This window comes from Bradyrhizobium genomosp. I (2014), assembly GCF_000261685.1.
Lineage (GTDB): Bacteria > Pseudomonadota > Alphaproteobacteria > Rhizobiales > Xanthobacteraceae > Bradyrhizobium.
Map to the genome: position 1 here is coordinate 54,381 of NZ_AJQE01000044.1, position 57,671 is coordinate 112,051.

General features: G+C 59.8%; 41 protein-coding genes and 1 pseudogene (1 of these 42 only partly in view). 23 read left to right on the plus strand and 19 right to left on the minus strand.

The window, feature by feature from the left end:
• Positions 1 to 419 precede the first annotated feature (419 nt).
• The gene (locus IC50_RS04995; RefSeq protein WP_035701151.1) at positions 420 to 2,081 is read right to left on the minus strand and encodes a PAS domain-containing hybrid sensor histidine kinase/response regulator; all 1,662 of its coding nucleotides are present in this window, start codon (positions 2,079 to 2,081) and stop codon (positions 420 to 422) included.
• Positions 2,078 to 2,881: an alpha/beta fold hydrolase gene (locus IC50_RS05000; RefSeq protein ID WP_035701154.1), complete on the minus strand. Its 804-nt coding sequence runs from the start codon at positions 2,879 to 2,881 to the stop codon at positions 2,078 to 2,080. Before IC50_RS05000 ends, IC50_RS04995 begins: the two co-directional genes overlap by 4 nt.
• Before the next feature lie 316 nt (positions 2,882 to 3,197).
• Here IC50_RS05000 and IC50_RS05005 point away from each other — a divergent pair, with 316 nt between their 5' ends.
• From IC50_RS05005 to IC50_RS05025, 5 genes are read left to right on the plus strand one after another with little or no spacing between them, the layout of a single operon-like run.
• The gene (locus IC50_RS05005; RefSeq protein ID WP_035701156.1) at positions 3,198 to 5,387 is read left to right on the plus strand and encodes a PAS domain-containing sensor histidine kinase; all 2,190 of its coding nucleotides are present in this window, start codon (positions 3,198 to 3,200) and stop codon (positions 5,385 to 5,387) included.
• Positions 5,380 to 5,763, plus strand: coding sequence for a response regulator (locus IC50_RS05010; protein WP_035701159.1), 384 nt, complete (start codon positions 5,380 to 5,382; stop codon positions 5,761 to 5,763). The genes IC50_RS05005 and IC50_RS05010 overlap by 8 nt, the downstream gene beginning before the upstream one ends.
• Positions 5,764 to 5,806: 43 nt before the next feature.
• The gene (locus IC50_RS05015; RefSeq protein WP_035701161.1) at positions 5,807 to 6,166 is read left to right on the plus strand and encodes a response regulator; all 360 of its coding nucleotides are present in this window, start codon (positions 5,807 to 5,809) and stop codon (positions 6,164 to 6,166) included.
• 50 nt (positions 6,167 to 6,216) lie between these two features.
• Positions 6,217 to 8,691 (plus strand): response regulator, encoded by a 2,475-nt coding sequence (locus tag IC50_RS05020; protein ID WP_050990899.1) that lies wholly within the window; start codon positions 6,217 to 6,219, stop codon positions 8,689 to 8,691.
• Entirely contained in the window at positions 8,648 to 10,624 is a 1,977-nt protein-coding gene (locus IC50_RS05025) for a GAF domain-containing hybrid sensor histidine kinase/response regulator (RefSeq protein WP_081492357.1), read from the plus strand. Before IC50_RS05020 ends, IC50_RS05025 begins: the two co-directional genes overlap by 44 nt.
• A gap of 647 nt (positions 10,625 to 11,271) precedes the next feature.
• Here the strand turns inward: IC50_RS05025 and IC50_RS42355 are convergent.
• Positions 11,272 to 11,607, minus strand: coding sequence for a hypothetical protein (locus tag IC50_RS42355; RefSeq protein WP_050990905.1), 336 nt, complete (start codon positions 11,605 to 11,607; stop codon positions 11,272 to 11,274).
• Between the two features lie 112 nt (positions 11,608 to 11,719).
• Here IC50_RS42355 and IC50_RS05035 point away from each other — a divergent pair, with 112 nt between their 5' ends.
• The 4 genes and pseudogenes from IC50_RS05035 (at position 11,720) to IC50_RS38850 (ending at position 15,091) form a co-directional block, all read left to right on the plus strand.
• A complete protein-coding gene (locus IC50_RS05035; RefSeq protein WP_157460866.1) occupies positions 11,720 to 14,059 on the plus strand; it encodes a PAS domain-containing hybrid sensor histidine kinase/response regulator in 2,340 nt (779 codons plus the stop codon).
• A 280-nt stretch (positions 14,060 to 14,339) separates the two neighbouring features.
• Entirely contained in the window at positions 14,340 to 14,486 is a 147-nt protein-coding gene (locus IC50_RS42960; RefSeq protein WP_244429544.1) for a transposase, read from the plus strand.
• A 229-nt stretch (positions 14,487 to 14,715) separates the two neighbouring features.
• Positions 14,716 to 14,859: pseudogene (locus IC50_RS42965) on the plus strand (IS5/IS1182 family transposase); the annotation flags it as partial.
• A gap of 37 nt (positions 14,860 to 14,896) precedes the next feature.
• Entirely contained in the window at positions 14,897 to 15,091 is a 195-nt protein-coding gene (locus IC50_RS38850) for a hypothetical protein (protein ID WP_081492359.1), read from the plus strand.
• 237 nt (positions 15,092 to 15,328) lie between these two features.
• Here IC50_RS38850 and IC50_RS05040 read toward each other — a convergent pair whose 3' ends face one another.
• Both IC50_RS05040 and IC50_RS05045 read right to left on the minus strand, forming a co-directional pair.
• Positions 15,329 to 16,768: a sensor histidine kinase gene (locus IC50_RS05040; RefSeq protein WP_157460869.1), complete on the minus strand. Its 1,440-nt coding sequence runs from the start codon at positions 16,766 to 16,768 to the stop codon at positions 15,329 to 15,331.
• Between the two features lie 114 nt (positions 16,769 to 16,882).
• Complete coding sequence (locus IC50_RS05045; RefSeq protein WP_035701163.1) at positions 16,883 to 17,416, minus strand: GAF domain-containing protein; 534 nt, start codon at positions 17,414 to 17,416, stop codon at positions 16,883 to 16,885.
• Between the two features lie 496 nt (positions 17,417 to 17,912).
• Here IC50_RS05045 and IC50_RS05050 point away from each other — a divergent pair, with 496 nt between their 5' ends.
• The 3 genes from IC50_RS05050 to IC50_RS05060 all read left to right on the plus strand — a co-directional run bounded on the left by IC50_RS05050 (position 17,913) and on the right by IC50_RS05060 (position 23,662).
• Positions 17,913 to 20,111: an ATP-binding protein gene (locus IC50_RS05050; RefSeq protein WP_035701166.1), complete on the plus strand. Its 2,199-nt coding sequence runs from the start codon at positions 17,913 to 17,915 to the stop codon at positions 20,109 to 20,111.
• 355 nt (positions 20,112 to 20,466) lie between these two features.
• Positions 20,467 to 21,960 (plus strand): ATPase domain-containing protein, encoded by a 1,494-nt coding sequence (locus IC50_RS05055; protein ID WP_035701317.1) that lies wholly within the window; start codon positions 20,467 to 20,469, stop codon positions 21,958 to 21,960.
• Entirely contained in the window at positions 21,950 to 23,662 is a 1,713-nt protein-coding gene (locus IC50_RS05060) for an ATP-binding protein (protein ID WP_244429541.1), read from the plus strand. Before IC50_RS05055 ends, IC50_RS05060 begins: the two co-directional genes overlap by 11 nt.
• 214 nt (positions 23,663 to 23,876) lie before the next feature.
• Here IC50_RS05060 and glgX read toward each other — a convergent pair whose 3' ends face one another.
• The 4 genes from glgX to glgA form a co-directional block, all read right to left on the minus strand.
• Positions 23,877 to 26,114: a glycogen debranching protein GlgX gene (gene glgX / locus IC50_RS05065; RefSeq protein ID WP_035701169.1), complete on the minus strand. Its 2,238-nt coding sequence runs from the start codon at positions 26,112 to 26,114 to the stop codon at positions 23,877 to 23,879.
• Between the two features lie 22 nt (positions 26,115 to 26,136).
• The gene (locus tag IC50_RS05070; RefSeq protein WP_035701171.1) at positions 26,137 to 26,418 is read right to left on the minus strand and encodes a DUF3606 domain-containing protein; all 282 of its coding nucleotides are present in this window, start codon (positions 26,416 to 26,418) and stop codon (positions 26,137 to 26,139) included.
• Positions 26,419 to 26,485: 67 nt separating this feature from the next.
• A complete protein-coding gene (locus tag IC50_RS05075; RefSeq protein WP_081492360.1) occupies positions 26,486 to 27,622 on the minus strand; it encodes a glycosyltransferase family 4 protein in 1,137 nt (378 codons plus the stop codon).
• Between the two features lie 19 nt (positions 27,623 to 27,641).
• Positions 27,642 to 29,051, minus strand: a complete 1,410-nt coding sequence (glgA, locus tag IC50_RS05080) for a glycogen synthase GlgA (RefSeq protein ID WP_035701173.1) — start codon at positions 29,049 to 29,051, stop codon at positions 27,642 to 27,644.
• Positions 29,052 to 29,321: 270 nt separating this feature from the next.
• Here glgA and treZ point away from each other — a divergent pair, with 270 nt between their 5' ends.
• The 3 genes from treZ (at position 29,322) to IC50_RS41115 (ending at position 35,663) form a co-directional block, all read left to right on the plus strand.
• The gene (treZ, locus tag IC50_RS05085; protein ID WP_244429542.1) at positions 29,322 to 31,232 is read left to right on the plus strand and encodes a malto-oligosyltrehalose trehalohydrolase; all 1,911 of its coding nucleotides are present in this window, start codon (positions 29,322 to 29,324) and stop codon (positions 31,230 to 31,232) included.
• A gap of 376 nt (positions 31,233 to 31,608) precedes the next feature.
• Complete coding sequence (locus IC50_RS05090; RefSeq protein ID WP_035701174.1) at positions 31,609 to 34,695, plus strand: EAL domain-containing protein; 3,087 nt, start codon at positions 31,609 to 31,611, stop codon at positions 34,693 to 34,695.
• Between the two features lie 815 nt (positions 34,696 to 35,510).
• Positions 35,511 to 35,663, plus strand: a complete 153-nt coding sequence (locus IC50_RS41115) for a hypothetical protein (protein ID WP_157460871.1) — start codon at positions 35,511 to 35,513, stop codon at positions 35,661 to 35,663.
• 114 nt (positions 35,664 to 35,777) lie between these two features.
• Here the strand turns inward: IC50_RS41115 and IC50_RS05095 are convergent, their stop codons facing one another.
• Together IC50_RS05095 and IC50_RS05100 are read right to left on the minus strand one after the other, a co-directional pair.
• On the minus strand, positions 35,778 to 36,398 hold the full coding sequence (locus IC50_RS05095) for a general stress protein (RefSeq protein WP_035701176.1): 621 nt from the start codon (positions 36,396 to 36,398) through the stop codon (positions 35,778 to 35,780).
• A 36-nt stretch (positions 36,399 to 36,434) separates the two neighbouring features.
• A complete protein-coding gene (locus IC50_RS05100; RefSeq protein ID WP_035701177.1) occupies positions 36,435 to 36,755 on the minus strand; it encodes a PepSY domain-containing protein in 321 nt (106 codons plus the stop codon).
• Between the two features lie 457 nt (positions 36,756 to 37,212).
• On the opposite strand from IC50_RS05100, the gene IC50_RS38855 reads away from it, so the two are divergent.
• A complete protein-coding gene (locus IC50_RS38855; RefSeq protein ID WP_244429543.1) occupies positions 37,213 to 37,404 on the plus strand; it encodes a hypothetical protein in 192 nt (63 codons plus the stop codon).
• 126 nt (positions 37,405 to 37,530) lie between these two features.
• Positions 37,531 to 38,019, plus strand: a complete 489-nt coding sequence (locus tag IC50_RS41120; protein WP_157460873.1) for a hypothetical protein — start codon at positions 37,531 to 37,533, stop codon at positions 38,017 to 38,019.
• On the opposite strand, the gene IC50_RS42765 is transcribed toward IC50_RS41120, so the two are convergent.
• Together IC50_RS42765 and IC50_RS05120 are read right to left on the minus strand one after the other, a co-directional pair.
• On the minus strand, positions 38,016 to 38,225 hold the full coding sequence (locus tag IC50_RS42765; RefSeq protein WP_085973575.1) for a hypothetical protein: 210 nt from the start codon (positions 38,223 to 38,225) through the stop codon (positions 38,016 to 38,018). The genes IC50_RS41120 and IC50_RS42765 overlap by 4 nt on opposite strands.
• A 2,068-nt stretch (positions 38,226 to 40,293) precedes the next feature.
• Positions 40,294 to 41,460: a YiiX/YebB-like N1pC/P60 family cysteine hydrolase gene (locus tag IC50_RS05120; RefSeq protein ID WP_035701185.1), complete on the minus strand. Its 1,167-nt coding sequence runs from the start codon at positions 41,458 to 41,460 to the stop codon at positions 40,294 to 40,296.
• A 281-nt stretch (positions 41,461 to 41,741) separates the two neighbouring features.
• Between IC50_RS05120 and IC50_RS05125 the strand changes: the two genes are divergently transcribed.
• Both IC50_RS05125 and IC50_RS05130 read left to right on the plus strand, forming a co-directional pair.
• On the plus strand, positions 41,742 to 43,340 hold the full coding sequence (locus IC50_RS05125; protein WP_157460875.1) for a hypothetical protein: 1,599 nt from the start codon (positions 41,742 to 41,744) through the stop codon (positions 43,338 to 43,340).
• A 43-nt stretch (positions 43,341 to 43,383) separates the two neighbouring features.
• The gene (locus IC50_RS05130) at positions 43,384 to 44,073 is read left to right on the plus strand and encodes a hypothetical protein (RefSeq protein ID WP_035701190.1); all 690 of its coding nucleotides are present in this window, start codon (positions 43,384 to 43,386) and stop codon (positions 44,071 to 44,073) included.
• A 50-nt stretch (positions 44,074 to 44,123) separates the two neighbouring features.
• Here the strand turns inward: IC50_RS05130 and IC50_RS38355 are convergent, their stop codons facing one another.
• From IC50_RS38355 to IC50_RS41125, 6 genes are all read right to left on the minus strand, one after another.
• On the minus strand, positions 44,124 to 45,563 hold the full coding sequence (locus IC50_RS38355) for a hypothetical protein (RefSeq protein WP_050990902.1): 1,440 nt from the start codon (positions 45,561 to 45,563) through the stop codon (positions 44,124 to 44,126).
• Between the two features lie 83 nt (positions 45,564 to 45,646).
• The gene (locus IC50_RS05140) at positions 45,647 to 49,420 is read right to left on the minus strand and encodes a hypothetical protein (RefSeq protein WP_157460877.1); all 3,774 of its coding nucleotides are present in this window, start codon (positions 49,418 to 49,420) and stop codon (positions 45,647 to 45,649) included.
• 412 nt (positions 49,421 to 49,832) lie between these two features.
• Complete coding sequence (locus IC50_RS05145; protein ID WP_157460879.1) at positions 49,833 to 50,813, minus strand: DUF4238 domain-containing protein; 981 nt, start codon at positions 50,811 to 50,813, stop codon at positions 49,833 to 49,835.
• A gap of 197 nt (positions 50,814 to 51,010) precedes the next feature.
• Complete coding sequence (locus IC50_RS05150; RefSeq protein WP_035701198.1) at positions 51,011 to 52,384, minus strand: DNA methyltransferase; 1,374 nt, start codon at positions 52,382 to 52,384, stop codon at positions 51,011 to 51,013.
• A 32-nt stretch (positions 52,385 to 52,416) separates the two neighbouring features.
• Entirely contained in the window at positions 52,417 to 53,016 is a 600-nt protein-coding gene (locus IC50_RS05155; protein ID WP_035701199.1) for an RES family NAD+ phosphorylase, read from the minus strand.
• Positions 53,013 to 53,621: an antitoxin Xre/MbcA/ParS-like domain-containing protein gene (locus tag IC50_RS41125; RefSeq protein ID WP_157460882.1), complete on the minus strand. Its 609-nt coding sequence runs from the start codon at positions 53,619 to 53,621 to the stop codon at positions 53,013 to 53,015. Before IC50_RS41125 ends, IC50_RS05155 begins: the two co-directional genes overlap by 4 nt.
• A 112-nt stretch (positions 53,622 to 53,733) precedes the next feature.
• On the opposite strand from IC50_RS41125, the gene IC50_RS05165 reads away from it, so the two are divergent.
• The 4 genes in view from IC50_RS05165 to IC50_RS05180 are tightly spaced (each overlapping or abutting the next) and all read left to right on the plus strand, a layout consistent with a single transcriptional unit that may run on beyond the window.
• Positions 53,734 to 54,594, plus strand: a complete 861-nt coding sequence (locus IC50_RS05165) for a hypothetical protein (protein ID WP_035701202.1) — start codon at positions 53,734 to 53,736, stop codon at positions 54,592 to 54,594.
• Complete coding sequence (locus IC50_RS05170; protein ID WP_035701205.1) at positions 54,591 to 55,697, plus strand: hypothetical protein; 1,107 nt, start codon at positions 54,591 to 54,593, stop codon at positions 55,695 to 55,697. The genes IC50_RS05165 and IC50_RS05170 overlap by 4 nt, the downstream gene beginning before the upstream one ends.
• Positions 55,690 to 57,129 carry a hypothetical protein gene (locus tag IC50_RS05175; protein WP_035701211.1) on the plus strand — a complete coding sequence of 480 codons (1,440 nt, stop codon included), beginning with the start codon at positions 55,690 to 55,692 and terminating at the stop codon, positions 57,127 to 57,129. Before IC50_RS05170 ends, IC50_RS05175 begins: the two co-directional genes overlap by 8 nt.
• Positions 57,129 to 57,671 carry the beginning of an AAA domain-containing protein gene (locus tag IC50_RS05180; RefSeq protein WP_035701213.1) on the plus strand. Its footprint extends 816 nt past the window's final position, so the window shows 543 of its 1,359 coding nt (coding positions 1-543); its start codon is at positions 57,129 to 57,131; its stop codon lies beyond the right edge, outside the window. The genes IC50_RS05175 and IC50_RS05180 overlap by 1 nt, the downstream gene beginning before the upstream one ends.

A 57,671-nucleotide genomic window follows, 5' to 3' on the forward strand; every position in this document is an offset into this window, starting at 1 on the left:
TCCGGTCCGCTCGTTCGAGCCGGCGCATCCTTCTTCCGATTCCAGCGATGCCTCCGCGCACACGGAACAACCAGGACGAGCAGACCGATTGTATTGCGACACGGCAGGTACTTGCGATTCACTTCCTCGAACTCTCAGCCGCCGTCGATTGCCTTGTGACGGCGCAATCAGGCATGGGCAGGATAAGGTCGGTAACGACGTATCCCGCGCGTATCGAGCAAGGGAGTCAGCGCGCGCGGGATGACACCGTTGCCCGGGGCCGTCTCTCAACCTGCGGGCGCAGCTTGCTGACGCGGGTCGCACGATCGGCCGCGTGCGAGAGTCGAAATAGAGACGCATCGTAGATGTCGAGGATTGAGCCTGCGAATACCTTGTTGCACTGGGCATGTTGCTATCATCTATAGCTATAGTTCGCCCTGCTATGGTGCGCCGTCCAAAACTTCTCTCAGTTTGATCGCCAGCATCTCCGCAGAAGCAGGCTTCTGCAGCAGGTTCACCTCTGGATCGAGCACGCCGTTGTGGACAATGGCATTTCGCGCATACCCCGTCGTGAACAGAACCTTAAGGTCCGGTCGGCGCTGCCGCGCTTCGTCGGCGAGACGCCGCCCATTCATCCCGGGCATGACCACGTCGGTGAAGAGAAGACGAATTTCGGGGTAGGCGGCGAGTGCACTCAGGGCTTCCTCGGCATTTCGCGCTTCTATCACTTCGTAGCCCAGGTCGTGGAGCATCTGCGCCGTAATTGATAACACTTGCGCATCATCCTCTACGAGAAGGATGACTTCATGGCTGACGGTGCGCGCCACGTCCGACCTGATAAGCAGAGGCTTCGGCGCCACGGCGGTTTGATGAAGACGCGGGAGATAAATCTTCATCGTGGTGCCATGCCCGACTTCGCTGTAAATCTTGATGTGTCCTCCTGACTGCTTCACGAACCCGAACACTTGGCTCAAACCGAGCCCAGTGCCCTTGCCTGGACCCTTGGTTGTGAAGAAGGGCTCAAATGCCTTCGTCATGACTTCAGGTGGCATGCCGCTTCCGGTATCGGTGACCGCGACCATGACATATTGACCGGGCAGGATAGCCTGTTCGGCACTGTAGGTCTCGTCCAGGTGACAGTTGGCGGTTTCGATAGTCAGCCTTCCGCCTTCAGGCATCGCATCGCGCGCATTGATGGCAAGGTTCAAGATGGCGCTCTCAAGCAGGTTCCTGTCGGCGTGGATCTGCCACAACCCTCCTGCAAGAACACTCTCGAGCCGGACGGTTTCGCCGAGCGTCCGACGTAGAAGCTCAGACATGTCGGCAACCATCTGATTGGCATTGAGCGGTTGAGGTGCAAGGGTCTGCTGGCGTGAATAGGCAAGAAGGCGCCTGGTCAAGTCGGCAGCCCGATTGGCGCCTTCTCGGGCCGCAGCAATGAAGCGGGCGACGTCCTCACCATTCGCAAGTCGCTTTTCCAGCAGACTTAACGATGAGAGCACGACCGCAAGCATGTTGTTGAAGTCGTGCGCAATGCCCCCCGTGAGTTGACCGACCGCTTCCATCTTCTGCGATTGGTGAAGCGCCTGCTCGCTTTTTATCCGCGCCTCGACGGCCTCCGCGATGCGCCGTTCGAGGGTCCGGTTGAGTTCCTTCAACTCGGTGTTCGCCTGCTCGGCGGCGCGGCGCGCTTCGAGAAGCTCTCGCTCATAACGGCGGCGATCGGAGGCATTGAAAATGGTTATGCGGATGAAACGCAGATTTCCTGCATCGTCGCGGCGCTCGATCGCATTGACGAGGACCGGCAATGTGGCGCCGTCGTCGCGCACTAAATCTAGTGCAACCTCGTTGAAGTACCCCTGCATCCGCATCAGCGGAGCGAAGTGGGTTTCGTAGTAAATCTTACCGGCGATGTTCAGGAAGTCCTGGAAGCGATGGCCAATGAACGTGCTCTTCTCGCGGCCAAGCCATTTGCAGAAGGTCGAGTTGACTTTGGTGATACGGCCGTCTGCCCCCGCGGCGATATAGCCGCATGGAGCATTGTCGAACAGATCCTCAAGATCGTCGACTTCGTCGGCCCTGAACTCCAATGACGCGCTCAATCAGGCGGACCTTCCAGAAAAGCTTTCATCGCGGAAATGGTTTCCTCAGGCGCGCTTAGATTGGGACAGTGGCCCGTGGCATTGAGAATGATGAACTGGCTATTGGGTAGCTGCTTGGCCACGTATTCACCGACCGCTTGTGGCGCGATGATATCCTCCGAGCATTGCAGCACGAGGCAGCGCGCCTTGACAGCAGGCAGGTCGTTGCGATTGTCAGAAAGAAACGTGACGCGCGCGAATTTCTTGGCGATCTCGGGATCTGTCCTGCAGAAGGAATTAGTGAGTTCTTCGCCAAGCTCCGGTCGATCGGGATTGCCCATGATGACGGGGGCCATCGCCTGCGACCAACCCATGTGATTGGCGTCAAGGAAGTCGAGCAACTCGTGAATCTGCCCTTCGCTGAAGCCGCCGATGTACTCTCCGTCATCGATGTACCGGGGAGACGGTCCGATCATGACGAGGTCAGCAAAAATATCGGGGGCCTTGCGCGAGGCGATTGCCCCGATCATTGCGCTGACGGAATGTCCGACAAAGACACCATCGACGATGCCGAGCTCGCGGCAGATGGCAATGATGTCATCGGTATAGCCGTCGAGAGAGGCGTATTTCTGCGGATTATAGGCTGAAAGTTCAGAGCCGCCGCAGCCGACATGGTCAAAGAGGACGATCCGATAACCATCGGCGAAGGCGGGCCACACGAGTCGCCACATGTTTTGATCGCAGCCGAAACCGTGGGCAAAGACCATCGCCCGGCTGCCCGAACCCATGGTCTTGACGTTGTTGCGCCGCAAGATGTCCAAGCCATTTCTCCGGTTTTCGAGCCAAGTGTGGCGTCCGACGCGAGGACCCCGCGACCGGGAAATGATATTTGGTGGACTGCGCCTCTAGATAAGCCATGCAGCGACGCTAATGCAATATATGGCCTAACCAGGGAATTGGACAGGCTTATCTACATCTGACGTGCGATGGGGCGGAACTAACTTCGCCTTCGCGCGTTTGTACCGGCCTGACCACGCGCAGGCTTGGGGGACATACCGATCCAGGACTCGGCCATCCCTCGCTCTCGAGGTGGGCGCATGTAATGTTTGCGCGGGTTCAGCAAGAGGTCGGCCGCAGATGTCTAATGTCGAGCAATTCCCGACTGGGGGTCGAAGGCTGACCGAATTCGAGGCGCTTGTCGCCGCCGCTCCGACCGCTCTGGATGCGATACCGGGGGCGGTCTACGTATGCGACCATGATGGCTGGCTGATCCGGTACAACTCGGAAGCCGCCGCCCTTTGGGGCCGAACACCGAACGCGAATGGTGCGAAAGAGCGCTTCTGCGGTTCTCATCGCCTGTTTCTGGTTGATGGAACACCGCTGCGACCGGAGGACTGCCCGATGGCCGATGCGGTGCGGGCAGGGAGCGCGACGAGAAATGCCCAGGTCGTCATGGAGCGGCCCGATGGATCACGCTTCGTAGCCTTGGTCAACATTCGCGCCCTGAAGGATCATCGGGGGAGCATTCAGGGGGCGATCAACTGCTTTCAGGACATCTCCGCCTACAAGGCCATGGAAGATGAGGTCCGGCGCAAAAACAGCGATCTGAAGGACTTTTTTGAGAACAGTGCCGTTGGCCTTCACATCGTGAGCGGCGAAGGCATCATTTTACGAGCCAACCAGGCTGAGCTCGACCTTCTGGGGTACAGTGCCGAAGAGTATGTCGGCCGCCACATTGCAGAATTCCATGCCGATGCACCAGTCATCGGCGAGATCCTTCAAAAGCTGTCTTGTGGCGAGAGGCTCGATCAGTATCCAGCGCGTCTTCGTGCAAAGGATGGTTCGCTAAAGCACGTCCTGATCACCTCGAACAGTCGATTTAATGACGGGAAGTTCGTAAACACCCGCTGCTTCACGATCGACGTGACGCATTTGCGCGAAGCGGAGCGGGCACGACGCGAAAGCGAAGAGCGTCTGGCCGCGACGTATGAAGCTGCGACGGTCGGCATTGCCGAGGCTGACGAGACTGGCCGCCTGCTACGTGTCAATGACGCCCTCTGCAAGATGCTCGGACGCTCCCGCGAGCAGCTTCTCACCATGTCATTCTTCGATTACACGCACGAGGATGATCGCGCCGAGGATGCCGCAAACTACGACCGACAGGTCAAGGGCGAACTCGAGAGCTACTCGTTTCGCAAACGAGCTCCTAAACCCGATGGCACCACCGCGTTCCTCGATGTCTACGGCTCCGCGGTGCGTGATCAAGCAGGGCGATTCCAGTATGGGGTCCGCGTGATTCAGGACGTAACCGAGGCAAAGCGCATGGAGGACCGCATTCGCGAGAGCGAGCAGCATATGCGCGACCTCCTGGAGAGCCTACCCGCGGCCGTCTACACCACCGATGCGAATGGCCGCATTACGTTCTTCAATAAGGCCTGTATCGACATGGCGGGTCGAACGCCACAGCTCGGCGACGAGTGGTGCGTGACATGGCGGCTTTACACTCCTGACGGAGTGCCGCTACCGCACGATCAGTGTCCGATGGCAATCGCTCTGAAGGAGGATCGGAGTGTGCGAGGCGTCGAAGCTGTTGCAGAGCGCCCCGATGGGACATTCGTGCCATTCATCCCCTATCCGACGCCGCTACACGGCGCCCAGGGAAAGCTGATTGGCGCCATCAACATGCTCGTCGATATTACCGAGCGCAAGCAGGCGGAAAACCGGCAGAAGACGCTGATCGATGAGCTGAATCACAGAGTGAAGAACACGCTGGCCACGGTGCAATCCTTGGCCATGCAGACAGCGCGGCATTCCGATAATCTTTCGGATTTCAGCAAACGATACGAAAAAAGACTGCTCGGGTTGGCGCGCGCGCATGATCTTCTGTCCAAGCGGCACTGGGAAGATGCGCCGCTCGACTATCTCGCACGTGAAATTCTCGAGCCCCTTTCTGCGAGTTCTGGAGGAAGGGTACGGATCGAGGGCCCATCAATCATGCTCAATCCGCGAACTGCTCTTAACCTGACGATGGCTTTGACTGAGCTCACCACCAATGCGGCGAAGTATGGGGCCTTGTCTTCCGAAACGGGAAATTTGTCGCTGTCCTGGCGGCTGCGAGAGACTGCGGGGCAAACTTCTCTAGACCTTCTTTGGCAGGAGAGTGATGGGCCAGCCGTTCGCGCGCCGACGCGACGGGGTTTCGGTACGCGGCTCATAGAGCGATGCATCGAGCGTGATCTCAGCGGAGAGCTTGACCTGGTCTTTGATGCAAAGGGTCTTTGCTGCCGCATTGTCATTCCGTTGCGAGGGCCGGCACTCGATGGCTGACCTTGCGGGCCTGCGAGTGCTGGTGGTTGAAGACGAAGGAAGTGTGGCGCTTCTCATCGAAAGCATGCTCGAGGAATTGGGCTGTGAGGTGGTGGCCTCGGTGGCGACCTTGGCGAAGGCTTTGATCGTGGCGCGTACCGGCGCGTTCGATTTTGCCGTCCTTGATGTCAATCTCGCTGGTGAACGCGTCTTTCCAGCGGCGGAGATCCTGAAGACCAGAGGCCTGCCCTTTGTATTCAGCACCGGCTACGGGCGCCCTGGATTGCCGAAGGCTTTCGACGGATGGCACGTCGTGAAGAAGCCCTTCACGATGGAAGAGCTCGAGACGAAACTACACATGATGTTCAACAACAGAAGCTCGGCTTGTCACGATTGAGCTGGAATAAGAATTGCCGCGCTGAGTAGGTCGGAGGTGTCGCATGGAATTAGCGGGAAAGCGGGTTCTGGTGGTCGAGGACGAAGGCCTGGTGGCCATGTCGGTGGAGGACATGCTTTCCGACCTTGGCTGCAGCGTCGCGGCACAAGCGGGCACTTTGCGCGAAGCCTTGGAAAAAGCGCAGGCGGGAGGATTTGAGGTCGCCCTTCTTGACGTGAGCCTGAATGGGAAGCAGGTATTTCCCGTGGCTGAATGGCTATCGAAGCACGGCGTTCCGTTCGCTTTCGCGAGCGGATATGGGGCAGCAGGATTACCGATCGATTTCCGTGACAGACCCGTCGTAGCCAAACCATTTCAGATCGAAGAGCTTTCGGCGGCACTTACTGCCGCTTTGGCGGAATAGGAAGCTGTCTCCGGTCCATAGCAATTCGTCCTCGAAATCGCGCAATTCAATTGACCAAGCAAATTTCAAAGCTCAACGAGATCGAAGCACCCGCTGCCGCCTCGAGTTTTCTCGCGGGTGGGGGCGAGATGGGCGCCCTTATTCGCGAATACAACTGGACCAGCAATCCCCTTGGACGTCCGGAAAGCTGGCCACAAAGCCTGAAAACAGCTGTGCGAATTATGCTGACCTCGCGCCAGCCGATCTGGATCGGTTGGGGCGAGCAACTGATCTATCTTTATAACGATCCATACAAGTCCATCATTGGCGGAAAACATCCCTGGGCGTTGGGTAAGCCCACAGCGGAAGTCTGGCGGGAAATCTGGCCGGAAATTGGCCCGATGCTGAGCACCGCGATGGGAGGTGTCGAAGGGACGTATGTCGAAGAGCAACTCCTGATCATGGAGCGGCATGGCTATGCCGAGGAGACCTACTATACGTTTTCGTATAGCCCGATTCCGGATGACGATGGTACGCCGGGCGGCATCATCTGCGCGAACACCGACGACACTCAACGGGTCATCGGCGAACGCCAGGTCAGATTGCTACGCGAGCTAGCAGCGCGAACGGTCGACGCACGGACATGGAGCGAGGCATGCCAGCGCAGCGTGGCGGCACTAGCTACAGACCCACACGACCTGACATTTGCATTGCTCTACATGATTCCGCCAAACGGCGAGAGCGCGACCCTGGCCGCATCTTACGGAATTGCCGGCGGCCACTCTGCTGCGCCGGTGACCGCGGCTCTTGAAAGCGCAGGTTCCTGGCCTTTGAGGAAGGCAGTCGGCACGCACGAAGTGATCGTCATCGATGACGTGGCGGGCATGTTGAGTGAAAAGCCGCCAAGGGGTGCGTGGGACGTGGCGACCAGCAAAGCTGCAATGCTCGCCATTCCGGCTTCTGGCGAGTCGGGTCGATCAGGCGTCCTTATCGTGGGGCTTAATCCCTTTCGGCTCATCGACGAGGGCTATAAGGGTTTCCTCGGGCTTGTTGCTGGCCAAATTGCCGCGGCTATTGCCAACGCCGACGCCTACGAAGAGGAGCGGCGGCGGGCTGAGGCGCTAGCGGAGCTCGACCGCGCCAAGACAGCATTCTTCTCCAATGTTAGCCACGAGTTTCGCACGCCACTTACGCTCATGCTTGGCCCGCTCGAGGAACTGCTGGCTGGCAGGGCGTCACCCGAGGAGATGCGCCGGCAAGCGGAACTCGCCCACCGTAACGGCACGCGCCTGCTGCGGCTTGTCAACAGCCTCCTGGACTTTTCGCGGATCGAAGCCGGGAGGGTGCGCGCGACGTATCAGCCGACTGATCTCGCGCGCTTCAGCGCCGAGATAGCATCTAGTTTCCGCTCGGCAATCGAGAAGGCTGGTATGGCCCTGACGCTACACTGTCAGCCATTGCCCATGCCGGTCTTCGTCGATCGGGAAATGTGGGAGAAGATCCTGCTTAATCTGCTTTCTAACGCCTTCAAGTTCACTCTTGAAGGCGGCATCACAGTGTCTGTTGCCCCCGGAGCTGATCGGCGATCGGCCATTGTTAGCGTGCGTGACACCGGCATCGGCATTCCCGAAACCGAGATGCCCAAGCTTTTCGAGCGCTTTCATCGCATTGAGGCAGCTCAGGGCCGCAGCTTTGAGGGAAGCGGCATTGGCCTGGCGCTCGTCCAGGAGCTGGTGAAGCTTCACGGTGGCGAGATCAGTGCTGAAAGCACGCCGGGGGCTGGCACCACCTTCACGGTGTCTCTCCCGTTCGGTCATCGGCATTTGCCGCCCGAACGGGTTCAAGCTGAAGCCGCTGGGCAGACGGATGTGACCAGAGCGCACGAGTATGTTGAGGAAGCCTTGCGATGGCTCCCCGATGCCGCGACTCGACTGGAGATCGAAGGCGAGCTGTCCACAGCGGGACTGGGCGCAATTGCAAATCAGGCAATTGTGACTCAGTCAGCCAGAAAGAGGGTCCTTCTAGCTGACGACAACACCGACATGCGAGGTTACGTACGCCGTTTACTGGAGGGTCAAGGATATCTGGTCGACGAAGCACGTGATGGGGAAGTCGCCCTCGCTCTGGCGCAGGAGGCAAAGCCCGACCTGATCTTGACCGATGTCATGATGCCGCGGCTCGACGGTTTTGGTTTGCTCAAGCGTGTCCGCAATGATCCCAAGCTGGCGGACATCCCGGTTCTCATGTTGTCTGCCCGCGCCGGTGAAGAATCCAAAGTCGAAGGACTGGAGGCCGGGGCAGATGACTACCTGATCAAGCCCTTTGCTGCGCGCGAGCTGGTGGCCCGCGTGCATTCTAATATTCAGATGGCCGAGGTCCGGCGGGAAGCGAACCGGGCGGTCTTCCAAAGCGAGCAACGGCATCTGATGACACAGGATCGCCTGTCGCTTGCGCTGTCGACTGGCCGCGTGGCTGTTTTCGAAGCGCGACATCGAGCGGGTGATGTCCGTTCTCGGCCGATCGGTCGAGACCGGCGAGCCCTATGAGGCCGAGTACCGGGTGCACGGCTCGGGACAGGAGCGCGTCGTCATTGCGCGCGGCCGCGTCGAAACCGATGTTCAGGGCCACAAGCGGATGGCCGGCGTAGTGATCGACGTCACGGAGGAAAAGTCCGCGAACGCAGCGCTGAAGGAGCAGACCAAAGCGCTCGGAATCCTGAATCGAGCAGCTACCGCTATCTCGGGCGACTTGGACCAGGCAAGGCTGGTACAGACGATCACTGACGCTGCAGTTGAAATAACGGGAGCTGAGTTCGGTGCCTTCTTTTACAACGTGATCGACGCACAAGGCGAACGATACACACTTTACACCTTATCAGGCGCGCCGCGAGAGGCGTTCGCCAAGTTTCCGATGCCGCGCAACACGCAAGTCTTCGCTCCTACGTTCACGGGAACGACGGTCGTTCGCTCCGGCGACATCACGAAGGACGTCCGGTATGGCCACAATGCACCTCACTACGGTATGCCAAAAGGCCACCTTCCAGTTCGCAGTTATCTCGCCGCCCCGGTGCGATCGCGCACCGGGGAGGTTCTCGGTGGGCTCTTCTTTGGTCATTCAAAGACGGATATCTTCGATGACGTAGCCGAAGAACGTGCCGTTGCGCTTGCAAGCCAGGCTGCCATCGCATTAGACAACGCGCGCCTGTTCCAAGCTGCCGATCGTGAACTCCAGCAGCGCCGCGAAGCCGAGGCCAAGTTACAGGCGCTCAATGCCAGCCTGGAGCAGCGCGTCGCAGAAGAGGTGGCGCGCCGGGCTGTAGCCGAAGATGCGCTCCGTCAGGCGCAGAAAATGGAGGCGGTGGGACAGCTGACCGGCGGCGTGGCCCACGATTTCAACAATCTCCTTACGGTCATCATCGGCGGACTTGATACTATCAAACGCAGCAAGCCCGGCGATCAGGCGCGGATCGCGCGCGCGGTCGAGATGTCCTTGCAGGGGGCCCAGCGCGCAGCCAATCTTACAGGCCGGCTACTCGCATTTTCGCGGCGTCAGCCACTCGAGCCGAGGCCGCTCGAACTCAATGCCCTCGTCCGAGAAATGACCGAATTGCTGCATAGGACTTTGGGGGAGCAGATCGAACTCGAAGGCGTGCTGGCGCCCCGGCTGTGGCCCGTGGAGGTGGACCAGAACCAGCTCGAAAGCGCGATTTTGAATCTCGCCGTCAACGCACGTGACGCGATGCCCGAAGGGGGCAAGCTCACGGTCGAAACCGCGAATACGGCTCTCGACGAGAGCTATACCGCGACCGACGCTGAGGTTGTTCCGGGTCAATACGTCATGATCGCAATAAGCGACACCGGAACGGGTATGCCAAAGGAGGTCCTTACCCGCGTGTTTGAACCGTTTTTTACAACCAAAGAGGTGGGCCGCGGGACGGGGCTAGGATTGAGCATGGTTTACGGCTTCGTAAAGCAATCCGGCGGTCACGTGACGCTTTACAGCGAGGAAGGTGAGGGAACGACAGTCAAGCTCTATTTCCCTCGTTACATTGGGAGCACTGCGTCACGCGCAGATGCGGTCGAGCAAGCTGTTCCCGCGAGCAGCGATGGTGAAGTGATCCTGGTGGTTGAGGACAATGATGACGTCCGGGCCTACAGCACGATGATCCTTTCCGAACTCGGCTATGTCGTCCTCGAAGCGTCGGAAGCGGACGTCGCATTGAATATCCTGCGCTCGAATCAACGGATTGATCTGCTGTTCACTGATGTCGTCCTGCCAGGGAAGAGCGGACGCGTCCTCGCGGATGCCGTCCAGGAGATCCGACCAGGCTTGAAAATCCTGTTCACGACTGGTTATTCGCGCAACGCGATCGTGCATCAGGGCCGGCTCGATGCTGGCGTTCAACTCATTTCAAAGCCATTTACTTTCGAGCAGCTCGCCGCTCGCGTGAGGGACCTTCTGGATCAAACAGTTAGGTAATGGCCGCCGTGGACCGTCGAAGCGCCTGTAGGTCAGCCAGCCATTTAAACTAAGCGAGCTATTCGCTCATAGACCGCTACGTAGAGCAGTCACTCCGGCATTTGCCACGGCCTCCCCCGCCGGGGCAAAAGTACGATTACGATCGGATGCAAGAGCCCTTCGCTTCACGGAGGCACATTCTCAACTGATTGCCTCACCGTCTGATAGGGCGTACCCACAAAACCCGGCGGATCTGCTTTGCCTCTAGAGCGACCGATCTCGAGCGGCAGTCGCGATGGGCCAAGCGGGCCCGTGCGACAAAGACAGTCTAGACCTGAGCGTGCGCGGATGCGCTGGCCAGCGCGCATCTAGAGGCTTTCGAAAGCACTCGCAATCGGCTCACTTTGTGGAATCCGCAATGATGCGGTTATCCCGGCGCAAGGTGATACGACGCTGGGGATGGTCACCCTGCGCCGCCTTGAAGATCGCACGGGCGAGCTGGGCATTGGCGGCGCGGGCAAGGATGCGTTCGACGGCATCGTGGCCGCCGTCGTGCCATAACTCCACGCGAAAAGGGAGCTCTTCCGTTGGCGCGGAAGTCCCATCACTCATCGCTACTTTATCCTTGCTCTGCCTCATTGTTCGAGCGGACCGTGCCGCAGGCTTTTTCAATGCTGCGGAGGGTTGGAACGAGATACAATGCTATTCTTGTGACGCAAGGTGACGTAACGGTCCGGGTATTCCCGCGTTGCGGCATAGTAGGCGGCGTACCCGATGCTGCCGTTGGCGGTCACCGCTAGCACCTGTTCGACGCTAGTGCGGCTCTCGTCCCAGAGTTCCACCTTGTAAGGCAAATCCTCGCGGCCAGCGGTCGACTGGCCCGATCGCGGCGTCCGGTGAGCCGGGTCACTGGGCCCCTCATCCGGAACAAAGCGGTAACGGGCCGTCGCGGCGAGATGCCCGGGAGGAAGATCGGAGAGGAGAAGTTCGGAACGGATGTTCATGGCCATTCATTTGTTGTAAACCCGGTGCTGGCGTTTTTCGACCAGAATACGTCAGTCGGGTACGCGCGATAGGGCGGCGTCGATGAATATAACGGCCCCGCAAGGCTCTTCAATGGAAAACAGGCGGCTTGAACAGCTGCTTGATGCCGTCGCCGACTATGCCATCTACATGCTCGATCCGGAAGGGTTCGTCACGACCTGGAATGCCGGTGCCGAGCGGGTCAAGGGCTACCAGGCCGTCGAGATCATAGGCCAGCATTTTTCAAGGTTCTTCACACCGGAGGATCGAGCCAGCGGTCTGCCGGAAAAAATCCTCGAGCAAGCCCGCACTCATGGCCGGCACGAAGCCGAAGGTTGGCGCGTTCGCAAGGACGGCAGCCGCTTTTATGCCAACGCGATCTGCCAGCCGGTGCGCGACGATCAAGGGGCCTTGGTTGGTTTTGCCAAAGTCACGCGCGACATCACCGAGCGCGTGCAGGCGCAGCACGCCATTCTTGAATCCGAGCGGCGCTTTCGGATTTTGGTCGAGGGCGTGCTCGATTACGCGATCTACATGCTCGACCCCAGTGGGATGATCACCAACTGGAATAAGGGAGCCGAGCGCCTCAAGGGCTATTCCGCCGACGAGATCATCGGCCAGCATTTCTCAAAATTCTATACCAAGGAAGACCGTAACTCGGGCTTGCCTATTCACGTGCTGGAGACGGCTGCGCGCGAAGGCCGCTATGAAGCCGAGGGATGGCGCGTGCGCAAGGATGGCAGCCGCTTCTGGGCATCGGTCGTGGTGGATGCGATCCGCGACGATACCGGCAGCCTCATCGGCTTTGCCAAGGTGACGCGCGATATCACCGAGCGCCGCGTTGCGCTGGAGGCCCTGCGCGAAAGCGAACGTCAATTCCGCCTTCTCATCACCGGCGTGACGGACTACGCGATCTTCATGCTGGATCCGAACGGAAACGTTGCAAGCTGGAATGCCGGCGCGCAACGGATCAAAGGCTACACCTCCGATGAAATCATCGGCCTTCATTTCTCCCGCTTCTACACTGAGACCGACCGCTCGGCGGGAGCGCCAGCGCGCGCTCTTTATACGGCCTCACGGGAAGGCCGCTTCGAGGCGGAAGGCTGGCGCCTGCGCAAGGATGGATCGGTCTTCTGGGCCAATGTTGTCATTGATCCGATCCATGACGAAGCCGGCGAGCTGATCGGGTTTGCCAAAATCACGCGCGACATCACTGAGCGCCGAAACGCGCAGCTCGAACTGCAGGAAGCGCAGCGACAGCGTGCTCATGCCCAGCGCATGGATGCCTTGGGACAACTGACGGGCGGCGTGGCGCACGACTTCAACAATCTTTTGATGGTGGTGAGCGGGCATATCCGTACGCTTCAAAAAGCCGTGGCCGACGACGTCAAGCTTGCGCGGGCAGCCAACGCCATTTCTTACGCGGCGGAGCGCGGAGCGGCCCTGACGCGTCAGCTTCTCACTTTTTCCCGCCGGCAGACGCTCAACCCGAAGATTTTTCAGATCGCCGAAAGCGTCAACGCCTGCCGCACGATGCTCGAAAGTTCAGCGGGTTCTGCGGTGCGATTGAATTTTGCGATCGCGCCTGACCTTTGGCCAGTCAATGTCGATCAAAGCGAGCTGGAGCTGGCACTGGTCAACGTCACGCTGAATGCGCGCGATGCGATGCCCGCTGGTGGCGCGCTCCTTATTGCCGCAGACAATGTGACCCTCATCGGCTCTGAGACCGACGCTAGGTTGACGGGCGAGTTCGTAGCGGTCCGCATTACGGATACCGGCTCGGGCATTGCCCCCGATGTGCTGCCGAGAATTTTTGATCCGTTTTTCACGACCAAGGAAGTTGGCAAGGGAAGCGGGCTTGGTCTCTCTCAAGTGCACGGATTCGCGCATCAGTCTGGCGGTACGGTGCACATCGAAAGCCAAATGGGCCGTGGGACTACGGTCACAATCTATCTGCCGCGATCCGATGGGATGCCGCACGCCGTGGCCCACGAGAGCCAGGAAGAGAGCTCAGCCGGCGGGACGGTGCTGGTCGTTGAGGATAATCCCGAAGTGCTGTCGGTCTGCATCTCGATGCTCGAACAGCTTGGCTATGAGACGCACGCGGTGTCGGGCGCCCCCGCCGCGCTGGAGGTGCTCGTGCAGAAGGATTTCGATCTCGTGCTGAGCGATATCGTGATGCCCGGCGGCATGGATGGGGCGGCGCTGGCCAACGCGATCCGCGCGCGAAAGCCGGGCCTTCCCGTTTTGCTGGCAACCGGCTTCAGTCCATCGGGCAGCCACTTGGATTTTCCCGTTCTGCGCAAGCCCTTCGATCTTTCGGAACTGAGCCGGACCGTCGCGCGGCTGATTGCCGAAGCCAGACAGCCTCCCGGCAGTAATCTGGTGCGACTGAGCGAGGCTAGGCGCTCTCCGGTCCGTAAACCTGATTAAGCAAGCTGCTTCTCCGTTGCATCTGCTCAGCGCAGGATGTCTGGGCAGGCGGTTGCGCCTTAGCGAGTCGACATCAAGACAAATGTCAGCTTCGGATTATTTTCGACGCATTTGGCAGAGATTGAGGACTGGTTAATGTCCGCTCCTTTCCGTAAGCGCCGTGCCAAGGGCGGACCAGAAGCGATGCGTTTGGCCAGACTGCGGTGATTCAAACCCCCAAACTGGGGCTCAAATCATGCGCTACAAACTCACCGACTATGAATGGACCGTCATCAAGCCCATGCTGCCGAACAAGCCGCGTAGCGTTCCTCGGGTGAACGACAGACGGGTCCTGAATGGCATTTTCTGGGTCCTCCGATCAGGAGCACCCTGGCGTGATCTGCCGACGGCGCTTGGCCCATACACCACTACCGCTTCGTTAGACTAGGTGGCGGCGGGCCGGTGTTTGGGGCCGCATCATAGAAGCGCTTGCCAGTGCTCATGATGCCGCTGTCCAGATGACCGACAGCTGCATTGTCCGCGTGCATCAGCATAGAGCTTGCATCACAAGGGACCAGCGCCAATCGATGGGAAGGTCCCCGCGCCGGCTTGACGAGCAAAATCCTTGCGGTGGTCGATGGCGAGTTCTGTACGGCTGACGCTGAGCCCAGGTGAGCAACCAGATCGAGCGGTTCTTCAACAGGATCAAATATTGTCGTCGGGTTGCGACGTGCTACGATAGGCTCGCCGCCAACTATCTCGCATTCGTTCAACTCGCGTCAATAAGGCTATGGCTGCGCCTTAATGAGTTCGCGTCCTAGAGTTAGCGTGACGTTGCCAAAGAGCCAAGGATCTGCCATGAGCGAAGCGGAAAAATACATCGCTAATGCTGAGAATTGTATCGAACTGGCTGAACAGGCGCAAAACGCGCCCGCTAAAGCAAGATATCGCCGTATGGCGGAAGCGTGGCTTGCGCTGGCGAAGGAGCAGGAATGGCTCGACGGAGAAATCACTCCTCTACCCGGCCCGGATAGTAAGATTCGTCGCCGTTGAGCAGATGGATTCTCGAGAAGCGTTTCTAAGGAAGCGGCGACGTCGAACTTGCGCACGCAATTTAGAAGGTTCGAGATCATGCCCAGCTGATGAAGCTGGACGTTGACCGCGAGTGATGACGAGAGGACTTACGGAAGCAGCAACGCAGTTGAGCTTTCCCCGTTTTCAGGAGCTCCCATTTTGTCGGGTTCTCTCGACAACGGCAGGTGACCGGAGAGCCCGGCCGGTGAACGGATCTCATCGCTTCGAGTTCTCGCCTGGACGGCTTTCCCCGCTGTAGCCCTGGCCGACAGTCGCTCGAATCAGGCAGCGAACGCCATCAGCGGCAAACTCCAACCGAGCTTGGCCCTCCATGTCTCGAACCAATCCGCCTTCGATCAGCCGGCTGCCGAATCCCCGACGCGAAGGGGGGACAACCGGCGGACCGCCGCTTTCTCGCCAACTTAGATCTAACTGATTAGTCCTGACCTCCCACTCAATTCGAACCCGCCCTTCCGGGCGGGACAGCGATCCATACTTCACTGCATTGGTGGCAAGTTCGTGTAGAGCCAATGATAAGGCCAGTGCCTGCTTTGGAGATACTTCCAGGAAAGGGCCACTGAAAGTGATCTGCCCCGCTTCGAAAGGCGCCATGGCGCGAGCAACTACGTCTCTGAGATCGGCTCCTGACCAACTGCGTTCGGTGAGAAGATCATGAACCCCGGCCAAAGACACAATGCGGCCTTCAAGGGTTTTACGGGTCGCCTGAAGATCGATTGCCCCTCGTAAGGTCTGGAAAATGATGGATTGTACAGTGGCCAGTGTATTCTTCACCCGATGGTTGAGCTCGTTGTTCAGGAGCTGCTGTAACCCTTGCGCTTCCTTGAGTTCGGTGAGGTCGCGGCTAGCCCCCGCGATGGCGACGGGCTTACGCTGTGCGCCATCGCCTTCAAATTCGACGAGCCCCCAGGCACTGAGCCATCGCCAGCTTCCGTCAAGCTGCTTCACGCGATACTCAACGTCGTAGTAGCCGTCCCCGGCGGGATCGAGCGCTTTAGCCACCCGAGCCCACATAACGTCCATGTCATCGGGATGGAATTTGGCTTTCACACCCTCCTCGTCGTGGAGGAAACGAGCATTCGTGAGCCCATACAGCCGTTGCGCATTCTCGTCGTAGATGCAGATGTTGTCGGCCATCGTATAGCGCCACGTGCCCATTTTGGAAGCGATCATGGCAAGATCAAAGGTGCGCTGTTGGCGCTCCAGTGCGAGCCGCATATCGTGCTCTCGCGTCACATCCTGGAAGCAGGTAATAGCACCAACAACCGTCCCGGCGACATCCCGAAGGGGAGCCACGTTCAGTCGCGCCACCCAGCGCTTTCCACCCGGGTTTTGGATGACAACTTCGACGCCTTCGAAGCTTTCGCCCGACAGCGCCGCGCGAGCCATCGGCGTTTCCTCGGACTGAAGAGGGCGACCCTGCAGATCTTCAATGCGAAAGGATCCGAAAAAACGCTGGGCCGGCTCGAGTGAGTGGAAACCTCTTCCCCACAGCCGAAGCGCCTGTCGGTTCACGCGAAGCAGATGGCCGTCAGCATCGCATGTGCAGATGCCAATCGGAAGCGCGTCGAGGATTGCCTGATCCAGATCAAGAAATGATTCCAGAAGCGGCGCCTGCTCCGGCACTTCGAGGTTCAAGAGGGCCACAAGGATCTCCCGATGTGCAGAAGAAATGGTGTCTTAAGAAGCGCCCGTTCTGGATGGAAAGCAAGGAGGGAGTCCCGATGGAACCGGTCGCCTGGACACGTTGGATTATCCGTTGTCCGTGCTGTTGCGCCCATGCTTTCCATCGAGCTCCTGCTGCAATAAGGCGCCCACGGCATCGGCTGCAAACTCCAAATATGGCGCATCAAACGCCTGGTCGTCGCTGGGTTCACCATATCCCATAACGAAGGTGCCGATCGGCTCGCGCTGACGGCCATAAACCGGGCGCGAACGCAATGACTTGATACCATGCGCAAGGCAGGTGGCGATGAAAAAGTCGCTAAAGCGGCTCTCCTTGTTCATGTCATGTATTGTGATGATCTCGTTTCCATCCATGGCAGCGGTACAGCAGCCAATGTAAGGAGGCCCCATTGGAAGATCTTTGATGACCTCTTGAAAGGTGAGGGGCAGGCTTGGAAAAACCGAACGCTCAAGCTTTGAGTGATCAGAGCTTGCGATTGACACCCCGGCCCTGCAGCCGGGCACCAAAGCTTCCACGCGCTTGCAAAGCGTGGCGATGTGCGCTCCGAGCGGTTCATCCGGCGTGTCGGACAGGAAGTATTGTTGTGTCAGCCGATCCATGGGACAAATGTAGTACATTCTGCGCGGGTCGGCCATCCGTCGGCAGCTGTGGCTTATGTATTTAGAGGCTGCATCCCCGAACAATGCCCGCTTCCATGCTCCTGCCTCGTTCCTTAAGATCGGTGGTGCGATGGTCGCGGTGGAGGTTCGCGAAGCGCCATACCGGCGCGAAGGTCTTGGTGGCCGGGCTTCAACAGCTGCTCTTGAGGCGCGCAGCCGCCTTCCGAGTGACACGGCAGCGAAGACGTCTGGGTCAGCGGATGGGTTGGGAGCCGGTCGGCAAGCTCAAATCTACCAATCGCAAAATCGGTGCTGCACCTGCGAAGGTTTCTGCCTCGGTGGCCATTACCAGGACGGGTGACCGCAGAGTCGAGTGGAACCAAAGCCATACTGGGGCATTTATTGCAAATTCGCTTGGGGCGTCTCTTGAGACAATGCATTGATCTGATTCCCCCGAGCGAGTGCGTGGGAAGAATATCCCCGGAAGCGCTCGAATATGAATGATGCCAGCTGGGAATTCAGGCCGGAGGCCATTACTGCCGCCGACTGGCGTCAGATCGTTCAGAGCGCAACCGACACGGCGATTATCACCACCAATCAGGCGGGCCTGGTGACGAGCTGGAACCAGGGTGCGTTCCGGCTGCTCGGCTGGACTGAGGAAGAAATGCTCGGCCAGACCCTCGCGCGGCTGTTCGAAGATTCGAGCCAGATCGATCGTGAATTCAGGGATGCCCGGGATCACGGCCTAGGTGGCGGCACCGAAGGCTGGCGGATCAAGAAGGGCGGCAGCCGACTGTGGGCTGTCGGCGAAATGACGCCCATTCGCGACGCGGCCGGCGAGATTACAGGATTCGTGAAGATTCTGCGCGACCGCACCCGGGCCAAGGTGGCGGAGGAGGCCGCCGCCGCCGAGCGTCGCGCGCTCGAAATCCTTAATCGAGCAGGATCGGCACTCGCGGCGGAGACAGACGTCCACAAGCTGGTTCAGATCGTCACTGATGCCGGCGTGGAGCTGTCGGGCGCCGAGTTCGGTGCCTTCTTCTACAATGTGCTCAATGAGCAGGGCGAGAGCTATATGCTCTACACCCTGTCGGGAGCGCCCATTGAGGCGTTCTCCAAATTCCCGATGCCGCGCAACACCGCGGTATTCGCACCGACCTTCACCGGCGAGGGTATCGTCCGGTCCGACGACATCACCAAGGACCCGCGTTACGGCAAGAACGCGCCTCGCAAAGGGATGCCGGAGGGCCATCTCCCTGTGCGGAGCTATCTCGCCGTCCCGGTCGTTTCACGAACCGGCGAGGTTTTTGGCGGACTGTTTTTCGGCCATGCTACGCCGGGCGTGTTCGACGAGCGCTCCGAAAGGGGATTGGTTGGTCTAGCGGCCGAAGCCGCGGTAGCGATTGACAACGTAAGGCTCTCCGAGGCGGCCCAACGCGAAATTTCTGAACGCCGTCGTGCCGAAGAAGCGTTGCGAGAGCTAAATGCTACCCTCGAGCAGCAGGTTGCGGAACGGACAGCTCAGCTTAAAGCGAATGAGGAGGCGCTGCGGCAATCGCAGAAGATGGATGCGATCGGCCAGCTCACCGGCGGTGTCGCCCATGATTTCAACAACCTCCTGCAGGTGATTATCGGCAACCTCGACACCATCCTGCGCAATGTCTCCAATGATGCACCGAGGTTGAAGAGAGCCGCCAATCAAGCGCTCAATGGCGCGCGGCGGGCGGCGGCCCTTACTCAGCGCTTGCTGGCCTTCTCGCGGCGTCAGCCGCTCGATCCGAAGCCGCTGAACGTGAACGGGTTGGTGACCAACCTTTCGGAAATGGTGCACCGAACGCTCGGTGAGATTGTCGCGGTCGAGACCGTGCTCGCCGCCGGTCTATGGCAGGTCGAAGCGGATGCCAACGAGCTCGAGGCAGCGATCCTCAATCTGGCAGTTAACGCCCGCGACGCCATGCCGGACGGGGGCCGCCTTACCATCGAGACCGCCAACACCCACATCGACGAGGCCTACGCAGCCAACTATGCCGAGGTGAGCCCTGGCCAGTATGTGTCCATCTCCATCTCGGACACAGGCCAGGGGATGAACGAGCAGACTTTGAGCAAAGCGTTCGAACCCTTTTACACCACAAAACCGGTCGGCAAAGGCACAGGCCTCGGCCTCAGCCAAGTCTATGGCTTTGTCAAGCAGTCTGCCGGCCACGTGAAAATTTATTCCGAAGTGGGACAGGGAACGACAGTCAAAATTTATCTTCCGCGACTTATGACCGTTGGCGCGGACGCCGAGAGCGGGGCAGATGCGACGATCCCTGATGGTGATGGAGAGGAGACCATCCTAGTCCTTGAAGACGACGATGACGTCAGGACATATTCCGTCGAAATTCTGCGGGAGCTCGGCTATCGCGTGGTCGAAGCTCACGATGGGCCGTCCGCACTGCGACTGTTGGAACGCCAGGGCCGCGTGGACCTGCTGTTTACGGACGTCGTGCTGCCCGGCGGCCTGACCGGCGCGCAGGTGGCTGAGCAGGCGCGCGGGTTGAAGCCTAATCTGAAGGTGTTGTTCACAACGGGTTATGCCCGCAACGCGATCATCCACCACGGTCGGCTGGACAAGGGCGTGCGGCTGATCACCAAGCCCTTCAGTTCTGCCGACTTGGCCGCTAGAATTCGGGATGTCCTGGATGACCGTTCCTAGAGGCTAAGAAGGAGTTATTTCCTTGGATCGCCACGCTATTTGAGAAGGTCGTTATGGAAGTAGGTGTGTCCACGTCAAACGCAGTCGAGACGGTGCTGGAGCGTGCGCTCGGCGCCGTGCTGGCCGGCGGCTGGCTGATGCGGTCGCGGACGACAACGCGTCAGCCACCCTCAATCGCATGGCCGAAGAATACGACGGGAAGGCGGCGGAGCTGCTCGCCGAAAAGCGCTCCACAATTAGCGGCGATGTGAACGGACACGTCCACCGCCGGCAGAGGGAAAGGGTTGTCGAAGCCCAGATACTGCTAGTGGCGGCTCTCGTTCTCGTTGTGGTGGACCTCATTTGGAAAGTTGCGATGGTTACTCAAACCTTATCTGAACGACTGGCAAGTTCGGGCGTGCCGGGCCTCGACGAGGTCTTGATTGGCGGTCTGGAGCGCGAGAACCTCTATCTGATCGAGGGTACGCCAGGGTCTGGGAAAACAACACTGGCGATGCAGTTCCTCATCGAGGGTGCCCGCCACGGTGAAGGGACGCTCTACATCACCCTTTCCGAAAGCGAGCAGGAGCTACGTAAGACCGCCGCCAGTCACGGATGGTCCCTGGAGGGGGTCACCATTCTTCAGGTCATACCGCTCGAGGCAGATCCCGACCAGCAGCAGGGCTTACTGCATCCGTCGGAGGTGGAGCTCGGCCACACCATCAAGTTGATAATGGACAAAATCGACCAGGAGAAGCCGGCGCGTTTGGTGATCGACGCTCTTACCGAGCTTCGGCTCCTCGCTGAGGACTCGTTCAATTACCGTCGCCAGATCCTGACTCTGAAGCGCTTCTTTTCGGAGCGGGACTGCACGGTGCTGGCTTTGGACGATCTCACGGAGACCGTCCCGGGGCTGCACCTGCACAGTGTCGTTCATGGCGTGTTCAGCCTCGAACAGCGCCGGATGGAATACGGCGCGGTACGCCGGCGGCTGTCAATCATCAAGCTGCGTGGCGTAGACTTTCGCAGCGGCTATCATGACTACATCATACAGACAGGGGGCCTGCGAGTGTTTCCCAGCCTGGTCGCGGCCCAGCATAAGGCGAGCTTTCACAGCGATCCCATTTCCAGCGAAAAGCCGGAACTGGATGCCCTGCTCGGTGATGCGCTTCGTCGCGGGACCAGTACCTTGCTGATTGGACCGTCCGGTGTCGGGAAATCTACCCTCGCGATCCAGATCGCCCTGGCCGCGGCGAAACGCGAAGAGCGCGCCGCCCTGTTCGCGTTCGATGAAAGCTACCGCACCGCCGCGGACCGTGGGCGGCGGCTGGGGCTCGACCTCGACGCCCCCAAGGAAGCCGGCCGGCTATCATGGACCGACCTCAGCCCGACTACGCTGTCGCCTGGCGAGTTCGTTTCCGAGGTCCAACGGGAAGTCGCCGCGGGCGCCCGGGTCGTGGTCATCGACAGCCTGAACAGCTACATCGCCTCGATGCCTCAGGAACAGGCGCTAATCTTGCATATGCACGAATTGCTCACCTATCTGGGAAATCAGGGAATCGTGACGATCCTGATCCTCGCCCAACACGGACTAGTCGGCGAGACTCACGTTCCGTTGGATCTCAGTTTCATGGCGGACACGATCGTGCTGCTGCGCTACTTCGAAGCCGAGGGACAAGTTCGAAAGGCAGTGTCGGTTTTGAAGAGCCGGGCCGGCGAGCACGAAACCACAATCCGGGAGTATACGCTGTCATCGAAGACCGGCGTGACCGTAGGCGAGCCGCTGCGAGGTTTTCAAGGCGTGCTCACCGGGGTGCCGAGGTTCGTCGGGACGCGCGAGGCGTTGGCAGAATCCAGCGATGATGAATAGCGGCATTGAACGGCCTACACTACGTATCCTGATCCTCGCTCCCTCCGGCCGGGACGCGCCGACCGTGGCCGATGTCATCGCGAAGGCCAGCATGCATCCGCATACGTGCGCGACACTGGAGTCGCTCTGCGTCGAGATTGCCGATGGAGCCGGCGCCATCCTGCTCGCCGAAGAAGCGCTGAAGGAGCAGGACGCCATCGACCGGCTTCATCGTACGCTCGGGAAACAATCCGCTTGGTCTGAACTTCCGGTCCTGCTGATCGCCAAGGCCAACGGACGCGGCCCGACGCGCCCCGCCGCTGAACGGATTGGCGATTATCGCAATATCGTCATGCTGGAGCGGCCGTTGCGTTCGGCTTCGCTCATCAGCGCGTTGCAATCGGCCTTGACGGCGCGCCGGCGTCAGTACGAGATCCGGGATCACCTCTTGGAGCGCGCCCGGCAGGAAGCGGAGCTTCGCCGCCTGAATGAGACCCTGGAGCAACGCGTGCAAGCGCGCACGTGCGAACTGCAGGAGGCTTTGCAAGAGCTTCAGAAAGCGATGCGCGAACGCGAGGAAGCTCAGCGCGCGCTCGCTCAGGCGCAGAAGACGGAGGCGATCGGCCAATTGACCGGCGGTATTGCCCACGACTTCAACAACCTCCTGATGGTCATCAGTGGCGGCCTTGACATGCTCGAGCGCTCAGCGGACCTGGAGCGGCGGCGAAAGCTGATCACAGCCATGCGCCAAGCTGCTGGGCGGGGCGAGGCGCTCACCCGTCAGCTACTCGCCTTTGCCCGGCGGATGACGCTGGCTCCCGAGCCTGTCAGCTTGCGAAACCTGATCGACGGCATGCGCATCCTGGTAGGCGGCGCGCTTCGCGGTGATATCACAGTCGAGGTGGATTTGGACCCTCAGCTCTGGCCGGTTCTCGCCGATCCCGGGCAGCTTGAACTGGCGCTTCTCAATCTGGCTGTGAATGCGAGGGATGCGATGCCTTCCGGTGGGGTGCTCACGCTCGCCGCCTCCAATGAGCGGCTTGACGGATCGCACGCGAACGGCGCCCAGGGCGAGTTCGTGCGCATTGAGGTCCAGGACACCGGTACAGGCATTCCGCCGGAGATCATGGATCGCATATTCGATCCATTTTTCACAACCAAGGCAGTCGACAAAGGTACGGGACTGGGCCTCAGCCAAGTTTATGGGTTTGCCAGCCAATCGGGCGGCCACATCGAAGTCCATAGTCATGTAGGACAGGGTACAACCTTCATTTTGCACCTTCCACGGGCAGCAACGGCCTTGGCCGAGACCCAGCCGGAGCAGTCGTCAGCCCCAAGCGATCGCCTCGCGCAGGACGGTCGCAAGGTGCTTGTCGTTGAGGACAACGACGATGTCGCCGAACTTGCGATGGAGATGATGACGACCCTCGGCTTCGTTGTAGAGCGCGTTGCTAACGCGAGAGAAGCACTCGCTAAGCTTGCAGCCGATGGCCGAGACGTGGATCTTGTATTCTCGGATGTTGTGATGCCCGGCGGGATGAATGGTGTCGATCTGGCGCGTGAGCTGAAGAGGCTGAGGCCTGGACTGCCGGTGTTGCTGACCTCAGGCTATTCGGACGCCGTTCGCGAGTTGGATCCCAGCGAAGGTCTGCCGCTGATCGCGAAGCCTTATCGGCTTGAAACTCTGCAAGGCGCCTTGCGCGAATTCGCCGGCTTCGCTTGAGTAGGTTGGCGGCAGGGAAAAAAGCTGAGCGCGCCATGTACGGCTCCAGATCGCCAGCTGGCATTGGCGGCGTTGGGATCATTCCGGGAAGCGCGAGCGAGGCGCTCGCCAAAGCCGCGCTTGTTTGTCGACGCTAGACTAGCTAAACCAAAGCGCGGGCAGAGAGCGCCTTGGCGTTGCAGCGGCGCCGATTTTTGATCGGGGCCGCAAGGATCTAGCCAGACAGGGGCGTTTCGGCAACGTCGAGCAACGCCCCAAGGCCTTGCCGCAGGCGACGCGTGGCCGTGTTCTCGGTCGCAAGGCCGAATACGGCCAGCGATCGTCCGGTCGCTTCGTAAGCGTGCCCGAACTCGAACGTAGGCATCTGTGTGTCCGGCTGATTGGTGTCGATCAGCCCCAACCAGCGGCTTCCGTCGGTGACGGGGGGAAGTGTGAAGTTCACGACGTCGTAATGAGCGTTGTAGACCAGAAGCATGGTCGCATCGGAACCACGGCGCTTGATGCCGGTCTCCTGGGCGCGTCCGTCGAGCAGCATGCCAAAGCACTTGGCGTTGCCGTCTTGCCATTGCTCATCGGTCATCTCCTTGCCGGAGGGGGACAGCCAGGTCACGTCCTTGACGTCGAGCTCTTCATTGTGGGAGCCGACCAGGAAGCGGCTGCGGTAGAGGATCGGGAAGGCTTTGCGCGTCGCGATCAGCTTGCGCGTGAATTCGCGCAGATTGCGGCCGTTGGCCGTGATCCCCATCCAGTCGAGCCAAGTGGTCTCGTTGTCCTGGGCATAGGCGTTGTTGTTGCCGTTCTGAGTGTGCCCGAATTCATCTCCCGCAAGAAGCATTGGCGTACCGTGGGATAGCAACATCGTGGCGAGCAGGTTCCGCTTCTGTCGTTCGCGCAGCGCATTGATGTCGGGATCGTCGGTCGGCCCCTCGGCCCCGCAATTCCAGGAATGATTGTTGCTGTGCCCGTCGCGATTGTCCTCGCCATTCGCCTCGTTGTGCTTGTCGTTGTACGAGACGAGGTCGTTGAGGTTGAAGCCGTCATGAGCCGTGACGAAGTTGACGCTGGACCAAGGCCGCCGTCCGCGCTTGTTGAAGAGATCGCCGGACCCTGACACGCGCTTGGCAAGCTCTGCCAACGTCCCTTCATCGCCCTTCCAGAAGGCGCGCACGGTATCCCTGAATTTGTCGTTCCACTCGGCCCAGCCGGGCGGGAACTGGCCGACTTGGTAGCCACCGGGCCCAATGTCCCAGGGCTCTGCGATCAGCTTGACGCTGGACAGCACCGGATCCTGGCGGCAGGCGTCGAGGAAGCCGCCGCCTTCGTCGAAGCCATAGGGCTCTCGCGCGAGGATCGTGGCGAGGTCGAAGCGGAAGCCGTCGACCCGCATCTCCGTGGCCCAATAGCGCAGGGAATCCGCAACCAGCTGCAGCACCCGCGGATGCGACAGGTTCACCGTGTTTCCGGTGCCGGTATCGTTGATGTAGTAGCGCTTCTGGTCCGGCAGCAGGCGATAATAGCTGGCGTTGTCGATGCCCTTGAACGACAGCGTCGGGCCGAGCTCGTTGCCTTCCGCGGTGTGGTTGTAGACGACGTCCAGGATGACCTCGATTCCATGGGCGTGGAACTGGTTGACCATTTCCTTGAATTCGTTCGCGAATGGCGTCTTTAGGTAACGCGGCTCCGGGGCGAAGAATCCGATGGAATTGTAGCCCCAGTAATTGCGCAGGCCTTTGTCGACCAGGTAGCTGTCGTCAACGAAGGCATGGATCGGCAGCAGCTCCGCGCTGGTGATCCCGAGCGAGCGAAGATAGGAGGGAATCTCCGAATGCGCTAGGCCCGAGAATGTGCCGCGATCCGCCTCGGGAACGAGCGGATGCCGCTGGGTGAACCCCTTCACGTGCATTTCGTAGACGATCGCGCGCTCCCACGGCACTTCGGGCTTGCGCGCCGCACCCCAGGTGAACGCGGGGTCGATGACGCGGCACTTCTGCATCAAAGGTGCGCTGTCGCGCTCGTCGTAAGACAGATCCTTGTCTGCGTGATCGAGCTGGTAGCCGAACAGTTCGGGTCCCCAGCGCAGTTGCCCAACCAGCTGCTTGGCATAAGGATCGAGCAGGAGCTTGTTGGGATTGAAGCGGTGCCCGGTGTCGGGCTCGTAAGGACCATGGACGCGATAGCCGTAGACGGTGCCGGGACGGGCAGCGGGCAGATAGCCGTGCCAGACCTCATCGGTATATTCCGGCAGCTCGATCCGCTCGATCTCGGTTTCACCGTCGTCGTCGAACAGGCAGAGCTCGACCTTGGTAGCGTGGGCCGAGAATAGCGCGAAGTTGACGCCAAGGCCGTCCCAGGTAGCGCCAAGCGGAAACGGTTTGCCCTCCGTGATCCGGGAACGGCGCAGGCTCGACGCCGCCCGCGTCAGGGCGTCGTCCGATTGCGTTTTTTGGTCCATTTTTGCCCCCGATGCAATCCGCTCAGGATGTCGGCGCTACTGTGGGTATCTCAACCCCGGCCTGCTCTGTGGCCGCAGCCGAGGCGATCACTGCCGCGGGAGGCACCTCGGCCGGCTTCGGCAGGGCGACGGCGCGCTGCTGGGCGGCTTCCTTGCTGATCGCGGCGATCGAGTTTCCAATCCGCCCGACGATGGCGGTCAGCTCGGCATCGGAAAGGCCAAGACGCTTTCTGACGAGCCGCATCTGAATGCGATCGGTCAGGTCGAGCTTGTTGCGAATAGGCTTGGGGATCGAGCGGCGCATGGCGGCTACTCCTGTGTGTTGTCGTAACCGCTGCTAGCGCATTCCGTTCCGACACGGGCCAAGGATCTCAGCCAGCGGCGACGGCAGCTATTTCCAACTCGGCAGAAGGTATCGGCATCCGGATTGCGCTCTTGCTTTCCAGCGTCGCGAGAACGTCCAGCTGCGATGTTTGCCGAAGGGCCGGCAGCCGGCGATAGGCGGCCAAATAGTCGCTCGCCATCCGCCCCGCCGTGAAGCGTTGTTCGAACCGTTTGCGGATCGCCGCTCGATCCAATGTCCCGACTGCGTTGGCCGCCGCGATCGCCTCCTCGACAGAGTTCACGACGAATCCGCTGAGGCCGTGGTCGATGACCTCCGGCACTGAGCCGTGGGAAAGCGCAACCACTGGCGTGCCGCAAGCCATCGCCTCAATCATGACGAGACCGAAGGGCTCAGGCCAGCAGATTGGAAAGAGCAGCGCGCGCGCATTGCCGAGGAAGTCGGCTTTCTGAACTTCATTGATCTCGCCGATGAACTCGACGTTCGGATGCGCTTCAACCATCGGCGCGATCACTTGATTCCAATAGCACTGATCTGCGGCGTCGATCTTGGCGGCCATCTTCAGGCGAACGCCCGTCCTGGCAGCGATCTCGATGGCCTTGTCCGGTCCTTTTTCGGGAGAGATGCGTCCAAGGAACGCAAAATAGTCTCCGGATGGCGCTGGCCGATAGGGGAGGATGTTCTCGGGCAATCCATGAAGCACGGTGGCGAGCCAGTTGACCGGGGGCATCGGACGGCGTTGTGCGTCCGAAATCGAGACCAGCGGAGGCTCGGCGAAGGCGGAGTAGAACGGCTTCAGATCGGGCAGATCGAGACGCCCATGCAATGTCGTGACGGTCCGGTCCGCATAGCGCCGCATCAAGGGATAATGCAGATGATCGATGTGGAAGTGCAGGACGTCGAATTCGTTCGCTCGCCTGGCAACTTGATCCAGCATCATGACGTGGTACGGCGTCATATCCTTCACGGAAGGATCCAGCCGCAGGGCCATTTTCGAGCACGGCACCAGCTCCGCAGATGTGACGGAGTCTCCGCTTGCGAACAGGGTAACCTCATGGCCCTGACGGACCAGCTCTTCGGTCAAATACGAGACGATGCGCTCGGTGCCTCCGTAGAGCCGTGGCGGGCAGCTCTCCGCAAGCGGAGCGATTTGCGCGATTTTCATGATCTGTGCTCGATTTCTTCTAGATCGATGATCGGTAGAGATCCGCGTATGACTTGGCCGATTGCCTCCAGCTGAAAGCCTGCGCCATGGCGGCTCTGCGCATCTGGTCGAGGCGGTCCTTCATGCCGAAGGTCGAGAAGGCGCGGCAAAGACTGCCGAGAAAGCCCGGAGCCGATGCACGATCGAACAGGAAGCCGGTCTCGCCGTCGACGATAGTCTCGGCAAGGCCGCCGGTACGATGGCCGATTGGCAGAGAGCCGAAGCGCTGGGCATACATCTGGCTCAGCCCGCACGGCTCAAAGCGCGACGGCATTAGTGTGAAATCGCTGCCGGCGAAGATCTTGCGCGCCTCGGCATCTTCGAAGCCAATCTTGACGGCAATCGACTGCGGGGCTCGCGCCTGCGCTTGAAGAAGGGCTTCCTCGAAGCGGGGTTCGCCCTTGCCCGTGACGACGATCTGGCCGCCCGCGTCGACGATCGCTTGCGCGCTCTCGATGACGAGATCAACGCCCTTCTGATGGACCAGGCGCGCGACCAGGGCGAACAGCGGACCGCGGGACACGGCAAGACCGAACTGACCCCGGACATCGTCGGCGTTCTTCGCGCGTTCGGTCCAATCGCCGGCCCCGAACGGCTGGAGCAGCGATGAACAGGTCCGCGGATCCCAACTCTCGTCGATGCCGTTCAGAATGCCCGATAGCTGATGGCGATCGGCGCGTTGCCGCAACAAGCCCTCGAGACCGCACCCGAACTCCGCCGTTGTGATCTCGCGGGCATAGGTCTGGCTGACGGTGGTCAGGTGGGAAGCGTAGACGAGGCCAGCCTTGATGAATGACAGGCGATTGTAGAATTCCACGCCATCGATGTTGAAGCTGGCCTCCGGGATGCCCAGCGGCGCTAGCGAACTGCGGTCGAAGACGCCTTGATAGGCGAGATTGTGGATCGTGAAGACCGTCGGAATATGGGCGTAATGCCATTCCAGATAGCCTGGGATTAGCGCGCATTGCCAATCGTTGGCGTGCACCAGATCGGCCCGCCAATCCTTGTCGACCAGGCCTCTGGCGAGCTGCGCGGCGGCGTAAGAAAATGTCGCAAACCGGACGTTGTTGTCGCTCCAGTCGGCGCCGCGGCCGTCGGCATAGGGAGTTCCGTCCCGCTCGTACAACTCTCGGCAACGAACGACATAATAGCCCAAGCCATCTGCGGTATGCCCAAGGCCGATCTCGAACGCCGGAAGGGCGGCGAATGGCTGGCATCGGCCGATGGGCTTGAGGTCCTTGAGCCCGCGCAGAACCGCGGGATAGCCGGGAATGATGACGCGTACGTCAGCAAAACTCTGCAAGGCGCGCGGGAGAGCCGCCGATACGGCGGCAAGGCCGCCCACTTGAACGAAGTCCGATACTTCCGGGGTCGCGAACAGGATTCGCATTCGCTAGGGCCGCCGGCCGAAGTGGTCTACGCCAACCATCTTTGTCGATTCCAGAGGCGCTTCCCCAATGAAGCGCCATTCGGAAATTCCGCGCCGCAGCAATGGTTCCTTTACGGAGCAATCAATCGCGCTTTTTTGCGTCGGTTCAAAAGTGTACAGAAGCCCCCGGCGGACAATGCGGGGCGATGGGTGAGCTGTTAGACAATGCCGGCCGGCCCTGCCAGGAACGATTGCACGGACGCCAGCTTCTTCGTCCACACGCATGCTTGAGTGATCGTAAAGGCGCGTCAGACGCCGCAAGTCTCGCCGAAGCATGCTGGTCACGAACTAAAGGCGAACAGCTTGGGTCAAAGTCTAGGAGCAGTCGGGCAAATCCGGCGCCACGGTCCGCAGATCGGGGATCATGGGGTCGTCTTCAATCTTTGGGCGCCGACCGCACAATCAGTCGAATTGCTTGAGGCCAACCAAGCGCCGCAGCGGATGCTGCCTGATAGTGACGGTTGGTATCAATTGTTGAGCCCGACCGCTCACGCCGGTACACGTTATCAATTCAGGATCAATGAAGAGTTGGTTGTCCCCGATCCCGCCTCGTTCTTTCAGCCTGATGATGTCGGCGCGCCGAGCGAGGTCGTCGATACGGCGACGCTTCGAGACCCCATCCTCTACCCAGGGCGGCCCTGGGCGGAGGCGGTGATCTATGAGCTGCACGTCGGCGCCTTCAGCCAGGAAGGGACCTATGCCGGTGTTGAGAGCAGGTTACCCTACCTGCGCGATCTCGGCATCACGGCCATCGAGCTTATGCCACTCAACGATGTCCCTGGGCGGCACAATTGGGGCTATGACGGCGTGCTGCTGAACGCACCAAACGCGCGTTATGGACGGCCGCAGGACCTCAAGCGGCTTTTGCGGGCCGCTCACGCGCTGGACATCATGGTCTATCTGGACGTCGTCTATAACCATTTCGGACCGCAGTTGAATTATCTACACAGCTATGCGGAGAGCTTCTTCACGACGCGTCATACGACCGGGTGGGGTCCTGCGGTCAACCTGGAGGGACGCGAGGGCGCATTTGTTCGCGAGTTTCTGATCGAGAACGCGCTGATGTGGCTGCGCGACTACGGCTTCGACGGCCTTCGCTTCGATGCGGTCCACGCCCTCAAGGACGATTCAGATCGACACTTTCTAACCGAGCTCGCCGAGACGGTGCGTCACGAATTGCCAGGCCGCCGCGTGCATCTGATGCTGGAGAATGAAGCAAACCAGGCCCGTCTACTTGAGCGGCAGCAGGGGCGGGTGAGGTATTATGACGCGCAGTGGGGTGACGATTTTCACAACGCGTTGCATGTCCTCCTAACTGGGGAGGATGAGGGTTACTATCGTGCCTTTGCCGATAAGCCTCTGGAGCATCTCGCACGATCCTTGACTGAAGGGTTTGCCTATCAGGGCGAAGTCTTTCCGCTTCACAACGAACCCCGCGGCGAGCCGAGTGCTCACCTTCCACCCGAAGCCACCATCTTCTTCGCCCAGAACCATGATCAGGTCGGCAATCGTGCCTTTGGGGAGCGCTTGTCGAAACTGGTCAGTCCGGAAAAGCTCGATCAGGCCCTCGCCCTGGTTCTGCTCAGTCCGCACATTCCCATGTTGTTCATGGGTGAGGAGGCGGCGATCGACACCCCGTTCCTATTCTTCGCGGATTGGTCCGGCGAAGCCGCCGAGTTGACGCGCGAGGGACGACGAAAGGAATTTGCGCACTTCAAGGCATTCGCGACGCCTGAAATGCGAGCGAGCATTCCGGACCCTTGCGACGAGCAAACGTTCCGAGCATCGAAGCTGGATTGGAAGGCGATCGATAGCTCCCCGGCGAGCCTCAAGTTCCGGGCTCTGACCGCCCAATTGCTCCGGATCCGGCGCGAGAAGATTGTTCCGCTGATCAAGAACGGCTTTGTCTCGGCCGAGCGAAGTCTGCTTGGAAAGACCGCGCTCACGCAGGGAATTGATGTCCGCTGGAAAACAGTCGATGGCGGCAGCCTACAAATCGTAGCCAATTTCGGTCAAAATGATCTGCGATTGCCAAGCCTGATTGAGGGCGTGACGCTTTGGCGGCTCCATGCGGCCGATCACGAAGCACTCCCTCCGAGCGACCTTCTCGTAAGAGTGGGTTCTTCCACCCAGACGCAATAAAGCGTCAGGCCATTCGGCCTAACCCTTCAGGCCGAAGACTTCTTCTCGGAAGTGTTTCGTCAGATGCCTTCTAGGGCCTTAAACGGTCGGCTGACGTTGATAGCTTTCGCCAATCCAGAGCAGTGGTTCACTTCTCGGGACGCGAAGCCGTACCCCACAGCCGATCTGCTTCGGATAAACATTTGTTAGTCCTCGGAATGCGGGTGCTGCTCGCTCGGCAACCAAGACACGCGAGTTCCGATACCGGACGTGTTGTGATAGATGGACGTACGCAGTCACGGCAAAAGAGGGACTCTGTTAAGGCCTAGCACACCAATGGTCTTTACGGGTTCTTCGGCTCTCTGCCCTAGCTTGTCCAACGGGTGGGGCAATCTCAATGGGCATTTTGGCGCGATTTGGTGGTCTCTTCGCCGTGGGCGACCAGACCGATCCGCTCGGCGGTTCGGTGCTCGTTGCGCAGTTCCGGGTGTTGCGCGAGCAGGTGCCCGTTCTTTATTCTGTGCTTCTGGCCAACAGCATCAGTGTCGGGTTGGTTCTTCCGAACAGCGTCTCCTCTTGGCTGCGGTTTGCCCTGCCAACCGCGCTGCTGATGGTATGTGTTTTTCGTCTGGTCCAGTGGCTCCGGTTGAAGAAGGCGGATCTTACGGCTCCAGAGGCGTACCAGGAGCTGGCAAGGGTTCGTCTGGCGACCGTGGTGCTCAGCACCGGATTTGTGACTTGGATTTTGGCCCTGTTCCTCACGGTCGAACCCGGTCTGCGCGCGCCGGTTGCTCTCCTACTCTTCATGGGGTGCGTCGGTACTGCCTACTGCCTCGCCAGCTTCCCGCCGGCGTCTCGCTTGGTGATGTTGATTGCCGGCGCGCCGATTGCGACGCTTCTACTGTTCTCCGGCGAAGGCGTCCTGGTCTCGGTTGGGATCAATCTCTTGGCGTTGCTCGCTCTGCTTGCTCGCATGATCAACACCAATTTTCGCTTCTTCGTTACGCTGGTCGAGACCCACAGACAGCTGTCTGAGGAGGGTGATCGCGCACGTGCCGCAGAGCAGATCGCGACCACCCTCGCGGAACGCTTCGACAGTGCCCTCAACAACATGTCCCAGGGTCTCTGCTTCTTTGGCGAGGACCAGCGTCTGATCGTGTGCAACAGGCAGTATCTCGAGGTCTATGATCTGGATCCGAAGTTGGTCCGGCCAGGCATGAAGCTGACGGAGATCGTCGATCTGCGCTATTCCGCTGGCAGCGCGCCGAAAATGTCGAAGAGTGACTATCTCGTTTGGCGCAACAGCTCTCACGTGATCGCTGAAAACTCGGATACGACCGTGGAATTGAATAACGGCCGGATCGTGCGAATCCGGCATCGCCCGATTGAAGGAAAGGGCTGGGTCGCGACACACGAGGACATCACGGAGCGTCATCGAACCGAAAAGGCTCTTGCGGAAGCAAAGGCCACCGCGGAGCAGGCAGAAGCTGCTGCCCGTGCTGCTCACTCACATCTGACCGAAGCCCTCGACGTGGTCCCCGAAGGGCTTGCCGTTTTCGATAAGAACGATCGTCTGGTTCTCTGGAATCGCCAGTACGCCGAGGTCTACGCCGTAAGTCGCGACGCGCTTGTCGTTGGCATGCCGTTCGAAAGCCTCCTTCGCGCGGGCTTGACGGCCGGGCAGTATCCGGAGGCCGTCGGGCGGGAAGAGCAGTGGCTCGTCGACCGCCTCGCCCGTCATGCCTTGCCGCATTACTCGCACGAGCAGCATCTGGCCGGCGACCGCTGGATCCGTGTCGAGGAAAGGCGAACCAGCGATGGAGGTAGTATCGGTGTCCGTATCGATATCACCGATCTCAAGCGGCGCGAGGCGTCATTCCGCCTTCTGTTCGAGGAAAATCCTCTTCCGATGTGGGTGGCCGATGCGAAGACGGGGCAACTTCTTGCAGTAAACGGCGCGATGTGCCGGCATTACGGCTACTCCCGCCAGGATCTACTGGCCATGTTCGAGCATGAATTCGAATGCGCTGGGCAAGAACTTGGCCACAGCGATTGCGCGCTGCACAGGACCGCAAACGGCGAAACGATCCACGTCGTGATCGAATCGAGACCGCTCCTATACAATGGGCAACCCGCTAACGTCAGCGTAGCTTTCGACGTAACTGAACGTAATCGAGCGCAACAGCGGGTGAGCTATCTCGCGTGTCACGATGCGCTCACCGAGCTACCCAACAGGGCAGCCCTCGACGAGCAGCTCGGCGCCACCATCGACCGTGCGGAGATCACCGACGCAGCCTTCGCGGTGCTTTGCATTGACCTTGATCACTTCAAGGAGATCAACGACCGTTTCGGTCATGCCGTAGGCGATGCCGTTCTACGCGAAGCCGCAAGACGCCTGCAAGAGGCGGCCCACGGGGCATACGTCGCGCGCGTTGGCGGCGACGAATTCATCGCAATTGCCGATCAATTTCCGCTACCGGCGGCGGCCGAATTGCTCGCCACACGGATGCGGGCACAGTTCGAGCAGCCGATCGAAGTTGAAGATCACGCGCTGAAGATCGACCTTTGTGTCGGCATCGCCCTGTACCCGAGAGATGCGGCCAATGCCGTGGCGCTGTTGGCAAACGCAGATGCGGCGCTTTATCGTGCCAAGCACGAGGGCAGGGGCGCCGTTCGCCTGTTCACAAGCGCAATGGATCAACAGCTGCGCAACCGCCGCGCGCTGGAGCATGATCTGCGGGGCGCTGTGGAGCGGGGCGAGCTGTACCTGGAGTATCAGCCGCAACAGGACCGGAACGGCGCGCTGATGGGCTACGAGGCGCTGGTTCGATGGCGGCACCCTGTCCGCGGTGTCATTCCACCTGGAGAGTTCATTCCGATCGCTGAACAGAGCGGCGCGATCGCGCAAATTGACGACTGGGTCCTCGCGGAGGCTTGCCTGGAAGCGGCTTCCTGGGATCACCCCCTCCGGATTGCCGTCAACGTTTCGGCCGCTCAGTTCCGCCGCGAAAACCTCGACGGGCAGGTCCGCAAGGCACTGCGCCAGAGCGGCCTGTCGGCCGCGTGCCTGGAGCTCGAAATCACCGAAGGTGTCCTGATCGAAGATGTTCCTCGAGCCAAGCGAACGATGGAGGCGCTCAAGGCACTTGGTGTCCTGATCGCGCTCGACGATTTCGGGACCGGATATTCGTCGCTGTCCTATCTCGAAGCATTTCCGCTGGACCGGATCAAGGTCGACCGGTCCTTCGTGGCCTCGCTTGGTCAGAGCGAACGGTCATTGGCAATCGTGCGGGCCGTGATCGGCCTTGCCCACGGGCTCGGAGTTCCGGTTCTCGCGGAAGGAATCGAGACGGACGCCCAGATGGCGTTGCTCGTCCGGGAGGGATGCGACGAGATGCAGGGATATCTCATCGGATGCCCACAAAGACTTCCAGCTCCGCAGCAAAGCAATGCTTCTCGTCGCCAAGCAGCGGCGGCTGTGTGAAGGTCACGTGCTGTCGCCGAGTAATACGATCGGCCGTGACCCAGCGGTTAAACCCAGCTGCGTAATGACGGGGGGATATACCTTAGATTAAGGTGCCGAATGTCCGCGCTGACGCGCACGCCGAATTGCCTGGTAGCGGCCGCGAGCAGCAGCCCGCCGGGTGCGGTCAAGCGTCCTTCACGGTCAGGCCCTCACTGAGCTGCTATCATTGCGGAAATCCCGTCATGACGGGACAAGTTTGGCCTCCGCCCCCGTTCACCCAGCGGCACCTGCGGCCCCAACAGTCCGTGCTCACCAACAATGATGTCGTTGCCGAACTTGGGGACAGGGTCCCCTCAGCTAAACGCGAGGCCGATGCGTGCGACATGCGAACGCAAGTCATAGTCAACAGGCTTGATCGCTTTCTCGTCCGGGCACTGCGAGCAGCCGGCCCGCTTCCGGATCGATCGATCGATCGTGAGTTGGCCGGGTTGCGCACGCCCAAAACAGGATACGCTTGCCAGGGTCTGTGGATCCTTCTGGTAGATAGGGCCCGCCTTCCTTAACGTTCATCGTCGAGCCGTTTTCGTCCAATTGTGCGGTGCTTATCGCTTACGGTAGGCCGCCTTGCCTCGCTGCGCATCACGACCGAGTGGCTGACAGTCGAAGAAGACCGGAGCCGCTCCCGTGCCGAGACAGATTTCTGACGAAATGGCGAGCTCGGCCAGGAACGGGCAGAAAAAAAGGTTCTGCCTCGGGACGGGGCTTCTGCCGTCCCCTCCCGCCGATTTCTCTTGATCTATGTCAAGGGTCGTGCCGTCCCAACATGGAGACTGATGGACATGGAAAAGCCGGACTATGCACAACCGGATGAACGCAAGCCACCGCCCCAGCCATCAGTTCGGGAGGAGGCGCGCATGCGGATGATTGAGGAATATGCGGACGATTTGCGAGAAACGATCAAGTGGCTGAGGCGCAAGCTTAACTGAGAACGACGCGGACTGCATGTAAGCGGCGGAGGACTTTTGGTCCGGCCTCTCATTGATCCCTGGGAGCCAAAAAAGGGCGGCCTGCCAACCCAAGGCAGGCCGCCGCCGATTGATCTATCTCACGTCGGCGCCGTAGAGCTGGCGTTCTCTACGTACCTCGTCCGCGCCGAAAGGCTGAGCTGAGGGATCGTAGTTCGTCCATCCAGCCTTCTGCCAAGCCGCTCTCCGGTCGCGCAGATTGACGGCGGACTGATTTAAGATCGCTTCGTACCGCGCACGGTCGGCATCCGGAACGCGTGCCGAAACCAGCGTGCCGCCCCTTCTCACGCCTTCGGCGTAAAGCGGAGCTTCTTCGTCGGATATACCAGCCTGCGTCAACGCCCCCACCACGCCGCCCGTGGCACCGCCGGCGGCGGCACCCAGTGCGGTCGACGCGAGCCACCCAGCCGCGACGACCGGACCCAAGCCAGGGATCGCCAAAAGACCGAGGCCTGCGAGCAAGCCCGCGACGCCGCCGAGACCTGCGCCGACGCCAGCTCCCGTAGCGGCCCCCTCGGCACGATCGTCGACCCCATCGCGGTCACGATCCACTTTTCTGTCGGCGCCGTACCAGTTGTCGGAGTTGTTGGCGACGATGCTCAAATCCGAATGCGGGACGCCAGCCGCCTCGAGGCTTGTCACTGCGCGTTGCGCGTCAGAATAGTTATCGTAAAGACGTGAAATCGTGATGGTCATGAAGAATCCTTCCTATCTTCGCTGCTGCGCGCCCGGTTACTTGGCTGCGTTCACGTTGCCCTGAAAATCCAGGCTAACGTCTGTCGGGGCGCCGGCCTTGTTGGCTTTCCCGCGCCATACGCCGTTGTCGTCCTTCTTCAGAGACGTGACATCGCTGTAGCCTGCTTCCTCGATCTTCGATTTGGCTTGCCCCTCGGTGAAGCTGTTGGCGCCTGATACCGGCTTGTCGGAATTGTTCTGTCCGGAGCTGTTGACCGCATTGTTGTTCGGCCGATCGGTGGCCGGTGGATTTTGCGCAAATGTCGGCCCAGCCAAAAGCGAAGCAGCCGCCAGCAAAAGAAGATACTTTTTATTCATTATCGTCCTCCAGGAGTGGACCGGCACAACAGATCAAGATCTGAGAAGTTCTAAGTTTTCCCGGTTCACGCAGAACCGTGCCCGGTCTCGAAAGCGAGTGGGGGCTGCGCCATATGAACTTGTGCAGCCCGTATTCACTCCGGCACCATAGGTGCTTTGCAGTGACGTCAGCACGAGGGATCCGCAGGGAGCGCGCGATCCGCCGCTTGGATCTTCGAGACACATCGCCACCGATGGCCAGCCTGAAGGACAAGTGCGTCAGGTGGCCCCGCTCGCACGCTCTTGGAAGCTCAAGTTGCTAGCCGAAGTGAAGTCAGCCTGAGGGCCATGGCACGCTGCCGCGTCCCCGTCGCGTAGGCGCGTACTGCGCCGAGGAGCCTTCGCGAGTTCGAGCGGGATGGGACTGACGGAGCTCGTCGGCATCGCGTAGTTCTCGAGATCGCTCAGGACCGGAGGCATGTCGATGAAATGGATTATGGCGGCGGCCTGCGCAGCCGCGGTTTCATTTGCTCTCCCTCCCGGGGCGAACGCCAACGGCTGCATCAAGAGAACCATCGTCGGCGGCCTCGCCGGTCACATGGTGAGACGCGGCAAGTTGGGTGCGGCGGCCGGATGTGTCGTCGGCCGGCGAACAAGAGAGATCGAATGATGCGACGCACAGGATGAACCGAAACAGAAGTGAACGGCGCAACGCCTTTTCAGATTGTGCTCCTTCCATATCCAAGTGTGACTGCTGTCGACCGATGGCAGCGCATCCTCGAAGGGAAAGTGCGGTTTGTTGGAAGCCAACGTTTCGGTGGGCATCGGTCTGGCGCTTTGGCTGGCCGGCGAATCGCCGGCCGCGAGACAAACGCATTTTGGCCGAGCAGAGCTGGCTCGTCCCGAAACTTGCGTGGAGGCGCTTCAGCGATCTTGTCCAGACGGGACGGTAGCCCAGATGAGCTGTCGGCTCGCCAGCTCGCCCAAAAGGGCGATGTTTTGCGCAGTTTTATCGGTTAGCCTGCGCGAGATTATAGACCATCTGTCCTTCAGGCTACTCCAATGGCAGCCTCGCGTGGACCTGTTTTCGCTGACGTTGTTTTTCCGAGGAATTTGGCTGGCGCTCGGTCGTTACCCCGGGCAAAAACCTTCATGCACCCTCAAAGTGCTGTTCACAACCAGCTATTCGCGAAATGCCATTATCCGAGTCCGGCTCGACAAAACACAGTTGAATGTCAAGCCGTTCAGCTTCACGAGCTGGCGGCGGAGGGCGCCGGACCGTTAAGCTGACCTCTTTGTGGTCTCCGCGAGGGCGGCGCGCGCGACCTCGGTCAGGCCGCTGATGGTCCTGTTTCCAACGAGCGCGCTGTCAAGAAGCTTCTCCGCGATCGACCTTCTAAGTTCGTGGTCGCCCCCGTGAGGCAGCGAGCGGCAAACTTCCTCGAGCACCACATCAAGAGTAGCCATCGTGCGATCGTCAAGCCGGGTCATGGCTGACCTCGTTTTTCCTGGATGATTTTGCATGTGGACCGCAGTCCCTGGTCCATTCATCCAGGCGAGACGCAGTTTCGGCCTGCCGCACCTTCTTCAGATAGCCTTCCCTTTCTGGGCCAGGAGGCAACTTTGAAGCTTTCTCGCTCGCGCCTTTGGCAAACGATGCAAGACGCTCCCGCAATGACAACGAGTGCTTGAACCGACGCCTTTGCTGCATCGCGCTCTCCTTTCGGCCGCACGCCTAGTCTTGGGGGCCACTAAGACGGTTCTGAGTTCCGATACTCGGAACATTCCAACTCCCCTAAAGTTCCATGACCAGCGGGAGCTCTATAACGGCTGCTGGCGAAAGTGGGTGCCGATGGAAGTGGAGCGTCACGACTTGGCTGGAGAGGCGGGAATGTACGGTTCCGAGACGAGACGAGCGGAGGCGCGGTACAAGGCCCAACGGGCGTCTTTCCTGTCAGCGCCTCAGCTTGCCGCCAGATGTATCTCACCGGAGCGAACCACGAAGGCGAGACCGCCGGCTCTAAAGGCCCGTAAGCCGACCGCCGCCGTCGCCATCGTGTCTTTAACGTTCTTGAGTACAACTTTTGTCTTGCTACCCTAACGCCGCGTGCGGTGAGCGACCCTGCCAGCTCTGCCGTTGCCGCAAAGCGGTTGGATTAGGTTTCCTGGCGGCAGCAGAAGGTTTAGTCGATTCGTAACCGTGGAGGCAGCGTAGCCAGGCTTACTCTCGTGGGACGTATGAAGAGACAGGAGGCCACCATGGGCTTCACATTGCTCTGCCGCAATTTGTTTGCAGTCATCCTGATCTGTTTAAGATTAGCTGGCCCTCGTCTCAACCCTTGGCAGTGAAGCGTGATACTCATCTACGCTGTCAAGGTCGATTAGGGTCTTGCCGCCCATTTTGTACGCCCTGATTCTCTCGTGGGCGATCAGCTCATAAGCCTTTGTCTTTCCGAACTTGCCATAGCGGCAACCGTCCTTGAACTCGACGAGCCGACGCCGATTGTTGCTATCATTGTCAACCATGGTTCCTGCACGTCATTCGATGATCTCCGCCATTGATCGGATCATGCAACGCTGAGCGAGTCGGGATTCTACGGCACATCTTTAAAGCATCTGCGAGCAACCTAATTGTCCCGGATGCGCTCATCTACTTCGCCTACAGGGCCAAACAAAAGCACTAGGATGTCGCCGCTAAATCCAGCGCGCAGTAGCGTACAAATCGGTCGGATCGAAGCGCTGTTGATATCTGGCACTCGATCGAAGAGCGCGCATCACGATCCGTAAGTCTCGAGGCAATTTCGATAAATGAATGCAACGCCGATCTGCCCGCCGATGCCGAATGGTCGTGACGCGCGGGTCAAGAGAACCGCAACATGCTATCAAGCCGTGCGCCTCGGCGGGTGGTGCAAAGTTGGTGCGGTGACACCTGCGTATGCAAAGAGCTGTGCCTGACACCGTATGGTTTCCGTCGCAGGACTCTCCTCACTATGATTATCGAGCGCATCGACTTTACCCCTCTCAAGGCTGAAACAGGGGTTCGATTCCCCTAGGGAGCGCCAGAAATTTCAACGACTTAGATCCGTTGTGCAAAAGTCGTCGAATATCCGTTGAATAAGTGTCGGCGAACGTTGGCGAACTCCGCCATTAGCACTGCCGCAGCTAATTCTCGTTTCCATCGTCGGCTAGAGTTCAGTGCTTCCGATGCTGAGGGCACGATCCGCTCGCGCAACTGTCGCATACGCGGGGATACTTCCTTCGCGATTCGAAGCGCAGTGACACCACAACCATTCGTCTCCAAGCTACGCGATGCGCTCGCGGCTGGTTGAACGACGTGATTGAGTTGAAGGTGACCCGCGGCATTGACCTTTTTGGACGGTGTTCGGAGAGGGTCAAGGTTTCCGACGAGGCTATTCTAATCGCGGCTTCTCTGGCGGCGCTCTATCTCAATATAGTCGAAGGGGCGAATTCGAACAACTCTACTACTGGTCCTGGACGTTCTCGGATGGCCAGCCTGTTACTGACAGCGATACGCTTGAGGCAAAACGCTTCATTGGCGTCACTTATCCGCTTCGGTGGATGGTTGACGCCCGTACGCTTTTCGCAGGTCGTCCTTATACTGCTCGATCTTGGCGCGGGGTAAGAAGCCCGGATGCGTCGAGTTCCTCAGAATCGCGGCGTATTTGAATTCTAAAGCGACGGCGTGACCTATCCACATCGCCATGGCTCTGATGCTTTTGGAGCCATGTTCATCCGCCTTCTGCAGCATGCGTTCATGCTCATGAAACCAGTGATTGATCTCCCAATTTCGGGCGGTGAAAAGATGCGTAATGAATTGCTTGTGATAGTTAAACCCTGACTTCCGATCCATCAGGATATCGCCTCCGTTTGTGAAGACGGTCGGGAGCCATTTGTCGGAGTCAGATAGGTACGTTGCGACACTGATACCAGGACACGGGGTCCGAGGACGCAACCTGACGAGGTCGACAATTGCCTTCGCTGCAGCATCATCGCATGGCTTGCCGACCGTTTCGACATCGACGGTTCCGTCGAAGAACTGACGCAGAAGGTCGTAGACATTGAAAGGCTGTGCGAACACCTTGGGGAAGTGTTTCAAGCAGACGTCAATCAGAAACTTCTCTCCGAATGCGCCCACTTCAACGAACTTCTCGCACGCACCGCCCATAAGCTCCGTGGTGGCATTGTGAACCTCTTTGTCGACGCGCTGTATTGCTTCTGGAACATCGACCAGTCGCTCGGAGTCATCAAGGTCGTTCGGCTTGCATCGCGCAGCTTTCCGGTCGACAATATGAACACCGATGCTCTCGTAGGCGGCGGCCGCGAGCTGAGAGCAGAAATACCCGCGGTCGGATTCCTGACGCAGTCTTTGCCATACGGTGGCGATGGCTCCACGCATCGAATATGGCCGGTAAAGTAACTCCCAGACAAAATCGACAAGCTGCGATTGCTGATCAGGGGTCAAGCCTTGAGCTCGCCGCACATGGACCTTCGTGTTCGCTTCATAACTGACGGCGGGCAGGAATATTGGGACCACACCCGGATCGTTCGCTTCCACGGCAATGCCGTGTCCAACGTGCAAGGCCGCGTGGCTGAAATCACCGGCAGTGGCCGCGCGGATCATCCAGCCCACTTTGCTCTTGCCGGTAGAAAGCACGATATCACCCGGCAGAAGCTTGCTCGCGTCGATAACGAGGATTTCGCTCATTGGCGGTGCCCCTGGCCGATAACAGCCTAGTGCCATTTGCTCATCTAAGGCAAAGCCTTGAACTGCAGGCTACATAGTACGCCAAGGTACTGAACGGTTGTCAGGTGCATGTGCTCGAAAAGACTTTGGTCGGCTTCGACCTAACGAGACGTTTCTTCCTGGAACCCCGTGTCATTCGCTAGCCGGTTCAATCTCCACTATAGTTTGGAAATCAAGATTCGCCTGCTCTCAATGGGATTGGTAACTCTTTCCGGCAGCACAAAATGCAATTCTCCTGTTTCATGTCTGCCAGCACGTTCCTTCGCGAACTAGGTGCGTTGCGCGCCTTTCGCGGCGAGTACATGGGCGACCGGCTGCTGGAATCGCTCGAAGCGTCCCGGCTTCTTTTACCGCGCCTTCGGATACGGTTTCCCGATCCAATCGCCCGGCGCTTTTGGCTGCTGTCGCACCCCGAAGTGCCGCGCAACCTGAAACTCCCAACCGAGCCCGATGGCCCGCGCTGGGACGCCGCGCTCGCATTCGGTGAGGCACTTCATCGCTCGCAAAACTGGATTGTCTACGGTCTTGCGCCCAATCCCCTCGACGATCCGGAGGAACGCTTCCGGCCGTTCGTCGAACGACCGTCGCCGGAATCATTTGTGCCGCACTGCGATCGGCGCGTCGACGTAAGCAACGATGTCGAAGACACGCTGTTCGCCGACAATTGTGATGATCGCTACTGCACATGGCAGCTTCTGCTGGCCGCTGAACAGGCCGAAGCCGGTGTTACGATGCGGGTCGATCTGGAAGACGAGCAGCGCTTCAAGGCGGTGCGCGAAGCCATGGAAGCGGGCCGTCTGCCGGAAGGGACCAGCTTCACCTACAACTTCCTGCCGGTCCAGGCCACGCGTGAGTTCAAGAAGCACGAGAAGGCGCTCGATGCCATCGTCTGGTTCGCGGAAGAGCGATTTAGGGCCCTGAGCAACATCGTCAAGGGCCAAGGCGGACGCTTTCGATTGACCTCAGAGCAAGGCCGGCAATACGACCAGGATACCCAAAGCCTTGCCGGTGCTGCTTACAGCCGCTTCGGCGTGAGCACGGATAGTCTGATTGATCTTATCCAGTGCTTTGCTAAGCGCTGGTCGGATTGGAATCACGATGGCCGCCCGTTGATCGCGGACGCCTACAAGGATTTCGTAGGGGTAGCCGGGATACTGGCGCGCCTGTCCGGTGTTTCCACCTTCGCGGAGTTGCGTGACCGTGTCGGCGTGGTTGGCGGCTGGCACAAGCCGGCTCTAGATCTGATGTGGCCGGATTGGGCCAATGAGGAAAAGGAACGTGTCAGCCTGACGCTGCAAGCCAACCTTCTCGTGAAAGCGAGCAGCGTCACGCTAGCAGACATCAAGGCCTTCGTTGAGTTCCTTGCTAGCGAAGGATTGGAAGCCTTTTTCTGGAAGCTAAAATCGTTCGAGAACCATGCTCTTCGTGGAAATGAATTCGCGATCGAAGGCATGAAGAGCGATATCCAGGGCTTGGCCGTGGTGGTCGAGCACATGGCCACGGCGCTTGGCTCCAACAAGGATCAGCTCTACGAGCAATTCAAGCAGCTTTGGCGGGAGCCCAATGTCTTGGCCATTCTCAAACGCGGCGATGTCTCGCCACTTGCGCGCCAGAGCCGGCTCGCCGACGACTGGCCAGCGCTCAAGGCCAAGATCGACGCTCTTCGCACCGAGCCCGGGGGAGAAATCGCCGCCGATTTGGTCATGGCGCATCGGATCCGCGGCGGCGTTCATACGCATCTACCAGAGGACGATCATTTCGAACTGGAAGCGCTGTTTACCGGGCTGATGCGCGCGGCGCTGCTGACCTTTGTCGAGGTCCGGTCCAGGAAGCCGACCTAGGGAGCCTATTCCGCCCTCGCCGGCGAGCTCCTATATTGAGGCCATGAGCGAACAGGAAGATGATGGCGCAAAGCAAGCGGAGGTTGCAAAGCCGAAGCGCCGCACCGGCACGATGTCCTATGAGACCACCCGCTTCAAGAGCATGGCGGTCGCGCTGCGCGAGCTCGAGCAAATCATCAAATCGCCGGTACTCCTCGAGACCGGAAAGCCTCTGAAACGGTTTGGTGATGCCCGTCCGCGCGAACTGGTAGCCAATTGGATGATCTGCGCGGCGGCCAACGCGGAAGAGGAAGAAGTTGGCGAACGCATGGCGTTTCACAGCGATCCTGTCGGCGGCGACGGAATTATCGTTGATACGAAGACCGGCGAGACTTGGCCGACTGAGCACGTCTTGGTGCCCATGCCGCGTACGACCTCAGTGTCAAACGTCGAGGCTTCGATCGCCAAGGCCGTTAGCGACAAACAGAAGAAGGGTGGTGCGGCTTATGCAACGGGAAAGACTCTAGTCGTGTTTCTGAACTCGGGCGGCGGCGAATGGAAGCCGACCCGCGTCGCCCGGAACCTGCCTGCGCATGATTTCGGGGCCGTGTGGGTGGTTGCCCTCTGCAGCGCCAAGGACGGCGAATACGTCTACGGTGTCGCCAATTTGCACCTTGAGATCGGCCATGCCCCGGCTTGGACCGTGCATATCGCAAAGGATTTTGCATCCTGGTCGGTCGAGCGAAAACAGTAGCGGCCAGTCCATCACCTGAACCACCCGGTATATTTCGCTACGTCAGCCGCTCAACCGCCCAAACTGTCCAAGGGCGCCCCTAACATGCTCCTCAGCGTGACGTCGGAGGGCACCGTGCTTACCGTCGGCAAGGCTTTCCACCCGGCATCGGTATTGATAAAGACAAGCGCGTTTCCAGGCGCGGGGCCACCATAGATGCGCACGATCATCTTGGTGGGATCGGCGCTAAAAAAATGTTTGCTGCCGGAATCATCGACGAGAAACCATTCGTTGGCGCGCTGCGGACGGTGGAAGGTCAATGGGATGATCGCTTCCTGCCCGGCGGAGAGCAGGAAGCGGCCTCGTTCGTCTCCGCGGATTTGATTAGCGGTGCGCAGCGTCAGGGGTAGGGCGATATTGGGCGGCACAGTCCCGCTAAACTCGGTCATTTCGACAAGGCAGCGCTCAAAATCGGTCTTACCGATGTTCTTGACCGCAAGCGTACAGACTGGGACGTAATCGCCAATCCCGGCGCCTCCCGGCGCGATTCGCACGGCGATGTCGGAGGCCGCAGGCGGCTTGCCGCCCTGAGCCAGCCACGCTCGCGCCTGGGCTTCATCGACGTGAAGGTCGCGGAAGATGCTGCCCTTGAGTTCGCGTGGAGAAACGCCGAGCCTGCTTGTGAAAATATCGTAGTTGTCGGCGGTCGCGAGTTGGACCATGTCGAACCCGTACTCGTCGAAATGCGCTCGCGGGATAGCGATCTGCGGTTGGTCGTCCGCCTCCTCACCGAAATCATAGACATAGCGGCGTCCCGTGAACGGGATCGCGCCATCAACGGCCGCCTGACGTAGGCGCTTACAGAAACTCATCCAATCGTTGTCGCCCAATGTCGCGGCGTGAACATCGCCATTCCATCCCGCCTCAACGGCCCACGCACGAAGATCGGTAAAGGGGAGGAAGCGTGGCGCTATGGGAATTTCGGTAAGGTCTCGCAAGCAAGTGTGAATGCGAAAGGCCAGGTCTCTGACGAGCTTGCGCTTCACCTCGGCCTTGACCTCCGGCGTCGCGTCCTTGGGAAGATGGTAGAAGAGCGGCCAGCGCACATGACGCAAATCGAAAGGCAACTCGATCTCGGGTGGCTTGCCGTAGGCCGTGTTCATCACGCTGATGATCCGGCGATGAGTCTTGTCCTTCAAAGCCCAGCCATATTCGATCAGCACGTTTGGATTTGGCGTGCGCTTTCCGTCCGCCGATTGAGAGGTGTAAGTCACATCTGGGACAAACAACCGCGCGGCATCGATCTTCTTGAAGATGGTTTCTACGATGGGCGGCTGACCCGGCTCATCCTGCGTGTCACTGTCCACGCTGAGCTCGTCGCGAGAGGCATCCTCCACGCCCCCGTTCTTTCCCAATTCGCGGCAAGCGGCTACTAGAGCCGAATGCAGAAAATTCCGCCCGATCGCTGGTGGGGTGTCGAGCTGCCATGAAAAGAAAATGGTTGCCGGCATGAACGATCCAAATGTCTCAATACGCGACGGAACGCGAGTCAGAAGCAGAGCTCATGCTCTTATCGCCGAGCATCCTCACGCGATCAAAACCTAAAATCATTGATTGCATCAAGCATCACCGTTTGCCCATCCGAAAGCTGGCCTGCCGCGAAGAAATTCATTGGCTGAGGAGCGTCCACCACAAGAAGGCCCCGTACATCTGGCGGAGCGTCCAATTTGAGCCTTGAGCACAACGCCTTGGCGTGGTTCCGCATAAATTCGACGCGCCGGATGTGGCGGAGCATCTTGTCGGGGCTCTCGCGGCCATTCTTGTGGCGATTCATGCGGCCGCGATATTCGACAAGGCGCGAAGCGATCTCGACTTCCGTGCGGCAAAGCCTCAGGTTCTTGGCTTCAATAACCCACACGCGCCGTCGGTCATGACTGACCGTGAGCACGTCGATGTTTCCTAACGCGGGATCAACCTTCATGTTCAGCGCCCAAGACAGAGCCCGGCGTGTCCACACCTCCAGACCGAGCTTGCGAAGACGTTCTCCCACGTCGTCTTCAAATCGCTCTCCCATGGCATGGCCTTGCGACCCGGCAAAAGCGCGGGCAGCGTCGGATATCCAATAGGTATTGTTGAGCGTGCCTTCGCGCAAACCTGAGAAGGAATACATGGTTGCGTCGCTGACAAATATCGGCGCAACAAGGACCAAGGGATCGGGGCTATCATCAAAGGTCACAAGGGGACGATTGATGATCGAGTAAGGCCGGTCGAAACGGCTGAGATTGAAGTCTGCTTCGGATAGTCCAACGGGAATATCCAGCCATCGCGGGCGTCTTGGCAGCGTTAGGCGTTCAAGAAATGTACCGACGTCGTCTGACGGAAAGCTTTTATCCGAGTTCAGGGCATGCGCAAGCTCGCCGCGGCGAATCGTAAAGACGCTTTCGCGGCGGTCCTGGGCCATTCGTACAAGCGCGTACTGCAGATTGATAAAGCTATCGACCGAGGTCTGGTATTCAGTTTCGATCGCCGCGCATAACGCAGGCGTCCAGGCGTTCTCCCGTTCTTGGGGGACCGGCGCTTCACGCGCTCTGCGACGCGAATAGGTCTCTGCGGCGTCGTCGAGGACGCGCCGGTTCATCAACTCGACAGTGGGTTTAAGCACGGTCATCTGGACGGTATGGTCGCTCAGGAGATCGCCGGCTGGACTGATCCGGAGCGTCGGTTCGTGCAGCCCCGCTCCAATCAAGGCAAAAAGCTGGCCGCTTCCAACAATCAGCAAAGCCAGTGCGAACAGGTCATCCAGATCATCACGGTATGGCGAAAGACCGCCTGCGCTGGCCGCCTCGCACGCCGCCACCTCACAAACGGTTTTCGCGGCGCGGGCAACGGAATTGACGGCATTTTGCCGCTTGAAGGCCGCGACGTCGGCGGCCTCCCCGCGAATGGCGCGCATGGCGCGGATGGTCGATCGCCATTGATCCTGCTCGGCGCGAGCGGCCTGGTATTGGCGGCCACAGGCGATCAGAAGCTCTTGGCGGTTCATAACGCGTATGCGAGCGGTCAACTCGGCGAGCAGCGTCGCTCGATAATTGGCAAGGAAATCCTTGCAGTTGTTTTCACCCGTAATCTCAAGGCCACCTGCGCGATCCCAAAAGCGCCAGACCGATCGGCATTTAGCGAGAGCGTGGGCCGAAAGCGACGGCTCGCGCATCGCGCCAATCAGTCCCGATCCGGCCAGGTAATCGAGAGGGGTGAGAGACTCGCGAATATGGAGCCAGCGCCAATCGAACGATCCAATGGCCGTACGCACTTCATCGGCGAGAACAGCCCGTGTTACCGCCCCTGAAGCAGCCAACCCCTCCAGAACCGCAGCGATCAACTCTACTTCAGCATCGTTCTCAGCTGCGCCCAGTTGTTGAAGCCAAGCCTCGGTGACTTCGATTTGAATTGGGTTGCTGGGAGCCCCGGCCCGAACAGTCAAGGCGGCCCGCGCCTGCTGAGATCCGAGCGTGGCCGGGTTGATGGGCTCGGCCACTGAGCGAGGCGGTATGAGAACTTCGACCATGCGCGGGCCACCTGGAAAAGCGTGCGGCAGTTTGGAAAGAACGGTTGGGCCTACCGCCGTAATCCACTGAAAGAGCGCGTGCCACACGCGGTAGCGCCAGTCCCGATCGGCGGCCCCACTTTCAGAGCACTCGATCCACCAGACATGATTGCCGAAGACGCTGGCACCGAGCAGCCGGTTTTGCCTTGCATCATCGAGGCTCGCGTAGATTGGCTTGAGATCCAAGGGATTATCCCAATCGAGGCGCTGGGCAATTTTGAAGCCCGCCGGGATCATCGGCAAAGCTCGGACATCAAGGTGTCGCGCGGCCTCGCGCCTCGGGGCCAGCAGTTCGTCGGTCGGGAGCGATAGAAAGCAAGGTGGTTCGACTTCTTCCGCGTGCTCGGGAACAAGGTTGCCGTCCGTGGTCCGCCAGAAGCCGAACAGGTTGGCGATACCGTTGACATACTGAAACTCGAAGCCGTCCTGCTCAAGACGTGAGATCTGCTGAAGCATTCGCATGATGCTCCTGAGCCGGCCATGCTCACAGGCGCCGATTACGGCAGCATCCATGAAGCTGAGCGGAAGATAGAGCCAGTTCTCTGGCGCGTTTGCGTCGTTGATCGGTGGGGCAACGCTATGCGGTGTGCCCCAACCACCGAGGAGAAGGACTGTCATTCCCATCCGGAAATCCGGCTGCTCGCGCAAAAACCGCCAGAAGCGCTCGACATCCTCGGCAACGAATTGGTTTGCTTCGAGGCCGAGTGGCCGCGCCGATCCGAAACCGCGCCTTGGGAAATCGTCGAACGTTGCCGGAAGCTGGATGACATGCAGAAATCGGCCAGGCGCATAAGCGCACACGCTGGCGCGCATCATGTGTTGGTTGGGTGGCGACAGCCTCAACGATGGGACAGGCCAAAAACCCGAGCGCTCGGCATAAGCCTCCTGCTCAATGAGAAGCGCCTCCTGAAGCGTTTCGCCCAAGCCCCCGGCATTGGCCGCATTGACCAGAACGGCTCGCAGCGCAACCGAGAGATTCGAGGGAACAAGAACGATGACGCCCGACGAAGTTGCTTGCAGCGGATGATATTCGAGCGGCGTTTCACCGATGGGGCGATCGCTGACGTACCGCTCTTGGCCAGCCTGGAAGAAGAACGGAGTTAGGGCTCGCTTGTCGATTTGGAGCCGTTCGAGATCCGCATCCGAAAACTGAACACGGCGCGAGAGGCGCTTGAGCTCTTCCGCCCCTGGGACGGTGAGCTGGCCCGCCGGTCGTCCCGACGAAAGGGTATCCCGGTCCACGCCTGCGCGCGCGGCAAGCGCCTCGCCGAGTTGCAGTAAGGCATAGACCGAGCGCAGTGTTTGATCCTTCAAGCCCCCCGGGGGAAGTGCTTCGAAGGCATCAAGAAGCGTTTGCGTATAGGCGCCGGCCCCCTCCCAAACGCCCATGAAGATTCTGAAATCACCACGGTTCGTCGCGATACGATCGCAAAAGAGATCCTCGATCGGATCTTCGAGACGTAGCACGCCCGCGCGGCCGAGCCCTTCATTCAGCGCCGCACTTAAATCGCGGGGCTGCGGCTTCCGTCTGCCGGTGGATTTGGAAAGAACCAGCCGTTGCAGCCATTCGAGGCGGATGGTGTTCGCGTGGAAACGCGGCTCCGTGAGCAAGCCCGCCAACTCTGCGGTTGCGTTGCTCCTTTTCCAATCCACGATTTGTCCAAGAGCAGCGTCGCGCGGATCGAAGACCTCGTCCGGAAATTGCGGCGGTACGAGACTTTCGAGGAACTGCTGGATCTCTTCGGGGCTGGGAGCCGATTCCATCGAGCTGCCGTCCATCAAGAATTATGTAGGAAACAACTGCGGATCATTGCTTGTTGCGGGTGGACCGCTATCGCGGCCCTCGCACGCTTGGGCTTTGCCTCGAAGAGAACCTGATTCTTCAAGCATTTGCAGAAAATCCTCCTCACGGAAAACTTTGCGAATCACTTGCTGAGGACGAATCATAGTTGACTTGGCTAGTACGCCGCCCTCGGATAGTTCAAACGGCTATCGAGGGGCGTTCGAAGACCTTCAAGAGCCCGTATCACTTGCGCCGCTGGTGGCTTGCCTTGGCAAACATCCTTGCCATCGAGTGAGGTCACGTTCGGCGCGGAATCGGCAATGACCGATGTAAGCGCGTACGCCTCGCGCATGAGTATCCGATGAGTGGCCGCCGAAGCCTCCAAACTGCAATCTATTTAGATCGTAGAGCAACGATCTTGTCGTCTTTAGGCTTTCCCGCGGCTAAGAACACATTGTCCTGCCACAGGGTGGCGCCGCTGCTTATCCCGTCTTTTGGACTCCGTTTGTAGTTAAACAACGCGTCTTGGGCGTAAAGCTGATTATGAATATTGCTGATCAGCAGGCTGTTTATACCTGCGACCGTGCCTCTGTCTGCGTCGATCAAATTCTCTTCTCCTTCAAAGGTGCCGCGCAGGACCAACTTTGGAGAAAGTGGAAAAATCACTTCTGTACCCGGTACGCCAAATCCAGGCGAGAGATTTCCGTGGTCTTGTCCGTCTGACCAGCGCAAGCAAACCGGGTGATCACTTGTGACGAAACCTCCGGAACCGTCGCTCGCTAGGAGCATTTGCCAGCGCCGTCCCTGATGCAGTTGAACCAGATTGTCGTGAAACTGGAGCTCGACGAGAATATTGAAGTCTTGCGACACCTTGAATCTGCCTGGTGTGCTTTTGACTATCTCCTTGAACTCCTCATACGTCTCCCTAACCGGCGTCCCCTCTGCTTTCATTGCAGCGACGTATTCGTCATATCGGCCCCGCGTCTCCAATCCAGCAGCGAGCATTCGTTGACCGGCTTGATTTACTATTTCGCCGATCGCCGCTCGTTGCTTCGGATTTCGCAATGCGACCGCCGCAATGAGATTCATAACCGCGCTTCGATCTTGCTCATTGGTGAGCGACGTTGCTGCTTTGACGCGTTCAAGAGCGGGCGCAACTATGCCCTCCATTTCGGAAAGCGCCTTCTCGACTGCAAACGGATCGATCCCTTTCACGTTGATCAGATTGAAATAGAGTTCACCGCCAACCTTCTTTGTTGGCACCCGGAAGAACTTCCCCCGCGGTCGATCTACGACGTAGAGCTGGTCTTTCGCATCAATGAAGCTACGTAGATAATATTGAGGCACGTAGTGCTGAATTTTCGCCTCGGCCACTGTGCACAGTCCTTTCATTTCGACGACGAGGTGGCATTTCCCACCTCTTGTCCTCCGCACGCATTGCGTGCAACCTGGCGCGCGGACAGCGCAGCAACTTTCGCTTGGTATTGTCGTCGGATCGAGACCATCGAGCGTCGAACGACCAACCAGGCTCGATGACAGTGACCTTGCGCTGTTGATAGCGGATCTAAGCGTCACCGCCGACGGCTTCGAACCCGACGAACGCCTTTTTTTGACCGCGGCGTTGTTCTCGCCGCTTTGTTGGTTTTAACGAAGCAGAGAACAGCTTCGGTCGCCCCTGTGGGGCGCTCGTACGTTTTTCTGCCAGGATTGATGTCGGACATCGAACGGAGGTGAAAATCCTCGCGACCCGAGAGGGAAAGACCTTGCCGTGCGCCCATTTCCGTAAGGATTGCAGGCAAATCATTGTGGAGTTCTTTGTAATAGGAGTCCTGCACGACGAATATAGCTCGGCCACCCGGCTTGAGCGCTTCCGTAACCCGGATGAGAGAGCGCGCGGTCTTATTGAAGTAATCGAGATGGGTCTTGTAGTAGTAGCCGTCCGACGCTTTCGAAGGGTGTTTCTTGAGGGCGGCGAGAAACGAAGAACAAGTCGGCCCCCAGCTTTTGTCCATCTTGATGGCTTCCTCGGGCACCTGAACCGAGCCGATCATCCGACGACCGAGATCGCGCGGTTTCATCTTTAGGAGCGGGCCGAGCACCGCCAGCTCGACTCGGGTCGCGGCAGTGTAGTCGATGCGGGTGCAATAGGGCGGCGATGTTAGCACGAAGTCGATGCTGTTCTCGGGAATGGCCATGGTCGCGGTATCGGACAGTTGAATTGTACTCGCGCCGGCGGTGAACTCTGCGCCATTGATTTCCTCCTCCAGCTGCTTGGCGGCGAGGGCCTTCGACATGCCGCGCACATTTTTGGCGAACTGATGGGCAATCGCGTAAGCAGTCGGATCAAGCCGGTCATCGTCGGCCTTGGGCAGCTTGATCCAGGTTGGATTGGATGACCGAAGAGATATGGCGAGCCGCCGGCACGCAGCAAATAGCGCCACATAGAGGGTAGCAGCCGTGCCTGATATGCGGTCAAGGTGAATGCCGTCGGGCGACTTGGTCATGCTGCCCAAAAGTGTGCGGCGGATGTTTTGCTCGATGCTGCGAACGACCCTTGCGGCGGCTGGCTGAAACCAGGCGAGGAGGGGATCCTCGTCGGTAAGAGTCACCGGTGACTCTCGCAAGTGCGCGAGGATTGTCGCAGCCAGCGGGCGCAAGTGATCGGCCTCGCTCGGTGGTAGGAGACGTGCCCTGGCCACGATGATCATCACCGGGTTGAGGTCGATCCCGATCGATTTGAGGCCCAACTGGCTGGCAGCGTACGTCGTGGTCCCGCTACCGTTCCACGGATCGAGGATCACCGCATCGTCTCGGAGCTCGGCGCTCTCTAAGATGTCTCGGACAAAGAGCTCAGGGAAGCCCGCGTAATAGGGGAAGAAGCCCTCCCAACCTGTCTGCAGCCGCTTGTTACGCTTCGGCGAACCGATTTTCAGACCTACTCCCAATTTGCTTCGGCTCCTGCAGCTGTCGTTGCGGCTCAGGATACCCCAAAACCGCGCTCGCGGCGAACGGTGATGTTGAGCCGCTTCAGCTCAGGAGCCAGCTCGGGGACCTGCAGGAGGGAAATCGGCACGGTGCCCGAGAGGCTTGGCAGCGCCCTCTGATAGATAGCGACGCAACGGGCGCTTGTCAGTCGCGAGTCGAACAGGATGCCGTCGATATCGGGCATCTCGCTATGGAGAAGCTCGGAGAACTCCTGGCCGCGTCCGTGATTGCGAGCCCTATTCACATCGGTATCGACGCCCAGTTCGTAAGCGCCGGCCCCAGTCAGATCGACCAGGGCCAGCTGTCGGTTCGACGAGATCGACGTCACGCAACAGCCGTCGAGATACGGGCGATAGAGGAAGCGCCGCTGCTTGCCCTCAAAGCGATCGCGTACGACGGCCTCGGCAAAGGCTGTGGAGAAGTCTTCGCCCGCGTAAAGAACCGTGAACTGGCGCGCCGGGCTCGAGAACCGGCTCGAACCATAGCCCGCCCCCGCCGGTTGGGCGCGGTGACGGCTGGGCAGTATCCGTGGCCAGTCATTGATCCGGGCGGTAATGACCCGCTCACGTATTTTTCTCGCAACCAGCTTCACGTGTAGTCCAAGGCACCTTCGGCGGCGTTCACCACCATGTCGATATTGCCTGCTCGCAGCTCGTCTACTGGCGCCTTGCCGTCCGTCATCCGGTTCGGTGTGACCAGCCACTCCCAGGCTTCTTCGGGCGAGGAAAACATCGGGATCACTCTATCAAGGCCACCCATCGGCCCGCGTCGCTCGAATTGACGGAGCGGATAGACGTAGTTGCGGAGGCCCTTCCTGAGTGCGATGACCTTGTTGGCCTTGCGCCAATTGTCGAGCGTCCCTCGCGCGACGTTCAGCCGCTCAACGACTTCACCTGCGCCGGCTAGCTCGCTCTCGGCCCAGTCTGTCGACTCATCGTCGACCGTGATCTGATCCAGTCGTCGCGTTCCTTCCGCCGCAGGCAGCACACGCCCGATGCCCTTTCCGGCCAACACACGCTCGGGTGGGCCGCCCGTATGAGCCGCAGCAACCTGCTTGCCGCGCGGGGGTCTGACTCTGGTTTCGGGCAGAGCAATATTAAGATCAGCTGCCAACTTGACGAGCGCGTCCATGTCTAGGCGGTGCACCTTGGCTTCGATCGCTTGTGTCAGCTCTATCCTTTGCTGGCTCTGTTTCATGGCATGCTCCCTTGCTATAGGCATAATATGCAAAATATGCAAATTATGCAATACTAGGCTTCGGAACAAAGTTCCATCGAGCAAATCAAAGCATGGTATTGCATGGAAGAGCATGGAAGTCTATATTGCCTCCATGTCTCACACCTTATCTATTGCTGAAAAACTGGCCCGGAACGCTGAAAAGCTGCAACAGGCGTATGCCAGCTTGGCCAAGGCGCTCGCTGAAGGTGACGCCATCGGTCGCGAGCGTGCTCAGGCAAAGATCGCCGAGCTCAACGCCGAATACGAAAGCCTCGCTGAACAACTGCGCTTCGCCGAACTTGAGGCTCGCGAGATCGCCGCACCTCGGGGTCGTAAACCGGCCAAGCCCTTGCGGGAACTGGCTCTCGATGCCCTTGATGATCTTGGTGTACCCGCCCCACCGGCCTTGATCGCAGATCTGACGGCGGCGTTGACTGGTATTCGCCCATCGCCGTCGCGGTTTGCCAGCTTGAGGCGGGACGAGGAAAATGCGGCCAGGCGCAACATCGCTGCCCGACCGGCCTGGATCGTCCCGGCGATCAACGCTGCCGAGCTCACGGCCATTCCACGTCTCTTGTGCAGCTCCGCATGGAGTCTCGATCGGCGCATTGTCGGGTCGCGCAGCATGCGCACCGATCATCTGCGCATCGCGGAGAGTCTGGCACGCCGGCTGAAGCAGTTGCGCGAGGCCGGCGCCCCCGAGTCGAAAAATATCGAACGTCTCCTTTTTCCTATCGCCCGTGCGATCCCCGGAGCAACCGAGACCGGCGTTCTTGTCGATACCGATAAGGTAACGGAGGCCGCCCGGGCCGAGCTCTCGGTCCTTGAGGAGGCGGACCGTGCCGAGCGGGGCGAGGCTTGCGCCCGGTTTGCAACCGCCAGCCCGCAAGTCCGCCTGTGGGGCCGACCTGTGCTCATCGATACCGGGGCAGCAGCGAGGGCCATCAATTGACGCCCGAGAACGCGCGACTGCATCGGCTTCGTGGTGGACTTACGGCAGTTGAGGTTGGTGCGCGCGGTATCGAAAGCCTGGCGCGCAATGCCAATTGCACCCGCCTTCGGGCGATCGTCATCACCGGGCTCACGCCGAGCAAGGTGATCGAGCACGTTCTGGGCGAGCTGCCCGATGCGATGTCACCCTTCGCCATCACCCTGACCCAGGCTTTCGAGAAGCGCCTTCTCTCGAACGCCGGCGGGTCGCTGTTGACGGTCTATCGCGAAAAGGGGCATCTCGATCCGCAGGACGCTAAGATCACGAACGTGGCCGATCTGGCGCCACGCGACACCCAGGTGGATTGCATTCGCCGCGAGCGCGAAACCCGCCGGCTGATCGAGCTGAAACTGCGCGGTGACCCAGCAGCTCCGAATCTGATCTTGAAGCCGCGTCTTGCCTTGACCATCGTGGGTGTCACCCACGCCATCGAACTCGACTATCTGGTCGCGAGCGACAGAGAACCGTTCTATCGTGTAGGAGTCATCAAGTCCTATGCCGACCGTGGCGGCAAGACCAACAAGGCCCACATCCGCACGGCTTGCCGGGAAGCGTCGGTGGGCACGCTGGCGTTGCAGCAACTGCTGACCTCGCTTGGGCAACCGGTCGAGCTTGCCGGCGACCGGATCGATATCGTCTTGAAAGCCCCGGGTTCATTCACGCCGCGGCTTTACGCCGCCCAGCGAGCCGAGTCCGAACTGGCCTCGCTGACCCGCGCCTTGGCGGCGGCGCCGAGCGACCTCGACCAGATCGAGCAGATGCTTCCTGCTGGAGCGTCTCTCGCCAAGCCCGAGGTCATCGAAGCGCTGCCCAACCACTATTGCTCGAGTTGCAAGGAGCATTGCGCGCTCTGGCAACACTGCCGTGCTCAGGCGCAGGCACAGGGTAACGCGATCATCCTTGGCGATCAGGCTGCCGAGCAACTGGCGGCAGCCGGTTCGCTCAACCGCGCCATGGACCTGTTGAACGGCAGCGGCCGTCCTCCTGACAATCGCGCTGAAGTGGTCCTGGCAGCCGAGCTGCGGGCCGCCTCAGCTCTTCTCGATCGGATTGCCAATGGCTGATCTCCTCAACGTCGTCGCCCGCATGCGCGCGCTCGAACAAGGCCAAGCCGTCCGCATCGTCAGTCAGCGTCAGGTGCTTATCCAGCCCGGTGCACAAATCCTGACCATGCTCTCGATGGCCGGAGAAGACACGTCCGTGCATGCCGTCGCGGTCGGTCGCCTTGGCGTCGCGCCGCGGATCAAGGTCGTTGCAGATCCCCGGCGCCGCGACGACCAGTACGAGCTGTTGCGTTGGCTACTCCCACATTTCGAGACCTACTACGCGCAGTGTCGCGCCGAGGGGACGTTCCCCCAAATCTGGGTCTCCTCGGACGGAGCGCTGGGCCATCTGGATACGCTCGCAGACCGCCTGCGATTTACCGACGACCAGCACGTGCAACGGCTCGGCGAACTTTGGACTTATGCGGGCGAGCGCTCGCCAATCGCCGGCCAGCAGGCCCTGATCAGCGCCACATCCGCTCTCACGGCTCATTTTGCGACCGGTCAGCAGGAAACCGAGGACGAGCATCTGGGTGCCCTGCTGACCTGGATAGAACCGCCGCCCGGCCGCGACATTTTCGCGGCGGTCGCGATGGCTGAGCAGCAGCCGATGGGCGCCAAAACTGATCCCCGGTTCGACGCCGATGAACTACAGCCGGCGGTGGCGTTGTTCAACAAGGCCCGCAAGGACAACGATGTCCGTGCTCAAGACTTTCATGCGGGCCGGATCCAGCAAATGATGGAAGGCGTTATCCGCCCGATCTACACGGCGACCCAAAAGGGCATGGCGATCCTGTCTGACCCCAGGTGGCAGCACAACGCCGCGCTCGTCTCTTTGGGGGAACAAGAAGCGTCAAACTTCGCCCGGTTCATGGAGGCGCGGGATGAGGGCCATCGGTTGCCCTACCATGACTCCGCCAAGGCCGCCGCGTTCAAGATCGTGGCGCGCGAGCGTACCGTCGACAATGTTGAGGCCGCCTTTGTGCGCCATGACCATGCCGCCCGCGAGCGCGGCGTCGAAAGCGGCACCGTGCTGCGCGGCACGCTCGTCGACCGGCAGAAGGTACGGCTTGCACCGCGGATATTCGAGACCAGGATGGTGCTCTCGACTGCCCAGGAGAGCCTCCACTTGCGTGCCGGCGACGAGCTCTGGCATCTCGATGATCCGAAGCTCTGCATCCGCGTCACCGAGGTCGAGCGCCACGGTCCCATCAGCTGGGTAAGCGCGACCGTCGATAAGGGTAAGCGCGCTGCCCTGCAGCTCGACATCGGAAATGTCCTTGATCTGGGGCCGGAGAATCCGGATTGGGGGGCTACGGTCCGCGAATTTGCGCAGATGCATACTCGACTTGCCTCTGCTCCTTGGACGCATACCGAGGTTGTACCGCCAGCGACGCCCTCGAACCGGCCCAGGCCAAACGATCTGCTTGCTGCTGTAGAAAGGCTCGTGTGATGACCGATCCGCAGACACTTGCCGATGAGGCGCTTCGAGAGATTCTCGAGAGCCAGTGGCAAGGCGTGCCGGCCGTCGTCTTGCGTTCACCTCCGGGCGCCGGCAAGACCGGTGTCGCACAGCGGCTTGCGCTGCAGAGCGCGCGCCTGCTTCATCAGCGCTGCATGGTCGTTACTCAGACCAACGAACAGGCTTTCGATCTCGCCCGGCGCCTCGGGCGCAACGCGGATGGCTTCCCGATCCACCTCTACGCGAGAAGGGGCCTCGATCTACCGGCTGACGTTCGGACTAATAGCAATATTCGCGTCATCGAGGAATTTGGCCACATCCCTCAGCAACCCGGCATCACCATCGGCAACGCCGCCAAATGGAGCTGGATCGACACCGGCGAGGCAATGTTCGACCTTCAGATTGTCGATGAAGCCTTCCAGCTTCCCGACTACCGCTTTCAGCTGATCGCCAATCTCGCGCCGCGTCTCGTAATGATCGGAGATCCCGGTCAGATCGACCCCTTCGTCCACTGTGAGATTGAACGGTGGCGG

Excerpts from the sequence above, each read along its gene's own strand:
- IC50_RS05005 (WP_035701156.1), top strand. The coding sequence starts at position 3,198 with ATGTCTAATGTCGAGCAATTCCCGACTGGGGGTCGAAGGCTGACCGAA.
- IC50_RS05010 (WP_035701159.1), top strand. The coding sequence starts at position 5,380 with ATGGCTGACCTTGCGGGCCTGCGAGTGCTGGTGGTTGAAGACGAAGGA.
- IC50_RS05015 (WP_035701161.1), top strand. The coding sequence starts at position 5,807 with ATGGAATTAGCGGGAAAGCGGGTTCTGGTGGTCGAGGACGAAGGCCTG.
- IC50_RS05025 (WP_081492357.1), top strand. The coding sequence starts at position 8,648 with ATGTCCGTTCTCGGCCGATCGGTCGAGACCGGCGAGCCCTATGAGGCC.
- IC50_RS42355 (WP_050990905.1), bottom strand. The coding sequence starts at position 11,607 with ATGAACATCCGTTCCGAACTTCTCCTCTCCGATCTTCCTCCCGGGCAT.
- IC50_RS05035 (WP_157460866.1), top strand. The coding sequence starts at position 11,720 with ATGGAAAACAGGCGGCTTGAACAGCTGCTTGATGCCGTCGCCGACTAT.
- IC50_RS42960 (WP_244429544.1), top strand. The coding sequence starts at position 14,340 with ATGCTGCCGAACAAGCCGCGTAGCGTTCCTCGGGTGAACGACAGACGG.
- IC50_RS38850 (WP_081492359.1), top strand. The coding sequence starts at position 14,897 with ATGAGCGAAGCGGAAAAATACATCGCTAATGCTGAGAATTGTATCGAA.
- IC50_RS05045 (WP_035701163.1), bottom strand. The coding sequence starts at position 17,416 with ATGGATCGGCTGACACAACAATACTTCCTGTCCGACACGCCGGATGAA.
- IC50_RS05050 (WP_035701166.1), top strand. The coding sequence starts at position 17,913 with ATGAATGATGCCAGCTGGGAATTCAGGCCGGAGGCCATTACTGCCGCC.
- IC50_RS05055 (WP_035701317.1), top strand. The coding sequence starts at position 20,467 with ATGGTTACTCAAACCTTATCTGAACGACTGGCAAGTTCGGGCGTGCCG.
- IC50_RS05060 (WP_244429541.1), top strand. The coding sequence starts at position 21,950 with ATGATGAATAGCGGCATTGAACGGCCTACACTACGTATCCTGATCCTC.
- glgX (WP_035701169.1), bottom strand. The coding sequence starts at position 26,114 with ATGGACCAAAAAACGCAATCGGACGACGCCCTGACGCGGGCGGCGTCG.
- IC50_RS05070 (WP_035701171.1), bottom strand. The coding sequence starts at position 26,418 with ATGCGCCGCTCGATCCCCAAGCCTATTCGCAACAAGCTCGACCTGACC.
- IC50_RS05075 (WP_081492360.1), bottom strand. The coding sequence starts at position 27,622 with ATGAAAATCGCGCAAATCGCTCCGCTTGCGGAGAGCTGCCCGCCACGG.
- glgA (WP_035701173.1), bottom strand. The coding sequence starts at position 29,051 with ATGCGAATCCTGTTCGCGACCCCGGAAGTATCGGACTTCGTTCAAGTG.
- IC50_RS05090 (WP_035701174.1), top strand. The coding sequence starts at position 31,609 with ATGGGCATTTTGGCGCGATTTGGTGGTCTCTTCGCCGTGGGCGACCAG.
- IC50_RS41115 (WP_157460871.1), top strand. The coding sequence starts at position 35,511 with ATGGACATGGAAAAGCCGGACTATGCACAACCGGATGAACGCAAGCCA.
- IC50_RS05095 (WP_035701176.1), bottom strand. The coding sequence starts at position 36,398 with ATGACCATCACGATTTCACGTCTTTACGATAACTATTCTGACGCGCAA.
- IC50_RS05100 (WP_035701177.1), bottom strand. The coding sequence starts at position 36,755 with ATGAATAAAAAGTATCTTCTTTTGCTGGCGGCTGCTTCGCTTTTGGCT.
- IC50_RS38855 (WP_244429543.1), top strand. The coding sequence starts at position 37,213 with ATGTCGATGAAATGGATTATGGCGGCGGCCTGCGCAGCCGCGGTTTCA.
- IC50_RS42765 (WP_085973575.1), bottom strand. The coding sequence starts at position 38,225 with ATGACCCGGCTTGACGATCGCACGATGGCTACTCTTGATGTGGTGCTC.
- IC50_RS05120 (WP_035701185.1), bottom strand. The coding sequence starts at position 41,460 with ATGAGCGAAATCCTCGTTATCGACGCGAGCAAGCTTCTGCCGGGTGAT.
- IC50_RS05125 (WP_157460875.1), top strand. The coding sequence starts at position 41,742 with ATGTCTGCCAGCACGTTCCTTCGCGAACTAGGTGCGTTGCGCGCCTTT.
- IC50_RS05130 (WP_035701190.1), top strand. The coding sequence starts at position 43,384 with ATGAGCGAACAGGAAGATGATGGCGCAAAGCAAGCGGAGGTTGCAAAG.
- IC50_RS38355 (WP_050990902.1), bottom strand. The coding sequence starts at position 45,563 with ATGCCGGCAACCATTTTCTTTTCATGGCAGCTCGACACCCCACCAGCG.
- IC50_RS05140 (WP_157460877.1), bottom strand. The coding sequence starts at position 49,420 with ATGGAATCGGCTCCCAGCCCCGAAGAGATCCAGCAGTTCCTCGAAAGT.
- IC50_RS41125 (WP_157460882.1), bottom strand. The coding sequence starts at position 53,621 with ATGAAACAGAGCCAGCAAAGGATAGAGCTGACACAAGCGATCGAAGCC.
- IC50_RS05165 (WP_035701202.1), top strand. The coding sequence starts at position 53,734 with ATGGAAGTCTATATTGCCTCCATGTCTCACACCTTATCTATTGCTGAA.
- IC50_RS05175 (WP_035701211.1), top strand. The coding sequence starts at position 55,690 with ATGGCTGATCTCCTCAACGTCGTCGCCCGCATGCGCGCGCTCGAACAA.